Source organism: Streptomyces sp. NPDC050287, assembly GCF_044459385.1.
Classification (GTDB): Bacteria; Actinomycetota; Actinomycetes; order Streptomycetales; family Streptomycetaceae; genus Streptomyces.
The window spans coordinates 115,344-171,727 of record NZ_JBITIY010000013.1 but is presented as its reverse complement, the minus strand read 5'-3'; the positions used below and the strand labels follow the sequence as shown (position 1 = coordinate 171,727).

The window sequence follows — 56,384 nt, the reverse complement described above, 5'->3', positions numbered from 1 at the left end:
TCGGCGGCCAGTACGCCTCGGACGCCACCGGCGCCCCCGTCCCCGGCGACTTCGCCGCGCAGGTCGACCTGGCCTTCGACCGGCTGCGCTCGGCCCTGGCAGGCGTGGGCCTCGGATACGAACACGTCGTCCGGCTCGGCACGTTCATCGTCGACCACGACCCCGGCAAACTGGAGATCCTCGGCAAGGCACTCCACACCCGCTTCGGCGACCGCCTCCCCGCCCAGACCCTGAGCGGAGTCGCCTCCCTCGCCCTGCCGGGGATGCTGTTCGAGGTGGACGCGGTGGCGGTACGGCCGTAACGCCTACCCGGCGTGCAGCATCAGTCCGATCCCCACCACCAGCAGCCCCGCCGCGGCGATCCGCGGCGCACCGAACCGTTCCTTGAAGAACACGGCACCGATCGCGGCGCCGACGATGATCGACGTCCGCCTCTGAGCACGTTCGAGACCGCTGCTGGACCAAGCCCGGCCGGGTAGCTTGATCGCATGGACCAGGGGCGGGTAGTTGAAGCGTTTCGTCTTGAGGCTGGGCAGCTCGCACGGGCGATGGCCGGCGTCTCGATGGCTGAGTGGCGACTGCCGACGCGGTGTGCGCCGTGGACGGTGAGCGAGTTGCTGGCGCATGTCCGGGTGGTGATTGCATGGCTGCCGGGCATGCTGGCCGCGCCGGCGCCGCCCCGTGCCGAGATCTCGGCGGTGGAGTACTACCGGCCCGACGACCGTTTCGCTCCGGACACCAACGCGGCTCGGATCGCTCTGGCCCAGGATCTTGCGGCCGAGCAACTCAGCGGTGCTGCGCTTGCCGAGGACTTCAACGTCACCTGGCAGCAGGTGGACCGACTGTGCCAGGCCGAGCCGGAAGGTCGTGTAGTTCGTACCCGGCACGGGGATCCGATGCTTCTGTCGGAGTTCCTGCTGACGCGGGTGGTCGAGGTCGCCGTGCACGGCTTGGACCTGGCCGACGCCCTGAGGCGCGAACCATGGCTGACTCCCCAGGCCGCAGATGTGGTGCAGGACCTTCTGCTCGGTGGCGCGGATGGGGCGGCGGCGCTGGAGAAGTTGGGGTGGAGACAGCTTCGTTTCCTGCGTAAGGCGACGGGACGCGAGCCGATCACCGAAGAGGAAGCGCTGGACGTCAGCCGCCTGGGCATCCGCTGGCTCACACTGGGTTAAGAATACTCAGCGGCAGCCTCGCGCGGGTGGTGCCGCCAGGCCCGAGCTTCCCTTCTGAACCTCTTCCCGCGATCCGGGCGCCATTCCCACAAGGACGCTGTTGGCGAATTGGCCCGACCTGCCAGAACGAGTCGGTGCTGAGCGGCGGTGGGGGCATGCGCGTCGTACCTCAAGGCTGGATGTCCAGAGCTTCCTTGGCCTGCCTCCGAAACTTAGCAATCAGCGACGCATAGGTCGTGATCTCCGCGCGACCTCACACCCGGCCCGGAACGTGCTGATTCGGCCACCACCGGCCAACAACACCAGGAACGGTTCTCCGCCGGTGCCGCCACCTCGGAGGGCCTTCAGGACAGTAGCCATGTACCGTACCCGGCGTGAGTGACACTCCCGCCCCCCTCGGTCCCACCCCCGGCTACCTGGTCTGGCGGCTGGCCAACAAGTGGCGCACCGCCGTGGACCAGGCCCTGGCGCCCCTGAACCTGACCCACGCCCAGTACGTGGTGCTGGCCTCGCTGTCCGGGATGGAGCGGTCGGGCCGGCAGCCGAGTCAGCGGGAGCTGGCCGACCACACGGGACTCGAGGCGCTGTACGTCTCCAAGCTGGCCCGTTCCCTGGAGGCGGCCGGGCTGGTCGGACGGGCCCGGGACACCGAGGACACCCGGGTGGTGCGGCTGGCGCTCACCGATGAGGGACGTACGACCGTGCGGCCCGCCATCGACGCCGTACAGGTGCTCCTCGACCGGTTGCTGACCCCGCTGGGCGGGCTGGACGACCGGCGGACCGAGGAGTTCAAGCGCACCCTGATCACCCTCCTGGACACTCCCCTGGGCCCGGCATGAGAGAGCCGGTGAGGGCTCCCCGTCCCCACGGGGCCCTCACCGGCCGGTCTGTTTCAGCTCGGGGCGCGCGTCGGGCGCGCCTGCCGGTCTGTTCAGCTCAATCCGCGCGTCAGGCGCGTACGAGCTCCTTCTTCTCGTCCGAGTCGGGGTCATGGTCGCCGCTCGCGTTCGCGTCCCTGTCGGCCTGGGTGCGCAGGCCCTCGCCCTCGACGTCCACGTTCGGCAGGGCGCGGTCCAGCCACTTCGGCAGCCACCAGGCCTTCTTGCCGAGCAGCGCGAGCACCGCCGGGACGATCGCCATGCGGACGACGAACGCGTCGAAGAAGACGGCGATCGCGAGGCCGAAGCCGATCATCTTGATCATGGCCTCGCCGGCGCTGATGAAGCCGCCGAAGACGGCCATCATGATGATCGCGGCGGCGGCCACGACCCGGGCGCTGTGCCTAAAGCCGGTGACCACGGCCTGGGCCGGCGTCTCGCCGTGGACGTACGCCTCCCGCATGCGGGTCACGAGGAACACCTCGTAGTCCATCGCGAGGCCGAAGACCACGCCCACCATGAAGATCGGCATCATCGACATGATCGGGCCGGTCTCCTCGACGCCGATCAGCCCGGACAGCCAGCCCCACTGGAAGACCGCGACCACGGCACCGAGCGCGGCGAGCACGCTGAGCAGGAAGCCGAGGGCCGCCTTCAGCGGGACCAGGATGGAGCGGAAGACCGCGATGAGGAGGAGGAAGGCGAGGCCGACCACCAGACCCAGATAGGGGATCAGCGCGTCGTTGAGCTTCTGCGAGAAGTCGATGTTCATCGCGGTGGTGCCGGTGACCAGGACCTTCGCGCCCGTGTCGGCCTTGATGCCGGCGCCCTGGTCGCGGATGGCGTGCACCAGGTCCTCGGTCTGGACCGAGGACGGCTTGGAGCCCGGGATCACGGTGATCGTCGCGGTGTCGCCGGCCTTGTTGAACGCGGCCGGGGTCACCGTCGCCACGTCCTTCAGGCCCTTGATCCCGTCGGTCACCGTGGTGGCCGCGGTCTTGGGGTCGTCGCTGTTCTTGGCGTCGACCACGATCATCAGGGGGCCGTTGAAGCCGGGGCCGAAGCCCTCCGACAGCAGGTCGTACGCCCGGCGCTGGGTGGTGGACGTCGGCTGGGAGCCGTCGTCGGGCAGCCCCAGTTCCAGCTGGGAGGCCGGGAGGGCGATCGCCCCCAGGCCGACCACGCCGAGCAGCAGCACGGCGGCCGGACGGCGGATGACGAAGCCGGCCCAGCGGGCCCCCATGCCGGGCTTGGCCTGCTGCTTCCGGGTGTTCTCGGAGGTGTCGCCGCCGCGCGGCCGGCGCTTCTCGCCCGCCGCCCTGACCTTCCTGCCCGCGTATCCGAGCAGCGCCGGGACCATGGTGAGCGCGATGAGGACGGCGACCACGACCGTGCCGGCCGCCGCGAGGCCCATCTTGGTCAGCATCGGAACGTTGACGACCGCGAGGCCCGCCAGCGCGATCACGACCGTGAGGCCCGCGAAGACCACCGCGGAGCCGGCGGTGCCGGTGGCGCGGCCGACCGCCTCCTCACGGTCACGGCCCTCGGCCAGTTCGCCGCGGTAGCGGGAGACGATGAACAACGCGTAGTCGATGCCGACCGCGAGACCGATCATCAGCGCGAGCGTGGACGTGGTGTCACCGAGGTCGAGCGCCTTGGCGAGGGCGGTGATGGTGGAGACGCCGATCCCGACGCCGATGATCGCTGTCAGCAGCGGCAGTCCGGCCGCGACCAGCGAGCCCAGGGTGACGACGAGGACGACCGCGGCGAGGGCGAGGCCGACGATCTCGCCGGCCGCCCCCGGTTCGGCCCCGGCCTGAAGGGCGTCACCTCCGACGTCGACGGTCAGCCCGGTAACCCGGGCCTCGTCGGCGGCCGTCTCCAGGGCGTCCCGGGTCGCGTCCTTGAGCTCCATGCCCGGAACGTCGTACTTCACCGACGTGTAGGCGACCGTGCCGTCCTTGCTGACGGCGTTGGTCTTGAACGGGTCGGTGACGGAGACGACCTCGGAGCCGTCGCTCAGCTCCTTGACGACCTTGTCGACGGTCGCCCGGTTGCCGGCGTCCGTCATCTTCTCGCCGTCGGGCGCCTTGAAGACGACGCGCCCGGTCCCGCCGTCCGCGCTGGCTCCGGGGAAGCGCTGCTCCAGCAGGTCGAAAGCTTTCTGCGCTTCCGTGCCGGGGATGGAGAAGGAGGTGGTTCCGGCGGCGGGGGCGCTGGCCGCGCCGACGCCCGCGAGCGTCAGCAGGGCCACCCATATCAGGGCGACGACATGCCGTCGCCGGAAGGCGAGCCGGCCCAGTTTGTAGAGGAACGTGGCCACGAAGGCGTACTCCCGGTCAGGTCGTGGTGTGGTGCGGGAAGGGGTGATCAGCCCGGTGGGTGGCAGGCGTGATCGTCCCGACGACGTGAGCGGTTACGTCAGGTGGGGTCCAGCTGTGGGGACTTGCTAGGGGATGTCCACGCCGAGGGCGGGGAGGACCACGGCGTCGGTGTACGAACGCAGGAAATCCTGCGTGGGCGGCCTGTCGTCGATCAGCGTGCGGGTGGCGAACGCGCCGACCAGCATGTGCACGACGTACTCGAGCGCCGGGCAGTCGGCCCGGATCTCGCCTCGGTCGACCGCGCGTTGCATCACCCGCTGAAACTCGGCCATCTCCGGTTCGACGAGCAGTTCCTTGAACGCCCGCATCAGATCCGGATTGGTGTGCGACGCCATGGCGAGCGCCCGCATCAGGTCGGAGTTCCGCTCCATGGTGCAGTCGTCCTCGCGCGCGAGGAGGGTGTGGAGGTCACCCCGGATGGTTCCGGTGTCGACATCGCCGATCCGGCCAGGCTTGTTGTGCCGCATGGCCTTCACGACCAGCTCGGGCTTGCCGCCCCACTGGCGGTAGAGCGTGGCCTTGCTGGAGCGTGTACGGGCGGCCACGGCGTCCATCGTCAGGGCGTCGTAGCCGACTTCGCGGAGCAGGTCGAGCACGGCCGAGTACAGCTCGGCCTCGCGCTCGGGCGTGATCCGACTGCGACGCGCCGTTGCGACCTCAGTCATGACTCTCACCTTCCCCGGCTCCGAACGACACGGTTTCGTACGTGACGAATGTAGCGCATCCACCAAGCGAAACGAAACTGTTTCGTTCGTGTCGAGCGTCACCTCGGTCGACACCTGGCGTGAAACCGTGCCCGACTTTTCATAAGTTGCCCCGGTCCATTCCCAGGAAAAGCATGGGAAGGTGAGCTATTTGCGCCTTCCGCATCTGAGCGGCGACCTGCTGTGCTTCGTCGCCGAGGACGACCTCTGGCTGGCCCCCCTCGACGGCCCGGGCCGCGCCTGGCGGCTCACCGTCGACCGCACCAAAGCGGGCCACCCCCGCTTCTCGCCCGACGGGAGCCGGATCGCGTACACGAGCTGGCGCACCTCGGTCCCAGAGATCCACCTGGTCCCGGCCGAGGGCGGACCGGGCCGGCAGCTGACCCACTGGGGTTCGCCGGACACCCGGGTCTGCGGCTGGACCCCCTGCGGGGAGATCCTCGCGGTCGCCTCGCACGGTGAGCCCTTCTCGTACTTCACCTGGGCGTACAAGGTCCACCCCGACGGCGACCCCGGCCGCAAACTGCCCTGGGGCCCGGTCTCCGACATCCAGGCCGCCGACCTCCACGGAGAACGCAGAACGCTCCTGCTCACCGGCACCCCTCCGCACGAGCCCGCCGCCTGGAAGCGTTACCGGGGCGGAGCCATGGGCCGCCTGTGGCTGCACGGCGAACGGATCCTCGCCGACCTGAACGGCCACCTGCACTCCCCTCTGTTCGTCGGCGGCCGGATCGCCTTCCTCTCCGACCACGAGGGCGTCGGCAACCTCTACTCCTGCGCCCACGACGGCTCCGACCTGCGCCGGCACACCGACCACGACGCCTTCTACGCCCGGCACGCGGCGAGCGACGGCACGCGGGTGGTGTACCAGTGCGCGGGTGACCTGTGGATCGTCGACGACCTCGCCGCGGACTCGGTGCCGCGCCGGCTCGACGTCCGGCTGAGCGGGCCGCGCGCGGGACGTCGTACGTACCAGGTGCCCGCGGCCCACCACGTGGACGGCATCTCGGTGGACGAGACGGGACGCGCGAGCGCTGTCGTCGTCCGCGGCAGCCTGTACTGGCTCACCCACCGCGACGGCCCCGCCCGCACCCTCACGGACACGCCGGGCGTACGGGTCCGGCTCCCGGAGATGCTCGGCTCGGGCGGCCAGGTGGCGTACGTGACGGACGCGGAGGGCGAGGACGCGATCGAGATCGCGTACCTGCCGAGGGCGACCGGGGACCGGGCACCGCGCCGGCCGGCGGCGGGAGGGCTGGGCCGCGTGCTCGAAATGGTCTCGGACCCGCGGGGCGAACGGCTGGCGATCGCCTCCCACGACGGACGGCTGCTGCTCCTCACGGTGTCCGACGGCACGGGTACCGAGGACGGCGTCGGCGAGACCGTCGAGATCGTCCGCTCGGTCAACGGCCCCGTGCGCGACCTCGCCTTCTCCCCGGACGGGGCCTGGCTGACCTGGTCGCACCCAGGTGTCGGCCGCACCCTCCGCCAGATCAAGATGGCCCGCATCGCCGGCACCGCACCGGGCGGCCCGCTGATCGTCGACGTCACGGGCGGCCGCTTCGAGGACGAGAACCCGGTCTTCACCAGGGACGGCCGCTACCTCGCCTTCCTGTCCTGGCGGGGCTTCGACCCGGTGTACGACGTCCACACCGGGGACCTGTCCTTCCCGCTCGGCTGCCGCCCCTACCTGGTCCCTCTCTCCTCGGCCACGCCCTCCCCCTTCGCCCTGAACCCGGAGGGCCGGCCGGCCGCCGGGGGCCTGGACGCCGCGGAGGAGGACGAGGGCGCCGACGGCACGGTGACCGTCGAGGTCGAGGGCTTGGAGAGCCGGGTGACGCCCTTCCCGGTGACCGCCTCCAAGTACTCGGCGCTGTACCCCGTCACCGGCGGCGGACTGGTCTGGCTGCGCTGGCCGATCTCGGGCGCGCTGGGCGAGACGTTCGCGAACCCGGACGACACCAGCGGCCGTCCGACGCTGGAGCACTTCACCATCAGCAAGGCGAAGAAGTCCGAACTGGTCGAGCACCTGGACTGGTTCGCGGTCAGCGGCGACGGCACCCGGCTGGTGGTCGTCGACGAGGGCGACCTGCGCGCCGTCCCGTCCAACGAACCCGGCGACAGTGACACGACGGTCTGGATCGACGCCCGCCGCATCCTGCACGAGGTCGACCCGGCCGCCGAGTGGCGCCAGTCGTACGAGGAGGCGGGCCGGCTCATCCGGGCGTACTTCTGGGAACCCGGGATGTGCGGCATCGACTGGGACGCGGTGCTCGCCCAGTACCGCCCGCTGGTCGAACGGGTCGCGTCCCCCGACGAGTTCGCGGACCTGCTGCGCGAGGTGCTGGGCGAGCTGGGCACCTCCCACGCCTACGTCTCCGCCGCCCGCCGCAGCGAGGGCCCGCCGCACTACCAGCGCCGGCAGGGCCTGCTCGGCGCCAACTTCGCCCGCCGGGACGGTGGTTGGGTGGTCCGGCGGATCCTGCCCGGCGACTCCTCCGACTCCAAGGCCCGGTCACCGCTGGCCGGCACGGGCATCCGGGAGGGGGCGCTCCTGACCCACGTCGACGGCCGCCCGGTCGACCCGGTCGCGGGCCCCTACCCGTTGCTGGCGGGAGCGGGCGGCACGACGGTGGAGCTGACGTTCGCGCCGGCCGAGGGCGAGGGGCCGCCGAGGCGGGTGGCCGTGGTGCCGCTGATCGACGAGCGCCCCCTTCGCTACCAGGACTGGGTGACCAAACGCCGGGCTGTCGTACGGGAGTTGAGCGGCGGCCGCTGCGGCTATCTGCACATCCCCGACATGGGCGGCTCGGGCTGGGCCCAGTTCAACCGGGACCTGCGCATGGAGGTGTCCCGGCCCGCCCTGATCGTCGACGTACGCGGCAACGCGGGCGGCCACATCAGCGAACTGGTCGTGGAGAAACTGACCCGCACGATCCTCGGCTGGGACCTGACGAGGGGCGCCCAGCCGGTGTCGTACGCCTCCACCGCCCCGCGCGGCCCGGTCGTCGCCCTCGCCGACGAGGCGACCTCCTCCGACGGCGACATGATCACGGCCGCCTTCAAACTCCTGAGGCTGGGGCCGGTGGTCGGTCAGCGCACGTGGGGCGGAGTCGTCGGCATGACCGGCCGTCACCAACTGGGCGACGGCACGGTGATCACGGTGCCGATGAACGCGGCCTGGTTCGACGCGTACGGCTGGTCCGTGGAGAACCACGGCGTCAGCCCCGACCTGGAGATCCTCCGTACCCCCCTGGACTGGGCGGAGGGCAGACACGCCCAGTTGGCCGACGCGGTGCACCTGGCGTTGGACCTCCTGGAGACCAACCCGGCGGCGACGCCTCCGGATTACCGGCACGTACCGGACAGATCGCGGCCGAAGCTGCCGCCGCGCCGTTGACAGGGACTGGGGCACAAAAACGCGGGGCGCCCTCCCGTCGAAGGGCACCCCGCGCTCACAGACCGAAGCCGACCGCGACGTCAGACTTCGTAGTCCGGGTCGAGGCGGTCCTGCTCCTCGCGCTCGCGGCGCATGCGCTCGTTCTCCTCGTCACGCATACGGTCGTCACGCATGCGGTCGTCACGCGTCCGCTCGCCCGGCCGGCCCTTGGGCTGACCCTGCTGGCCGCGCTGCTGAACCTTCTCGCGGGCCTGCTGGGCCTTCTGCTTGGCCTGCTCCTGCCACTGCTCCGACTTGTCCTGGAACTGGTCCTTCATACCCATGTGGGTTCACTCCCGTAATGAGTGGGGGGTTGGGCCCTCGGGTGGGGCCTCGACCAGATTCACACGGGCCGTCACGGTGCGCATGTCGATCAACCACGGTGCGTAGCGCGAGCCTCCTCGTCGGCCGCCCCACCTGCGCCGACGAGCCCGGAGCGGATGCCCTCGAGCCGGGACCCGAACCGCCGCATCTCCCGCGGCCCGACGGTCCCGATGATCCCGGGTAGGTATCCCCGTACGCCCTGCGTCCCGCGCAGCCACCACTGGCCGTAGACGTGGCTCGACCGCCGCTCGATGCCGGCCACCAGCCGGTCCACCGCCGGTCCCAGGGGGTAGGTCTTGTTGGACGGCCAGGGCAGCCGCTGCCGCAACTCCCGCATCACGGCGTCCTGGTCGGCCCCGCGCACCATGTCCGTGTCGGTCCACGACAGGTACCCGACCCCGACCCGCACGCCCTGGTGACCGACCTCGGCCCGCAGGCTGTGCGCGTACGCCTCCACGCCCGACTTGGACGCGCAGTACGCCGTCATCATCGGCGCCGGGGTGATCGCGGCGAGGGAGGCGATCTGGAGCAGATAGCCCCGGCTCTCCAACAGCGGCGGCAGGAAGGCCCGGGCGGTCACCGCGGACCCGATCAGGTTGACCTCGATCACCCGCCGCCAGGCCACGGGATCGGAGTCGACGAAGGGACCGCCGGTGGCGACCCCCGCGTTGGCGACCACGATGTCGACCTTCCCGAACCGTTCCTCGACCTCCCGGGCGACCCGGGTCATCGCCTCGTGGTCGGTGACGTCGGCGTACCAGTGGCCGCTGTCGCCGTGCAGCCGCGCGGCGACCTGCTTGAGCGCGTCCGGCTCCAGTCCGACCAGCGCCACCGTCGCCCCGCGCGCGGACAGCTTGCGGGCCAGCAACTCCCCCACGCCGCGCGCCGCTCCGGTGACGACGGCGACCTGTCCCTCAAGGCTCACCCTGGTCATGCGCCCTCCTTGATCTGCGCGTAGGTCGTGACGAGTGTCCGGATCTTCCCGGTGACCAGCTCCGGTGCCTCGACCGGTGTCATATGGCCGACCCCGGACAGTTCGGTCAGGCCCACGCAGTTCGGCAGCGCGGCGACCAGCGCGCGGGCCTGCACCGGCGGCGTGAGCCGGTCGGCCGAGCCCACGACGACCTCCGTCGGCGCGCTCAACTCCCGTACGCCGTGGTCGAGATCGAGCAGGCCGAGGACGTGCGACCAGGCGTGGCGCACCGTGCGCGGGCAGGCGTGCACGACACGGGCGCACGCCTCGACCATGTCGGGGGCCGAACCGGGGCCCATCGTCCCGTACTTGAGGATCCGCCGGGCCAGTGGCGTGACCGGTCCGAGCGGGGCGCGGGAGCCGAGCAGCCGCCTGGTCAGCCAGGTCCGCGGCCGGCCCGCCCGGATCGGTATCACCAGCGACTCGGCGACCAGCCGCGACGAGGCCGTGCCGCACAGCAGGACGGCCGCGGTGTGCTCACGGAACCCGGGCCTGGCGGCGGCGGCCATGACCGTCATCCCGCCCATCGAGTGACCGGCGATCACCGCCTTCTCGCCGGGCGCGAGGGTGGCCCGCAGTACGGCTTCGAGGTCGTCGGCGAGCCCGTCCGTGGTGCAGGCGGGGCTCGCGGGGCTGCGGCCGTGGCCGCGCTGGTCGTAGGCGATGACCCGGTGGTCGACGGACAGGTCCCGGATCTGCGCCGCCCAGAAGGCGGTCGAGCAGGTCCAGCCGTGCGCGAGGACCACGGCGGGCGCCTGTTCGGGTCCGTGCACCTCGACGTGCAGACGGGAGCCGTCGGCGGAGGCGGCGGTGAGGACGCGCGACGGGACGGGCGGGGCGTAGGTACCGGAACAGACGTGCGTCGGGCGGCTCACGCGACGGCCTCCGCGCGCTGCGCCGCGGGCACCCGCAGGACGTCGTACTCACCCAGGTCCACCCGCCGGGTCGCCCGCCGGAACTCGGTCGTCGTTCCCGGCCAGATGGTGGTGTTGCGGCCGTTCGCGTCCAGGTACCAGCTGGTGCAGCCGCCCGTGGCCCACACCGTGCGCCTCATCCGTTCCTGCACCCGGTGGTTCCAGGCGCGTACGGCGCCGGGGCGGGCGTCGAGGGCTACCCGGCCGCCGAGGACGTTCAACTGCCGCAGGAAGTCGGCCAGGTAGTTCAGCTGGGACTCGATGATGAGGATCATGGAGGAGTTCGCGAGGCCGGAGTTGGGCCCGATCACGGTCAGCCAGTTGGGGAACCCGGCCGCCGAGGTGCCGCGCAGGGCCTCCATGCCGCCCTTCCAGGACTCGGCGAGCGTCCGCCCTTCCGCGCCCACGACCCGGTCGGCGATCGGCATGTCCGTCACATGGAACCCCGTCCCGAAGACGATCACGTCGGCCTCGGTCTCGGTGCCGTCGGCGGCGACGAGCGTGGATCCGCGGATCTCGCTCAGCCCGCTCGCGACGACGTCCACGTTCGGCCGGGCGAGCGCCGGGTAGTACTCGCTCGACAGCAGGATCCGCTTGCAGCCGATGCGGTAGTCGGGGGTGAGCTTGGCGCGCAGGGCCGGGTCCTTGATGTGGCGGGCCATGTTGAGCCTGGCCACCCGCTCGACCAGGCCGAGTTCGTCGGGGTGCTTGGTGAACGCCTGGACCTGCAGCTCCCGGATTCCCCACAGCAGTCCGCGCCGGGCCTGCGTGGTGAAGGGCAGCGCCCGGTGCAGCGCGCGTTCGGCGCCGCTGATCGCCCGGTCCACGCGGGGCAGCACCCACGGCGGGGTGCGTTGGAAGAGGGTGAGCCGCCCGGCGAGGGGCTGGACGGCCGGCACGATCTGGATCGCGGAGGCGCCCGTCCCGACCACGGCGACCCGCTTGCCGCGCAGGTCTTGGTCGTGGTCCCAGCGGGCGGAGTGGAAGACCCTGCCGGGGAACGACTCCAGCCCGGGGATGTCGGGGATCCTCGGGTCGGACAGCGGCCCGGTGGCGGAGACGACGACGTCGGCGGACAGGGTGCCGCCGCCGGTCTCGATGTCCCAGCGGAGCTTCTCGCCGTCCCACGTCATCCGCCGCACCTCGGAGCCGAAGCGGATGTGCGGCCGGAGCCGGAAGACGTCCGCCACGTGCTCCAGGTAGGCGCGGATGTCCTCCTGCCCGGAGAAGGTGCGCGGCCAGTCGGGGTGGGGCGCGAACGAGAACGAGTACAGATGGGACGGTACGTCGCAGGCGCACCCCGGATAGGTGTTGTCCCGCCAGGCGCCGCCGACACTGCCGGCCCGCTCCAGCACGACGAAGTCGGTGACACCCTCGCGTCGCAGCCGTACGGCGGCTCCCAGCCCGCCGAACCCGGCCCCGATCACCGCGACCCGCACATGCTCGCGTTCGTTCTCGTGTTCGTTCCCGTGTCCGTGTTCGTGCTCGGCCATCCCGAAGCCTCCACGCGTCGCGCTGAACCATGCCAGTGAACACTGGCGCAATGGGGAGAGTAGAGCAGCTCCGTACTGAGGGGTAGGGGGCGCGACCACGAAAGTTACCGGGAGTACGACATAGGGTGCGGGCGTGGCAGACACGCGTGAATACCGCATGGAGGAGCTGGCCAGGCAGGCCGGGATCACGGTGCGCACCCTGCGCTTCTACCGCGAGCGCAAGCTGATCCACCCACCGCGCCGCGAGGGCCGTATCGCCTGGTACGACGACAGTCACCTGGCCCGCCTGCGCACCATCTCCGCGCTGCTGGAACGCGGCCACACCCTCAGCGGCATCGCCGAACTGGCCGAGGCCCTCGACCACGGCCGCGACGTCGCCGACCTCCTCGGCGTCGACACCCCCACCGAGGAGGAACCGGTCCGCCTCACCCCCGAGGAACTCGCCGCCCGCTTCGAGGGCCAGGTGACCCCCGAGAACCTCGCGGCCGCCCTGGACCTCGGCTACCTCGGCACCGACGGCGACGAGATCGTCCACATCAGCCGCCGCCTGCTGGACGTCTCCGCCACCCTGGTCCGCGAGGGCATCCCGCTCGCCGAGGTCCTCACCGCGGGAGCCCGCGTCCGCGAACACGCCGACGCCCTCGCCGCGCTCTTCACCGACCTCATCCTCCGCCACGGCCCCGAGGAGAACCTCCGGCGTCTGCGGCCGCTGGCGCGGAGTGTGGTGGAGGCGGAAATGTCCTTGGCGTTGGACCGGCGGTTGCGGCGCGATCAGAGGTCGTAGACCACCGTCACCGGAGCGTGGTCGGACCAGCGCTCGTCATGCGTGGCCGCCCGCTCCACGAAGGCCTTGACCGCCTTGGCCGCGAGGCCGGGTGTCGTGAGGTGGTAGTCGATCCTCCACCCGGAATCGTTGTCGAAGGCCCGCCCACGGTACGACCACCAGGTGTACGGCCCCTCCACCCCGGGATGCAGCGAACGCACGACGTCGACGTAACCGCCATCCGCCGGTTCGAGGACCCGGCTCAGCCACTCCCGCTCCTCCGGCAGGAACCCGGAGTTCTTCTGGTTGCCGCGCCAGTTCTTCAGGTCGGCCTGCCGGTGGGCGATGTTCCAGTCGCCGCAGACGACGACCTCGCGCCCATCGGCGGCGGCGCGCTCGCGCAGGGCTTTCAGGTAGGCCAGGAACTCGCCCATGAAGCGCACCTTCTCGTCCTGGCGCGCGGTGCCGACCTCACCGGAGGGGAGGTAGAGGGAGGCGACCGTGACACCCGGCAGGTCGACCTCGACGTAACGGCCGCTGATGTCGAACTCCGCCGACCCGAAGCCGATCCGGACCCGGTCGGGCTCGCGGCGGGTGTAGAGGGAGACGCCGGCGCGGCCCTTGGCGGCGGCGGGCGCGTGCACGACATGCCAGCCGTCGGGGGTGCGGACGTGCTCGGGCAGCTGCTGCGGCTCGGCGCGCACCTCCTGGAGACAGAGGACGTCGGCCGCGGTCCCGGCGAGCCACTCCACGAAACCCTTTTTCGCGGCGGCACGCAGCCCGTTTACATTCACAGAGGTCACAGTCAGCACCCGGGCACGATACCGGCACACTGGACCGGTTCCCGCCTTGGAATGAGAGGCGGGTTGGTCACTATTTGGCAGGAAGCATGGATATTCGTCACGTCCCCTTCGACCACCCCGACGCCGTCAAGCTCAACGACGAGGTCCAGGCGGAGTACCACGTCCGCTACGGCGACGGCGGTGACGCCACCGAACTGGCGCCGGAGGACTTCAAGCCCCCGAACGGCGTGTACCTGATCGCGTACGACGAGACGGGCGCCCCCGTGGCCAGCGGCGGATGGCGGGCGCAGGACGCCAATGACGAGGGCAACCTGGACGGCGACGCCGAGCTCAAGCGGATGTACGTCAATGCCCGGTTGCGCGGCCGGGGCATCGCGCGACGCATGCTGGCCGCGCTGGAGGAGGACGCCCGCGAGGCCGGCCGGATCCGCATGGTCCTGGAAACCGGCACCGAACAGCCGGAGGCCATCGCCCTGTACACCTCCAGCGGTTACGAGCCGTGCGCGAAGTTCGGCTACTACCGGCACCACGAGTCGAGCCGGTGCTTCGCGAAGAAGCTCAGTTCCTGAGGAGGAAGTTCAGCTCCTGAGGTAGGCCAGGACCGCCAGCACCCGCCGGTGGGTGTCGTCCGCCGGCGGCAGGTCCAGCTTGGTGAGGATGTTGCCGATGTGCTTGCCGACAGCCGCCTCCGACACCACCAGCGCCCGCGCGATCGCGCTGTTCGACTTCCCTTCCGCGATCAGCGCCAGCACCTCCCGCTCGCGCGGGGTGAGCCGGGCGAGCGGATCCCGGCGTCTGCGCAGCAACTGCCGTACGACTTCCGGGTCGACCACTGTGCCGCCGGCGGCCACATCCCCGAGCGCCGCCACGAACTGCTCCACCTGACCGACCCGGTCCTTGAGCAGATAGCCGACGCCGCTGCCGTCCCCGGAGTCGAGGAGCTCTGCGGCGTACGCCCGTTGCACGTACTGACTGAGCACCAGCACCGGCAGCCCGGGCCGCTCCTCGCGCAGCCGCACGGCCGCGTGCAGCCCCTCGTCCTGGAAGCCGGGCGGCATGCGGACATCCGTGACGACGACGTCGGGTTCGTGCTCGGCGGCAGCGGCGAGGAGGGCGTCCGCGTCACCGACGGCAGCCGTGACCTCGTGACCGAAACGGGTGAGCAGGCCGATGAGGCCCTCGCGCAGCAGCACACTGTCCTCGGCGAGGACGATGCGCAGGGGGTGGTCAGTCGACAAAGGTCCGTCCGTCGTCAGGGTCGGTCAGAGGTCAACGGGAGGTCAGGGGCCAGAGGCCAAAGGTCAGAGGTCAGAGGTCAGAGGTCAGGGGACGTTCAGTGGTCAGTGGTCCGTCCGTCGTCCCGGCCGGCAGGGAAGCTCCACACGCAGCACGGTCGGTCCGCCCGGCGGGCTGGACAGGGAGAGTCTGCCATCGAGCACCGACACCCGGTCGGCGAGCCCGGTCAGCCCGGTACCGGCGGCCTCGTCCGCCCCTCCGTGTCCGTCGTCGCGGACACACAGGACGAGCCGTCCGTCGTCGTGGCCCCCGCTGATGTGGACACGGTCCGCCCCGCTGTGCCTGGCGACGTTCGCGAGAGCCTCGCAGACGACGAAGTAGGCGGCCGATTCGACGGGTTGGGGCAGGCGGTCCGGCAGTTCCAGGTCCACGTCGACCGGGACCGGACTGCGGTCGGCCGCGTCGGCTACGGCGGCTTCGAGGCCGTAGTCGGCGAGGACCTTCGGGTGGATGCCGTGGACCAGCTCACGCAGTTCCGCGAGGGCCTGCCCGGCCTCCTCGTGGGCCTTGGCGAGCTGGTCGGCGAGGGGCCCCGGCGGTGCGTCCAGGCGAGCCAGGCCGAGGGTCATGGTGAGGGCGACGAGCCGCTGTTGGGCCCCGTCGTGCAGGTCCCGCTCGATGCGCCGCCGCTCCGCCTCGAAGGCGTCCACCAACCGCACCCGGGAGCGTACGAGTTCGGTGACCCGTTCGCCGTCCTTCGAGGTCAGCAATGCCCGCGTCAGCGCGGCCCGCCCCGCGGCCACAACTCCCAGCGCGTAGGCGCCCATGCCCAGCAGGAGCACCCCCAGTGCGGCCGTTGCGCCCGCTCCCGCCCAGCTGTCGACGGTCCACAGCTTGGCCACCTTCGCCTCGCCGTCGACGGCGACCAGCACCGGTACGGCGACCATGGCGAGCGGCACCCCGGCCGCGAGGACGACGGCCAGCGCGTCGAGCGGCCACAACACGAACGCGAGCAGGAGGGCGTACGCCAACTCCCGCCAGGTGGCGGCCTCCTGCAGCCGCGTCGCAAGCCAACTCCGCAGTCCCGGCTGTCGGGGCACGCGGTGGCCGTCACCGGCGGCCGGCCCCGCCCCGACCAGTCGCAGCCGCCACCCCTCCACCCCCGCCACCGGAATCCCGGCCAACGCGGTCAGCACGAGCAGCGGCAGCCCGACGAGGACGACCGCCAGCGCACTGCCGACGACCGCTCCGCCGAGGATCCCGACGAGGACGACCACGCCGAACAGCGCACCGCTGCCCAGATAGACGACCGCGCGCCAGGGCCAGGCCGATCCCAGGTACCCACGGCCGCCGAGGGCCTGCCAGAGACTCATGGAGATCACCGTAGAAGCCGAGCGGGCGGAGCGGCCATGGGCCGGGGCGGAGGGTCGGTGGTATGCCTGGCCCTACCCCAAGTCTCGTTCCTGCCGCACTGCCCCGGCCCGGGTCGCGCGGTTGTCTGGGTCCTTCGACACCGACCAGCGGGAGCAGAGCCGAAGATGAGACCCGACGCGATCCAACTCCGGTCCGTGAGCAAGCGGTACGGCACGGACGGCAACGCCGTGAACGCCCTCGACGACATCACGCTCGCCTTCCCCGCCGGCACCTTCACCGCCGTGATGGGGCCGTCGGGCTCGGGCAAGTCGACGTTGCTGCAGTGCGCCGCGGGGCTGGACCGGCCGACCTCGGGCTCGGTGCGGCTCGGCGACACGGAGCTGACGGCGCTGGGCGAGCGCCGGCTGACCCTGCTGCGCCGCGAGCGCATCGGCTTCGTGTTCCAGGCGTTCAACCTGCTGCCGTCCCTGACCGCCGCACAGAACGTCGCCCTGCCCCTGCGCCTGGCGGGCCGCCGCCCGGCGCGGTCCCGGGTGCGCGAGGTGCTGCACCAGGTCGGCCTGGGCGACCGGGCCGGTCACCGCCCCTCGCAGCTCTCCGGCGGCCAGCAGCAGCGTGTCGCCCTGGCTCGTGCGCTCATCACCGGCCCCGAGGTCCTGTTCGCCGACGAGCCGACGGGGGCGCTGGACTCCCGGACCGGGCGCGAGGTGCTGGCCCTGCTGCGGGACCTCGTCGACACCGGCGGCGGCACGGTGGTGATGGTGACCCACGATCCGGTGGCCGCTTCGTACGCGGACCGGGTGGTGTTCCTCGTGGACGGCCGGGTGAGCGGGGAGCTGAAGGAGCCCTCCGTGGGTGAGGTCGCCACGCACCTGACCACGCTGGAGGCAAGGGAGGCCAGGGAAGCGAGAGAGGCCAGAGAGGTCGGAGAGGCCAAGGACGCCAAGAAGACCGGAAAAGCCGGAAAGTCCGGAGCATCCAGGGAGGCCGCCCCGTGCTGACCCTCGCCCTCCACACCCTGCGCACCCGCCGGCTGACCTTCGCCGGGACCTTCCTGGCCCTGTCCCTCGGTGTCGCGCTGCTCACCGTGATGGGCCTGGCCCTCGCCTCCTCGCTGGACGCGCCGCAACGCAAGCCGGAGCGGTTCGCGGCGGCCCCGGTCGTGGTGAAGGGCCAGGACACCCTGCGCGTGCTCACCCCGACCGGCGTCCGCGTCAAGCCACTTGCCCGCCCCCGCCCCCTACCGCACCGCACCGTCGCCGCCCTGCGCACCCTCGGCCCGGTCGTCGAGGACCGCACCTTCGCCGTACGAGCCACCAGCGCTTCCGGAGAGCCCGGCGTGGTACCCGGCGCCCTGGTCGGCCACCCCTGGTCGACGGCCGCGTTCGCCCCGTACCGCCTGACCGCGGGACGCGATCCGCGCGCCGTCGACGAGGTCGTGGCGACCGGCGCGTGGACGGCCGTGGGCAAACGCCTGCACACCGACACGGGTACCGTCCGCGTGGTCGGCACGGTCGGCGGTCCCGCCTTCGAGAACGCCCTCTTCTACCCCGACTCCCGCGCGGCCCGCCTCGCCCCGGTGAGCACCCAACTGGTCGTGGACGCGGACGCGTCGGCGGTACGACGAGCGGTGCACGCCACAGCCGTACAGCGGCCGACGCAGCCAGGACCGACGGTCCTCACCGGCGACGCACGCCGGCTCGCCGACCCCGGTCCCGACCGGGACCGTGAGGCGCTGACCGCGCTGAACGCCCTGTTCGGCACGGCCGGCGGGGTCGCCGCGTTCGTGTCGGTGTTCGTCGTGGCGTCCACGTTCGCCTTCGCGGTCGCCCAACGGCGCCGGGAGTTCGGCCTGCTGCGCGCGGCGGGCGCCACGCCGGGCCAGATCCGTCGGACGGTGGTCGCGGAGGCCCTGTCGGTCGGCGTGCTCGCGTCGGCGGTGGGCTGCGCGCTGGGCGGATACGCGGCCCCGCACCTGGCCGCACGGATCGTGTCCGACGGCCTGGCACCGTCCTGGTTCAGCATCGGCGACCATGTCTGGCCGTACCATCTGGCCTTCTGGACCGGCCTGTCGGTATCACTCACGGGCGTGATCGCCGCGTCCTGGCGGGCGGGCCGAACCGCCCCCGCGCAGGCACTGCGCGAGGCGTCCGTCGACACGGCGGCGATGCCCCGGGGCCGACTGCTGACCGGTGCGGCCCTGCTCCTCACCGCCGCCGCGACCCTGGCTCTGGCCCTGCTGACCGACCCGGGCGACCTCCTGCACCGCAAGACGTACGTGAGCCGTCCCCTGCTCCTGATCACCGCGGTTGCCCTGCTCTCCCCGCTCGTGGTGGGCCCTGTGACCCGACTGCTGACCCGCCTCCCGGCCACCCGCCTGCCCGGCGCCGCCGCCATGCTGGTCCGCGAGAACGCCACCGCCCACGTCCGCCGCACCGCAGCCGTGGCGGCCCCCGTCCTGGTCACGATCGCCCTCACCGGCTCCCTGCTCGGCGCCACGGCGACCCTCGGCGAGGCCAAGACGGCGGAGATACGGCAGCGCACGATCGCGGACTTCGTCGTGGCCCCGGCGACCACCGGTACCGGCGTGGACCCGGCGACCGTACGACGTCTGCGAGCCGTCCCCGGAGCCGATATCTCCGTGACCGCGGCGAGCGAGATCCACACCCTGGAGGACGGCGTGGCCCTGATCAGGTCGCAGGCCCGCGCGGTCGACCCGGAGGCGCTCGCCGCGACCGTACGACTGCCCCTCCTCGCCGGCCGGATCACCGCCCTCGACGACGACTCGATCATCGTGAACGAGGAGTGGGCCCGGCACACGGTCGGCGAGCGTGTGCCGGTCTGGCTCGGCGACGGCACCCGCAGGTGCCTGCGCATCGCCGCGGTCATGCCCACCGGCACCGGCGACAACGGCGTCTACGTCACTCCGGCGAACGCACCGAACGCAGCCCCCGCGGACCGGGTGGACATCACCGTGGCGAAGGACGCGAACGCGGGGCCGGTGGAGGCGGAACTGCGGCGAGCGGCGTCACCCACGGGCGCCCGGGTCCTCACCCGCGAGGAATGGATCCGGACCGTGTCACCCCACACCGACCGCACAACCCGGCTCGGCTTCCTCCTGGTCCTCGGCCTGGCCCTCCTCTACACGGGCATCTCGTTGGCGAACACCCTGGCCATGGCAACCGCGGACCGGATACGGGAGTTCGCCGCACTCCGACTGGCAGGAGCCACGCACGGACAACTCCTGCGCCTGGTCACCGCGGAGGCCCTGACGACCGTGACCGTCGGCACCCTCCTCGGCCTCCTCGTGACCGCCCTCAACCTGCTCGGCCTGTGGGCCGCACTGGGCCTGCAGTCCGTCTGGATCCCGCTCCGACTCCCCTGGACCCCCCTGGGAATGGCAACGGTCACCTGTGCCCTCCTCGCGGTGACCTCGGCGCTCATCCCGACCGCCTCGGCCCTCAGACGACGGGCCGCGCGGGCGGCGGGGGCATGAGCCTCTACGACCGGAGACCCGGCCGCTCCCGCCGCACAGGTCTCGGAAACGACGAAGATCCCGACCGATCATGAAGATCGGCGGGATCTCGTCAACCGCTCCCGAGCTGACTCAAGAACAGTCGTGCGTGGACCTGAGGGGATTCGAACCCCTGGCCCCCTCGATGCGAACGAGGTGCGCTACCGGACTGCGCCACAGGCCCTTGCAACGAGTGAAACTCTAGCATCCCCGTCCCGGTGCTTGGAAATCCGTTCCCGGGCTGGTCAGGCTGCCGTAGGTCACTCGTTGGCGGCGCGGGGGCGGTCGCCGTCCTCGTACTGGTCGAAGAGCGGGGTGCGGCCTCGTTCGCGGGCGCGGCGGGCGGAGGCGGCGCGGCGGGCGTCGGTGCGGCCGCCGTCCGCCGACCTGTCCTCCGCCTCGGCGGGCTGCTCCTGAGGTCCTGCGTCCCGTGCGACGGGCTCCGCCTCCTGCTCGGGCGTGACGGCGCTGGACCGCGCGGAACTCCACGCGTCGGGCGCTCCCAGGTCCACATCGGAGGTGGCCCGGGGGGCGACCGGGGCGGTCACGTACGTCGGCAGCGGCACCGGTACCGGGTCCCAGCTGTCCCCGTGCCCGGGGCGCTGCTGCCGTTCCCGCTGCTGGTCGACCCACTCGGCGTGGTCGGTCTGCTCGACGAGCGCGCGCCGGTCCGCGGCGAGCGCCGACAGTCCGGGGTCCGTCGCCGGCTCGGGGCCTTCCTCCGGCTCATCGGTGTCGGCGCCCGCGTCGACGGAGGCTCGGCGGCGCGGCTCGCGGGCACGCTCGCGCAGCCGCTGCGCGGCGGCCTCGGCCATGCGCCGGTCCATCTGGTAGGCGAAGCGCCGGCGCTCCTGGGAGCGCAGGTGGGCGATGTACGCGCTGAGCAGTATGGCGGGCACGCCGGGCGCCCACAGGAACGCGAGCCCTCCGACCGCCGCGACGATCGCGCCCAGCGTGAAGGCGAGGAACAGCATGACCGTCGTACGCCGGCGGCGCGCGAGCACCTTCATACGCCGGGCGCGCGCCGCTGCCGCCTCCGAGGAGGCCGCGCGCCGGGCGGCCTGCGCCCGCTGCGCCGCCACCCCGGCCCGGGATTCATGCGCCGAGCCGCCCGCGTCTTCCCGCCCGGGCCCACGGGCCGCGTCCCGTGCGGAATCACGGGACGCCTCACGCGACGGCGCCGCCTCGCGGACAGGCTCGCGCGCCGGTTCCCGCTGCGGTTCCGCCCTCCCCGGGCTCTGCTCCTGGACCGCCGCCCGTGCCTGCGGACGGATCGGAGGCATGGCGAAGGCGCGGACGTCCACCGAGTCGGTGACGGCGTCCGTGTCACCGGCGCCGGGCTCCCCCTCCTCGGTGGAGCGCGCCCGCAGGTCCTTGGCGTATCGGCGCTCCATCCCCGCCCGTCCGGACAGCAACCGGATGGCTGTGCTGAAGCGTTCCGTCGGACGGGCCTCGTTCAGCTCGTCCTGCCTACGGAGCCACATCGGCACCAAGTAGGCGGCCCAGGCCCCGACAATGACTGCGTAGATGAGGCCGCTGCTGCTCACGCCTCACACGGTAGAGGGGTTTGCGTGAGGCCATCTGCCAATTACGCCGGTGTGTCGCACGATCTGGCTGATATTTCGAGCTTTTTTTGCGACCGATGCGATCAGCAGACCACTGTGGGCGTGAATTCAGCGCTCCGAGATGGTCATCCACCGATCATTTTCGAACACATATTCAATTTCCTAAGCCACGGTCACCCGCACGCGCTACGCGGGATTGTCGTGCGGTGTGCTCCTGGAGCGTGCCCGCTGCCAGCGCCTGAGCAAACCGTCCGGCACCTCTTCCGCAGTGAGCGCGAAGACGAGGTGGTCGCGCCAGGCGCCGTCGATGTGGAGATAGCGCGGGCGCAGCCCCTCCTCGCGGAATCCGAGTTTCTCCACCACCCGGCGGCTGGGCCCGTTCTCGGGGCGAATGCAGACCTCGATGCGGTGCAGTCCGACGGTACGGAAACAGTGGTCCACCACGAGCGCCACGGAGGTCGGCATGACACCGCGGCCGGCCACCGACTCGTCCACCCAGTAGCCGATGTGCCCCGAACACATCGAGCCCCAGGTGATCCCGGCGACCGTCAATTGCCCGACAAGCCGGCCCTGGTACTCGATGACGAACGGCAGCATCCGTCCGGCGTGCGCCTCGGCCCGCAGATGCCGGACCATCTGCCGGTAGGTCGGCCGGTGCGCGATCGGTCCGCTGGGCGTGGGCGGCGGAATGGTCGCCTCCCAGGGCCGCAACCAGTCCCGGTTGCGCCGGTTGACCTCGCGCCAGGCCCGCTGGTCGCGCATCTTTATCGGCCTCAGGACGACATCGCCGTCCGCCAGTACGGCAGGCCAGGATGGGCTGTTCAGCTCGCACCCCCACGGCCGGCTTCGGGTCTTGGATGGTCGCCGCCGCGGATCTGGTCGACGGCGTGTGCCAACAAGGGCTCCAGGACGGCCAGTCCGTCCTTCACCCCGCCTGAGGAGCCCGGCAGGTTGATGATCAGCGTGCGCCCCGCCACTCCGGCCAGGCCGCGGGAGAGGGCAGCCGTCGGGACCTTGTCCCTTCCGTACGCACGGATCGCCTCCGGGATGCCGGGCACCTCGTGGTCGATGACCTCGCGGGTCGCCTCGGGGGTGCGGTCGGTGGGCGAGATGCCGGTGCCGCCGGTGGTGACGATCAGGTCGTACCCGGCGTCGGCTCCGGCGCGCAGGGCGGCTTCGACCGGGTCCCCGTCGGGCACCACCTGCGGGCCGTCGACGACGAACCCGAACCGCTTCAGGCCGTCGGCGATCAGCGGGCCGCCCTTGTCCTCGTAGACCCCGGAGGCGGCCCGGTTGGAGGCGGTGATCACGAGTGCGCGATACGTCATGCCCGACTCCAGTCGCCCGACTTGCCGCCCGCCTTCTCCTCGACCCGTACGTCCGTGATGACCGCTCCCTTGTCGACCGCCTTGACCATGTCGATCACGGTGAGCGCGGCGACGGAGACCGCGGTGAGCGCCTCCATCTCGACGCCCGTGCGGTCCGTCGTCCTCACCGTGGCCCAGATCTCCACGGCGTCGTCCGCGACCCTCAGGTCCAGTTTCACACCGGACACCGACAACGGGTGACAGAGCGGGATCAGATCCGGGGTGCGTTTGGCACCCATGATGCCCGCGATCCGTGCGGTGGCGAGGGCGTCGCCCTTGGGGACCCCTTCGCCGCGGAGGAGTTCGACCACGCGGGGCGAGACCAGGACCCGGCCGCTGGCGCGGGCGGTGCGGGCGGTCACGTCCTTCCCGGACACGTCGACCATGCGGGCCGCGCCCGCCTCGTCGACGTGGGTCAGTCGGTCCTGCTCAGGGGGTCCGGGGGTGTGCCCCCGGGAAGGCTCAGTCATGCGGTGTGGCGCTCCCGGTCGGGGGCCCGGCGCGGTGCGGCGCGCGGGCCTGTCGTGCGCGACACGGTACCTCCAACCAGGAGGACTCAGCGGAGCAGGACGACCTCGACCTCGGTACCGGGCTCCACGGACTCCACGTCCTCGGGGACGACGATCAGCACGTCCGCGTGCGCGAGGGCCGCGACCAGGTGCGATCCGGCGCCGCCGACGGGGGTCACCGATCCGTCGGCGTACGTCCCGCGCAGGAACTGCCGACGGCCCTTCGGCGAGGTCAGCGCCTTGTTCCCGGTGTGGGTCGCGGTCGTCCGGGGGCGGTGGACGTCGTCGAGGCCCATGAGCGTGCGGATCGCGGGGCGGACGAACAGTTCGAAGGAGACGTACGACGACACGGGGTTGCCCGGGAGCGCGAGCAGCGGGGTGTGGTCGGGGCCGATGGTGCCGAAGCCCTGGGGCTTGCCGGGCTGCATGGCCAGCTTGCGGAACTCGATGCCGCTGCCGGCCTCGTCCTCGTCGCCGACGTACGACAGCGCCTCCTTGACCACGTCGTACGCCCCCACGCTCACCCCGCCCGTGGTGACCATGAGGTCGGCGCGGACGAGCTGGTCCTCGATGGTGGAGCGGAGGGTCTCGGCGTCGTCGGCGACGGCGCCCACCCGGTAGGCGATGGCGCCGGCGTCGCGGGCGGCTGCGGTGAGGGCGAAGCTGTTGGAGTCGTAGATCTGGCCGCTGCCCAGCTCCTCGTCGGGCTGGACCAGTTCACTGCCGGTGGACATGACGACCACGCGCGGACGGGGGCGCACGCGTACCGTGCCGCGTCCGATCGCGGCGAGCAGGCCGATCTGCGGCGGGCCGAGGATCGTGCCCGCCTTCAGGGCGCGGTCGCCGGCCTTCACATCGCTGCCCGCTGCGCGCACGTGCGCGCGTGCCTCGGCGGATCGGTACACGTGCACGTGCCCCTCCGCGCCCTCCGGGGCCAGGGCGCGGGCACGCATTCCGGTCACCGGGCCCTCCCCGAGCCCGCCGTCGGTCCACTCGACCGGGACGACGGTCTCGGCGCCGGGCGGCAGCGGGGCGCCGGTCATGATCCGGGCGGCCTGGCCGGGGCCCACGTGGAGCAGCCCTGCCTGGCCCGCAGCGACGTCCCCGACCACATCGAGGACGGCGGGGTACTCCTCGCTCGCGCCCGCGACATCCGCGACCCGCACCGCGTACCCGTCCATGGAGCTGTTGTCGAACGGCGGCAGGGACACCGGCACCGTGACGTCCTCGACCAGGACGCAGCCCTGGGCGTCGAGGAGTTGCAGCTCGATGGGTTCGAGGGGGCGGACGGTCTCGAGGATGTCCTCCAGGTGCTCGTCCACCGACCACAGGCGGTCGGAGCCGGTGGGGCGGGGTGCGGCGCTGCTCAACGTTGCTACATCTCCTCGGCTACGTAACTGCGAAGCCAGGCCTGGAAGTCCGGGCCCAGGTCTTCACGTTCGCATGCGAGTCTGACAATGGCACGCAGATAGTCGCCGCGGTCGCCGGTGTCATAGCGGCGGCCCTTGAAGACGACGCCGTGCACCGGGCCGCCGAGCTTTTCGTCCTCGGCGAGCTGCTGGAGGGCGTCGGTGAGCTGGATCTCGCCGCCGCGGCCGGGCTCCGTCTTGCGCAGTATGTCGAAGATGTTCGGGTCGAGGACATAGCGGCCGATCACCGCGTAGTTCGAGGGGGCGTCCGCCGGGTCGGGCTTCTCGACCAGGCCGGTGACCTGGACGACGTCGCTGTCCTCGGTGGTGTCGACGGCCGCGCAGCCGTAGAGGTGGATCTGCTCGGGCGCGACCTCCATGAGCGCGATGACGCTGCCGCCGCGCTGCTCCTGGACCTCGACCATGCGCTGGAGCAGCGGGTCGCGCGGGTCGATCAGGTCGTCGCCGAGAAGGACGGCGAAGGGCTCGTGGCCCACGTGCGGGGCGGCGCACAGGACGGCGTGACCGAGGCCCTTGGGGTCGCCCTGGCGGACGTAGTGCATGGTCGCGAGGTCGCTGGACTCCTGCACCTTGGCGAGCCGGCTCGCGTCGCCCTTCTTCTGCAGGGCGGATTCCAGCTCGTAGTTGCGGTCGAAGTGGTCCTCCAGGGGGCGCTTGTTGCGTCCCGTGATCATGAGGACGTCGTCGAGGCCGGCGGAAACGGCCTCTTCGACCACGTACTGGATCGCCGGCTTGTCGACGACCGGCAGCATCTCCTTGGGAGTGGCCTTGGTGGCCGGCAGGAACCGGGTGCCCAGGCCTGCTGCGGGGATGACAGCCTTGCTGATCCGAGGGTGCGACTGAGTCATGTCCGCAACCTTATCCGCTGGCTTTGATAGGAATCTGAGGCTCCGGTTAATTGGCTCTCATATGAGGCTATTGGAAGGATACGGGTGCACCCTTTGAGTCACGTCGGGCGTCCGGCCGAGCCTGACAAGCGAATGTTGCGGCGAGAGTTCCTCGCGGTGAGAAACAGGTTGACGGCCGATGACGTGCGGGAAGCGGCCGCCGCGCTGGCCGGGCGGGCACTGGAGCTGCCCGAGCTGGCGCGTGCGCGCACGGTGGCGGCGTACGTCTCCGTGGAGAGCGAACCCGGCACGCTCGCGCTGCTGGACACGTTGCGCACGCGGGGCGTGCGCGTCCTGCTCCCGGCACTCCTGCCCGACCATGACCTCGACTGGGGCGCGTACACCGGCGAGGGCTCCCTGGAGCGCGTCCAACACGGCGGAAAGATGGCCCTCTTCGAGCCGGCCGGCGAGCGCCTGGGACCGGACGCCGTGACCGCCGCCGACGCGGTGCTGCTGCCGGGGCTCGCGGTCGACGCGCGCGGGATGCGGCTGGGACGCGGCGGGGGCTCGTACGACCGGGTCCTCGCACGACTGGAGCGCGCGGGCGCGCATCCGGCGCTGGTGGTGCTGCTGTACGACTCCGAGGTGGTCGAGCATGTGCCGGCCGAGGCGCACGACCGGCCGGTGCAGGCGGTGGTGACGCCGTCGGGCGTACGCCGCTTCCCCGGGACCTCGTGAAGCCGTTCTGAACACGAGCCGGCCCTCCTGAACACGAACGGGCCCTCCACGCGCGCGTGGAGGGCCCGTTCGCTGCCGTCCGTCGGACGTCAGCGGCTCACGGTTTCAGCACCAGCGAGTCGCTCGTGCTGTCGTCGACCGCCTTGTCGGAGAAGGACCAGTCCAGCAGTTCGCCGTCGGCCCACTTGTCCGTCTGGTCGACGTAGTGGGCGCTGTAGGCGTGCCCGGAGGCGCCGGAGAGGTTGATCCACTTCGACTTGTCGAGATCGCCGAGGTTGACCACCATCCGCATCGACGGCACCCACACGACGCCGTAGCCGCCCGCGGCGTTCCAGCCGGTCGCGTTGACCGCCGCCTCGCCGCCGCTGAGCTTCCAGGGGCCGCGGTTGAGCACGTACTGCAGGAAGCCGGGGCCCTCGGTGCCCAGGGTCTGGTTCTTCAGGAACAGGCGGTGCAGTCGGCCCCAGCTCCAGGTGTCGATGTCCTTGCCGAGCTTGGCGGTCAGTTCCCAACGGGCGTCGATCATGGCCCGCTTGAACAGTTCGTCCCGGTTGGTCGCCAGGGGACGGGTGCCCGAGCGGGGCGTCTTCCACCAGTCGCTGTTCTCGTCGTTCATGAGCTGCCGCACGACCTCGAACCAGCGGTCGCCGCCGTCCGGCTGCGCCTGGTCTGCCTCGCGCTCGCCGCACTCGCGCACCTTGCCGGTGTCGTCGACCGGCCCGGTGGTGTTGACCGGGTCCACCCACAGGCACTGGCCCTCCACCCGCAGCTCCTTGGGCAGCTTGTTGCCGAAGGCGAGCTTGAGGATGTTGCGCCAGACCGCGTTGAAGTAGGCGGCCGCCGCCGAGTCGGCGTCCTGGGTGTAGTCCCAGCCCTCCAGCAGCTCCTGGGCCTCCCGGACGTCCTTGTCGCCGACATCGATCTTCAGCATCCTGGGCACGAGCAGCTTGGCGATCTCGCTGCTGTTGTCCAGCTGCATCTGCCGCATGTCGTCGGTGGAGATCTTGCCGCCGCCCTTGATCTTCTGCTCGATCAGGTCGGTGATCCGCTGGCTGCGGGTGCCGTAGCCCCAGTCCGTGGTGAGCGTGTAGGGGTACTCGTCCTTGTCGACGACGGCCTGGTTGGCGGTGACGATGTAGCCGCGCTTCGGGTTGTACTCGTAGGGCAGCCGGTCCTGCTTGATGTACCCGGTCCACTTGTACTTGGAGTTCCAGCCGGGCGCCGGGATGGAGCCGTCGTCGCCCTTCGCGCGCGTGGGGATCCTGCCGGGCAGCGTGTAGCCGATGTGGTTGTCGGTGTCGGCGTAGACCAGGTTCTGCGACGGCACGTCGAACAGGGCGGCGGCCTGGCGGAAGTCCTTCCAGTCGGTCGCCTTGTCCATCGCGAAGACGGCGTCCATCGCGGTGCCCGGGTCCAGCGCGGTCCACCTCAGGGCGATGCCGTAGCCGTCGCCGCGGTCGGGGGCGGAGGTGTCGACGGCCGCCTTCCTGCCGACCTTCACCAGCTCCTTGTCGCGGTCGGACAGCAGCGGCATCCCGTCGCCGGTCTGCCGGACGACGATCTTCTTGGGCGAGCCGCCGGCGACCTTGATGGTCTCCTCGCGCGTGGTGAAGGGCTTGACCTTGCCGTCGTACAGGTAGCCGTCGCCGGTGAGCTTCTCCAGGTAGAGGTCGGTGACGTCGACACCGGAGTTCGTCATGCCCCAGGAGATGTTCTGGTTGTGGCCGATTATCACGCCGGGCATGCCCGCGAAGGTGTAGCCGGTGACGTCGTACTGGCACTTCGCGGAGACCGTGCGGCAGTGCAGGCCCATCTGGTACCAGACGGACGGCAGCGAGGCCGCCAGGTGCGGGTCGTTGGCCAGCAGCGGCTTGCCGGTGATGGTGTGCTGGCCGCCGACCACCCAGGAGTTGGAGCCGATGCCGTTGCCGTTCACGCCGACGGCCGTGGGGACGTCGTCCAGGACGTCCTGGAGGCGCGAGAGCTGGCTCCCGAGGGCCGAACCGGCCGTTCCGGCCGTACCCGAGGTGCCGCTCGTGCCCGAGGTGCCGCTTGAGCCGGAGGTTCCGCTCGTGCCCGAGGTGCCGCTAGTCCCGCTCGCGGCCGAGCCACTGCCGGACGAGCCGTCACCGCCGTCGAACGTCCCCGTCAGCTCGTCGTACTGGCCGGACTGGACGATCGCCTGGTTGCGGCTGTAGGGGTACTCGGGGTAGAGGTCGGCGATCTGCTTGGGGCCCAGACGGCTGGTCATCAGGGCGCGGTCGATCTCGTCCTGCATGTTGCCGCGCAGGTCCCAGGCCATGGCCTTCAGCCACGAGACCGAGTCGACCGGGGTCCACTGCGCGGGCTTGTAGTCGTTGGTGAAGCCGAGCGCCGCGTACTCCAGGGAGAGGTCCTTGCCGCTCTTGCCCTTGAGGTAGGCGTTGACCCCCTTGGCGTACGCCTGGAGGTACTTCTTCGTCGAGGCCGACAGCGTCTTGTCGTACTCCTGCTTGGCCACCCGGTCCCAGCCCAGGGTGCGCAGGAACTCGTCGTTGTCGACCTGGCCCTTGCCGAACATCTCCGACAGGCGCCCGGAGGTCATGTGGCGGCGCACGTCCATCTCGTAGAACCGGTCCTGCGCCTGGACGTAGCCCTGCGCCATGAACAGGTCCGCGTCGGAGGACGCGTAGATCTGCGGGATGCCGTAGCCGTCGCGCTTGACGTCCACGGGCCCGGACAGGCCCTCCAACGTGATCGAACCCTTGGTCTGCGGGAACGACGCCCGGACGGTGCTGATGGACCAGTACGCCCCGTACGCCACGCCTCCGATGATGGCCAGCACGAGGACAAATACGAACAGACGGGCTTTGCGCCCCTTCTTCCTGCCGGACTTGCCGGGCTTGTGACCCGATGAGGCGGTGGTGGTGGGGGGCATCGCTGTCCTTGCTGTCCTAACGCGAGCGGCAGGGCGGGCTGTGCTTTTGACTGAGCGCTGGAGCAACCATAGGCGCAGGGCCCGGTGCCACTTGACGCGGAGTCGGGAACCCGGACGGACGGGCGTTCGATCTTGCCGTGCCGAGCGTCAAGAAATCGTCAAGAGTTAGGTAAGGTAATGAAGTACTTGGATGCGAAACGATTCACCTTCGTGTCCGATGTATGTGAGCCCACGTGCGCGCTCTGCCCGCGGGCCAGGGAAGGGAACGGCCGCTGACTGTCCACCACCTCAACCAGCTCCTGCTCGTCTGCTCGCTCGTCCTGCTCGTCGCCGTGGCAGCGGTCCGGATCTCCTCGCGCAGCGGGCTCCCCAGCCTGCTCGTCTACCTGGGGATCGGCATCGCCATGGGCCAGGACGGCATCGGCGACATCCACTTCGACAACGCCGAACTGACCCAGGTCATCGGGTACGCGGCCCTCGTCGTGATCCTGGCCGAGGGCGGTCTCGGCACGAAGTGGAAGGAGATCGAACCGGCCCTGCCCGCCGCCTCCGCACTGGCGCTGGCAGGGGTCGCGGTGAGCGTCGGGGTGACGGCGACGGCCGCGCACCACCTGAGCGGGCTGGAGTGGCGGCAGGCGTTGATCGTGGGGGCGGTCGTCTCCTCGACCGACGCGGCGGCGGTCTTCTCGGTGCTGCGCAGAATCCCTCTCCCCGCGCGCGTGACGGGCACGCTGGAGGCCGAGTCCGGCTTCAACGACGCCCCGGTGGTCATCCTGGTGGTCTCCTTCTCCACGGCCGGCCCGGTCGACCACTGGTATGTGCTGCTCGGGGTGATCGCCCTGGAGCTGGCCATCGGTGCCGCCATCGGGCTCGCGGTGGGCTGGCTGGGCGCCTGGGGCCTCAGACACGTCGCCCTGCCCGCCTCCGGCCTCTATCCGATCGCCGTGATGGCGATCGCCGTCACGGCGTACGCGGCGGGCGCGATGGCGCACGGCAGCGGCTTCCTCGCCGTCTACCTCGCCTCGATGATGCTGGGCAACGCGAAGCTGCCGCACTGGCCCGCCACCCGGGGCTTCGCCGAGGGACTCGGCTGGATCGCCCAGATCGGCATGTTCGTCCTGCTCGGCCTGCTGGTCACCCCGCACGAGCTGGGCGACGACATCTGGCCGGCGCTCGTCATCGGCCTGGTGCTGACGATGGTGGCGCGCCCGCTGAGCGTGGTGCTGTGCCTGACGCCGTTCCGGGTGCCCTGGCAGGAGCAGACCCTCATGTCGTGGGCCGGGCTGCGCGGTGCGGTGCCCATCATCCTGGCGACCATCCCGATGGTGGAGGGCGTCGAGGCCAGCCGCCGGATCTTCAACATCGTCTTCGTGCTGGTGGTCGTCTACACCCTGATCCAGGGCCCCACCCTGCCCTGGCTCGCCCGCAAGCTGAGCCTGGGCGGCGACCCGGAGGCCGCCGACCTCGGCATCGAGTCGGCACCCCTGGAGCGGCTGCGCGGGCATCTGCTGTCCGTCGCGATCCCCGAGGGCTCGAAGATGCACGGCGTCGAGGTGGCCGAGCTGCGACTGCCGGCCGGGGCCGCGGTCACCCTTGTCGTCCGGGAGGGAAAATCGTTCGTTCCGCTGCCCGCGACGGTACTGCGGCGCGGCGACGAGCTGCTCGTGGTCGCCACCGACCCCGTCCGCGACGCGGCGGAACGACGACTGCGCGCGGTCGGACACGGCGGCAAGCTGGCCGGGTGGCTGGGCACGAACGGGGCCGGGACGGGCCGTTGAGAGCGGCGGTTAAGGACGTGTTTCGTACGGTTCACACCCACGGCAATCGCAGGTGTAGGTGCCTATGGTGCTCGTTTTCACAGGTGGCACCGGCCTTGATGCCTGTACGATGAAGGCGCATTCTGATCGAACCAACTCTGCCTGACGCAGTGCTGGCGCGACCGTATGGCAGCCGGGACGCCCCTTCACTGGGCGCCGGTATCCACCGCGGTCCGCGCAAGAGGACAGCTCTCGGCGCCCCTGCCCCACGCAAGGGGCCGCGCTACCAGGCGGCAGAAAGGCACGGGCCGTGGCATCCACGGTCACCTCCGAGCCGTCGGCGAACTCGTCGGCCCCCTCGCGCCCGGGATACGGGCAGTTGCTGCGCACCCGCGGCGCCTGGACGTTCCTGCTCCCCGGCTTCGCGGCACGTCAGCCCTTCGCGATGCTCACCGTCTCCATCGTGCTGCTGGTGCGGCACACCACCGGCTCCTACGCGGCGGCGGGCGCCGCCGCGGCCGTCACCGGTGTCTCCATGGCCCTGTTCGCGCCCTTCAGCGGCCGCCTCGCCGACCGCTACGGACAGCGTGCGGTACTGATCCCGGGCGTCGTGGCGCACTCCCTGTCCGGCCTCGCCCTCACGGTGCTCGCGCTCTCCCACGCCCCTCTGTGGGCGCTGCTCGCGGCGGCTGCACCCACCGGTGCCTCGATCCCCCAGATCGGGCCCATGGTGCGCGCCCGCTGGGCCGTCAAGCTCCAGGACTCGCCCCTGATGTCCACCGCGGCGGCCTTCGAGTCGGTCACGGACGAGCTCACCTTCGTCGTCGGACCGCTCCTGGCCACCGCCCTGTGCACCGCGCTCGACCCGGCCGCCGGCCTGGTCACGGAGGCGTCGCTGACCCTGGTCGGCGGTCTGCTGTTCGCCGCGCGGAAGAGCACCCAGCCCTCGGTCGGCGTTGTCGGCGGGCACGCGCGCGTGGAGCATCCCTCCGCTCTGCGCATCCCGGGAGTACGCGTCCTGATCGTGGCCTTCCTCGGCATCGGTTCCGTTTTCGGCGGCATGCAGGTCTCGCTGGCCGCGTTCACCGAGTCGATCGGCGAACCCGGCCTGAACGGCGTCCTCTACGGCACCTTCGCCGCCGGCAACATGCTCTCCGGCCTGGTCTGCGGCGCCCTCGCCTGGAAGGTGGCCCCCAGGCGGCGCCTGCTCGTCGGGTACGCCGCCCTCGCCCTGACCGCGTCCGGGCTGTGGGCCGCCCACTCGGTGCTCGTCCTGGCCGGCCTCGGCCTGCTGGTCGGCATGTGCATCGCGCCCGCCCTGATCACCGGCTACACCCTGGTCGAGGGCCTGGTCCCGGCCGGCGCCCGCACCGAGGCCTTCACCTGGCTGACCGGCGCGGTCGCACTCGGCCAGGCGGCGGCCGTCACCATCGCCGGACAGCTTGAGGACCGCTTCTGGGGCGGTGCCGGATTCCTGGTGCCGATGGGCGGCACGCTGCTCGCCCTGGCGACCCTCCTGACCCTGCGTGCGCACCTCGCGGCACGGCCCCGCAGCCGGACCGTCGCACGTGGCGTGGGTCACCGCGTGCCGGTGGCAGTGGACTGATCCTCAGGAATACGTCAGTATGGATGCTCGTTAGCACTCAATGAGTGAGAGTGCCAGGAGGAAGACAGTGCCGACCTACCAGTACCAGTGCACCGAGTGTGGCGAGGGCCTCGAGGCGGTGCAGAAGTTCACCGACGACGCCCTGACCGAGTGCCCGAACTGCCAGGGCCGCCTCAAGAAGGTTTTCTCCGCCGTCGGCATCGTCTTCAAGGGCTCCGGCTTCTACCGCAACGACAGCCGCAGCTCCTCGTCGAGCAGCTCGCCGGCGTCGTCCTCGAAGTCGTCGACATCGACGACCACCTCCGACGCGAAGTCGTCGAGCTCCACGAGCTCGTCCTCGACGTCCTCGGACTCGAAGTCGTCGAGCACCGGCACCTCGTCCAGCAGCAGCTCCGCCGCGTAGGTCCGGCTGCCGCGCGGACGCGCTTCTTAGGGGACCCTGTCGTCGTCCGACGGCGGGGTCTTCGGCGTTCGAAGTGACGGTTAGGGTGCGGGCATGGCGAACAAGGCGAACGCAGAGATCGGCGTGATCGGCGGCTCCGGCTTCTACTCGTTCCTCGAGGACGTGACCGAGCTCCAGGTGGACACCCCCTACGGGCCGCCCAGCGACTCCCTCTTCCTCGGCGAGGTCGCCGGCCGGCGGGTCGCCTTCCTGCCCCGGCACGGACGCGGCCACCATCTCCCGCCGCACCGCATCAACTACCGGGCCAACCTGTGGGCCCTGCGGTCCGTGGGTGCGCGCCAGATCCTCGGCCCGTGCGCGGTGGGCGGTCTGCGTCCCGAGTACGGGCCGGGCACCCTGCTCGTGCCGGACCAACTGGTCGACCGGACCAAGTCCCGGGTGGGCACGTACTTCGACGGACTGCCGCTGCCGGACGGCACGGTGCCGAACGTGGTGCACGTGTCCCTCGCCGACCCCTACTGCCCCGCCGGGCGGGCGGCCGCGCTGAAGGCGGCCCGCGGGCGGGACTGGGAGGCGGTGGACGGCGGCACGCTGGTCGTGATCGAGGGCCCGCGCTTCTCGACCCGTGCCGAATCGTTGTGGCACCAGGCGCAGGGCTGGTCCGTGGTCGGCATGACCGGACACCCCGAGGCCTCCCTCGCCCGCGAACTGGAGCTCTGCTACACGTCCTTGAACCTGGTCACCGACCTCGACGCCGGCGCCGAGACGGGCGAGGGCGTCTCCCACGACGAGGTGCTGCGGGTGTTCGCGGCGAACGTGGACCGGCTGCGGGGCGTGCTGTTCGACGCGGTGGCCGCACTGCCGTCGACGGAGGAGCGGGACTGCCTGTGCGTGAACGCGCTGGGCGGGATGGATCCGGGGTTGCCGCTGCCGTAGCGGGGATGCGGGGCGACGCGAGGCCATACGGAGGGCAATCCGGGGGCATACGGGGGGGCGGAACGTCCCGTTCGGGTGAGGGAGTTTTCCACAACCCGCGAGTAGTCCACCGGCCTCAGCGGGAATCGGCGCGAAGCCGCATCGTGGCATCGCAAGCCGATTCCTCGTCGCAGGTGGTGTCCCATGTCGTCCTACGCTCCCGCACCGTGGCCCTCGCCCTCCCTCCCGCTCTCGTCCTCACCCCCGTCGGGCGTGGACGCTCCCCCGACCTGCGAGGTCCCGCACTTCGCCCCGGTCCGTGTGCGTGGCGGGCGCTACCAACTGCAGCGCCTGGTACGGCATCGAAGGCGAGCCATGGCGGTCGGTCTCTCCGTGACCGCGGCCGCCGTCCTGGCGGCGGGGCCCCGGGAGACGGAGCAGGTCCCGGGCCATCCCCTGGCGGATCCGGTACGGGAACACCGTGCCGTCCAGCTCGTGACGGCGCCGGTGCGGATCGCCGACGGGGCCACCGTGCGGCTGCTGCGGCCCGGTGACCGGGTGGACGTCATCGCCGCCGAGCAGACGGCGATGGGCGGCGGCGCCCGGGTGGTCGCGCGCGGGGCACTGGTGTCGAAGCTGCCGGAGGCGATGGAGACACCGGAAGGCGCGGACGCGGGTGGGGCGTTGGTGATGCTGTCGGTGCCGCGTTCCACCGCGGCGCGTCTCGCCGGCGCGAGCACGACGGCACGGCTGGCGGTGACCCTGTGCTGAGCAGCAGCATCCGCATCCCATGGACAATCCCGTCAAGTCGCTCCTTGGAGCCATCCGCTTGGACAGGGGCACGACACCCTGGCGTAGGTTGCGGAGCTGTTCGTTCCACAACCAGCGCAGGCGAGGAGAGTCCCCAAGGTGAGCGAGAAGAAGCCGAGCATCCTGCAGGGCTTCAAGGCCTTCCTGATGCGTGGGAACGTCGTCGATCTGGCCGTAGCGGTGGTCATCGGCGCGGCCTTCACCAACATCGTCAACTCCGTGGTGAAGGGCATCATCAACCCGCTGGTCGGCACGATCGGCACGCAGAATCTCGACAACTACAGCTCGTGCATCAAGAGCTGCACGGGCGAGCACCCGACCAGTGTCCGGATCCTGTGGGGTTCCGTACTCGGCGCAACCCTCACCTTCCTGATCACGGCGGCCGTCGTCTACTTCCTGATGGTCCTGCCGATGTCGAAGTACCTGGCGCGGATGGAAGCCCGCCGGAAGGCGAAGGAGGGTACGCACGAGGTCATGGAAGTGACCGAACTGGAGGTGCTCAAGGAGATCCGCGACGCGTTGCTCGCACAGCAGCGGCGGAGCGGTTCCGGCCACGACGAGCGGTAGCGGCAGCGCGGTTCCGGCCACGACGAGCGGTAGCGGCGGCGCGATTGCGGCCACGACGAGCGGTGGCGGCGGTGGTCTGCGGGGCTCGGCGGGCTCAGATGTGGTGGGGCGGCTTCTCGTCGAGGAAGCGCTTCAGGTCGGCCGCGCTGTCGCCGCCGGCGCCGGGCCGCTCGCCCCATCCCCGGTCGGTGTCGTCCGAGGACTGCTGGTCCAGCGGATCGTCGAAGATCAGCGTCGGCTTCGGCTCGCGCGGCTCGGGGTCGGAGGCGGTACTCATCCGTCCAGGGTACGGCCCGCAGGCGACCCCATCGCCTGTGGAGCCCTGCGCGGGAATGCGGGCGGCTCATCTGCTCTGCTGGACCCATGACGTCCAGTCCCCCTCCCGCTTCCCCGCCCGTCGACCAGGGCGCCTCCGAAGGCCGTGGCCCGCTGCGCAGACTCACCGCCCGCGGTCGCCACGAGGCACACCGCGTGGCCTCGCCGCTGGAGCTCTTCTTCGACCTGTGTTTCGTCGTGGCGATCGCCCAGGCCGGCATCCAACTGGTGCACGCCGTGGCCGAGGGGCACACGGGCGAGGGCATCCTCAACTACGCGATGGTCTTCTTCGCCATCTGGTGGGCGTGGATGAACTTCAGCTGGTTCGCCTCGGCGTACGACAACGACGACGCCCTCTACCGGGTCGTCACCCTGGTACAGATCGCCGGCGTGCTGGTGCTGGCGGCCGGGATCTCCCGGGCGTTCGAGGACCACGAGTTCCTGGCCGTCTGGCTGGGCTACGTGATCATGCGGCTCGCCATGACGGCGCAGTGGCTGCGGGCGGCGCTGTCCAGCGAGGGCCCGGAGCGGACGACGGCCCTGCGGTACGCCGGCGGCGTGCTGGTCTGCCAGGTCGGCTGGCTGGGTCTGGTGGTCCTGCCCGAGGGTGCCAGGCCCTGGGTGTTCCTGGTGATGGTGCTGGTGGAGTTGTGCGTGCCGCCGTACGCCGAGAAGGACCACTCCACGTCCTGGCATCCGCACCACATCGCGGAGCGGTACGGGCTGTTCACGATCATCGTGCTCGGCGAGACGATCGCGGCGGCGACGGTCGCCGTGAAGTCGGGTATCGACGAGAACGACGCGCTGGGCGAGCTGCTGCCGATCGCCGCGGGCGGGCTGCTGATCATCTTCGCCGCCTGGTGGATCTACTTCGTGGTGCCCATCCACGGCCGTCTGCGCACCAGCGGGCAGGCGTTCCTGTGGGGTTACGGCCACTACCTGGTCTTCGCGTCGGCGGCGGCGATCGGCGCCGGGCTGGAGGTGGCGGTGGAGCAGGCCCTCGGCAAGGCGCACATCTCCACGCTGTCCGCGTCGGCGGCCGTGACCCTGCCGACGGCTCTCTACCTGCTCACCGTGTGGGCGCTGCACGCACGGTATTTCAAAGTGGGCATCACCCAGCAACTGGTGCTGCCGGCCACGGCGCTCCTGGTGATCTGCTGCACCTTCCTGGGCGACTGGGCGGTGCTCACGGCAGGCATCGTGTCGGCACTGTCGGTGGCGGTGGGCTCGGCACTGACGGGACGAGGGGTGGCGGGAGAAAGCAGGGCGGCGACGCGGGCTGCCTGAGCCTTCTGAGCCACTTGAGCCTTGTGAGCAGCCGCCCGCGCCCGGAGGAAGGGCGCGGGAGCGGTCCAGGCCCCAGCGCCTGGACAAGACTGGGCCCCATGACAGTTGACGCATTGACGGACGTCGCCGGTGTCCGGGTGGGACACGCCACACGTACCGGCGGAGGGTGGCTCACCGGGACCACGGTCGTGCTCGCTCCGGAGGGCGGGGCCGTGGCCGCCGTGGACGTACGCGGCGGCGGGCCCGGAACCAAGGAGACCGACGCCCTCGACCCGCGCAACCTGGTGCAGAAGGTCGACGCGATCGTGCTGACCGGCGGCAGCGCGTACGGGCTCGACGCGGCCTCCGGCGTGATGGCCTGGCTGGAGGAGCGGGGACGCGGAGTGCGGGTCGGGGCGGACCCGGCGCACGTCGTCCCGGTGGTGCCCGCGGCCTGTGTCTTCGACCTGGGGCGGGGCGGCGACTTCCGGGCCAGGCCGGACGCGGCCACGGGGCGCGCCGCGGTGGAGGCGGCCGCCTCCACCGCGTCCGGTGCGCCGGTCCGGCAGGGGTGCGTGGGCGCGGGGACGGGCGCCACGGTCGGTCCGCTCAAGGGCGGTGTCGGCACCGCGAGCACGGTCCTCGGCTCGGGTATCACGGTGGCCGCGCTGGTGGTGGCGAACGCGGCGGGCGCGGTGACGGACCCGGAAACGGGCGTGCTGTACGGGGAGTTGTTCCAGGGACGCGTGCGGTACCCGGAGCCACGTGTCCATGAGGCCGCACTCCGGCACCTCACCGAGGCGGCCGGGCGGAACACCCCTCCCCCGCTCAACACCACCCTCGCGGTGGTCGCCACCGACGCGGACCTGACGAAGGCGCAGGCCCAGAAGATGGCCGGAACGGCACACGACGGCATCGCACGCGCCGTGCGCCCGGTACACCTCCTCCACGACGGCGACACGGTCTTCGCCCTGGCCACCGGCACCCACCACCTCGCCACCACCGATCCCGACAGCTCTGTCCCCGACAGCCCCGTCATCAACAATCCCCTCGCCCTCAACGAGATCCTCGCGGCGGCCGCGGACACCGTGACCCGTGCCATCGTCAACGCCGTCCACGCGGCGGAGTCGGTGGAGGGGCCGGGCGGTGCGTGGCCGTCGTACGGGGAGCTGTACGGAGACGTGCCCGAGGAAAGGGACGGTGAGAGGGACGCGAGGAGGGACGGGGAGGTGGACGGGAGCCGCTGAGCGGGCGCGGTAGCGGGGCAGGCCGACGGTGTGGGCGGGTGATTGTCCCGGTTCTGTCACGTGATGGCGTTCACGCCGGACGCTGGGAACCCGGCCCGTCCGCGATCCCCTCTTTCTTCACGGACTGGAGCGGATCACCCACATCGCATGAACCTGGAGCAGCTCGTGACAACGCCGGACACAGCAACACGACGCGCGCTCGGGATCGGTGCCGTCCTGATGGCCGGCGCCCTGACCCTGACGGCCTGCAGTGGGAGCGAGAACACCGAGAACACCGAGAACAAGGACGGCGGCTCGTCCCCGGCGTCCGCCGCGAAGATACTCATCTCGGCGAAGAACGGTTCGACCGGCGCGTCGATCAACTCGACCGGCGTGCAGGTCAGCGACGGCCGGTTGACCGAGGTGAGGATGACGGTCGCGGCGACGAAGCAGTCCATACCCGGAGCGTTGTCCGCGGACGGCGGCAGCTGGAAGCCGAAGGAACAGTTGGAGCGCGGGACGAAGTACGAGATATCGGCGCGGGCGGAGGACTCGAAAGGCAAGGCCGCCGCCGCGGACTCCGTGTTCACCACCGTCTCCAAGGCGAACAGTTTCATCGGCACGTACACGCCTGACAACGGGACGACGGTGGGCGTCGGAATGCCGGTGTCGTTCACCTTCGACAAGGCCATCAGCGACAAGAAGGCCGTTCAGTCGCACATCTCGGTCACCTCCAGCAGCGGGCAGCGGGTGGCCGGGCACTGGTTCGGTGAGCAGCGGCTCGACTTCCGGCCCGAGGAGTACTGGAAGGCCGGCTCCAAGGTCACCATGAAGATCGACCTGGACGGGGTCAAGGGCGCGAACGGCGTCGTCGGGGTGCAGAAGAAGACGGTCACCTTCACGATCGGGCGCTCGCAGGTGTCCACGGTCGACGTGAACACGCAGACCATGACGGTCGTGCGGGACGGCAGGACGCTCAGGAAGGTGCCGATCTCGGCGGGCAGCCCCGAGTTCACGACGTACAACGGGCAGATGGTGATCTCCGAGAAGTACCCGGAGATCCGGATGGACAGCAGGACGGTCGACCTCGCCAACGCGTACGACATCCCGGACGTCCCGCACGCGATGCGGCTGACGACCTCGGGGACCTTCATCCACGGCAACTACTGGTACAACAAGGCCGACCCGCCCTTCGGCCGCCAGGGCACCAGCCACGGCTGCGTGGGTCTGCGGGACGTCCGGGGTGCCAAGGGCGACACGACCGCCAAGTGGTTCTACGACAGCTCGATGCTCGGGGACGTGGTGATCGTCAAGCGCTCCCCGGACAAGACCGTGGCTCCCGACAACGGGCTCAACGGCTGGAACATGGGCTGGAGCGAGTGGGTCGCGGGCAGCGCCACATGATCGCCGGAGGTACCCGTAAGCAGCTTCTGACCGGCGGTTTTTGACGAATCATCCGGCCGCGTGGGAACTTTCCCCGCGGCCCGGGCGTTTTCCGGGCGTACGTTTTCTCGGTTCCCGGACATGATGTCCGACCGAGGGGCTACGGTATGCACCCACAAGGTGACATGCAGCAACGCCGGGAGAAACCTTGAGCGTTCCGTACGAGACGGCAGCGTACGAACCACCCGAGTCGCCCGAGTCTCCGGAGGAGCACCTCGCGCGGCTCCTCGGCCGTGCCCTGAACTCCTTCGAGTTGCCCGACGAGACACTGGCCAGACTGGACTGCTCGCTGGCGCACGACAGTTCGCTGCACTCCGCGCACCACAGCGCGGGGCTGCACCGCGAGACGTACCGGCACACCTGGCTGCTCGTCGACGGCTCGGCGCTCACCCTGTGGGAGCTCGTCCACAACACCGCCCCGGGCAGCGTCCCGCAGCACGAGGTGTACGTCGACGAGGAGGAGCTGCGCACCGCCACCGCGCGGCTGCCGCTGCCGCCGGACACACCGGACTTCGAACTGCCGCTGACTGCCCCGCTGTCCACGGTCTCCACGCCTGGCCACGCATACGCGCCGGACGACTCGGCGGACCACGCCCGCCGGCTGCTGCGCCGCGCGGAGAACGCGGACCGGCCGGGCGCGGACACGGCCACCATGCTGGCCACGGCGTGCGCCCATCAGATCACCCAGGCCTTCGGACGCCCGGGCCGGACAGGCCGGGCCGGGCTGTGTATCTCGCTCTACGAACACGCGTTCCTGCTGTGCGACGGCGAGGAGGTCTCCCTCTGGGAGGTCGAGCACACGGCCACCCCCGACGGCCGGCACATGTGCGAGGTGTACGTGAGCGAGGGCGCGGCCAGGGACGCGATGGAGCGGCGGGCGGCCCAGGTCTCCTGAGCACCTCGGATCCGCTGAACGCCGTGGGCCTGCTGAGCGCCGTAGGCCTGCTGAGCGCGGTGGTCAGTGGCCGGCGCTGAGGCGTCGTACCAGAACCGCGAACTCGTCCTGCTCCGCCGGGGTCAGCTCGACGGACTCCCGGTGCGGGCCGACCTTGCGCTGGTGCGGCAGCCCGGACAGGGTCCCCGTGCGTCGGCGGGCGGTGTCGGTGCGGACGCGGCGCAGCATCACCGCCAGACCGATCCCCCAGGCGACGGTCACCAGGACAAGGAAGGTCATACCGAGCAATTGGTAGACCGAGACGTGCTGAGGCATGCGCTCCAGTAGACACCACGGTCCGGGACCGAAGTCCCGGACCGTGATGTATCTCGCATGTGCCGTGAACGACTCACAGCGGATCAAAGCCCCGTGCGGCCGTTCGGCTGCGCCGCTGTGGCCCCTGTGCCGCAAGGGCTTCTATGCCGCGACCGGCTGCTTCGTCTCCGCCGTCGCCGCCGACGGGCTCTGGGCCGCTTCCTCGGTCACCGTGCCCGGTGCCGGCTTGCGCATGCTCTTCAGTGCGACGACCAGGGCCGTCGTGACGCACACGCCCGCCGCGATGGCGATCAGGTAGAGGAAGGGGCTGCCGATCAGCGGGACCACGAAGATGCCGCCGTGCGGGGCGCGCAGGGTGGCGCCGAAGGCCATCGACAGGGCGCCGGTGACCGCGCCGCCCGCCATCGAGGCCGGGATGACCCGCAACGGGTCCGCCGCGGCGAACGGGATCGCGCCCTCCGAGATGAAGGAGGCGCCCAGGACCCAGGCGGCCTTGCCGTTCTCGCGCTCGGTCTGCGTGAAGAGCTTCTTGCGGACCGTGGTCGCCAGGGCCATGCCCAGCGGCGGGACCATGCCCGCGGCCATCACGGCGGCCATGATCTTCATCGCCGAGTCGCTGGGGTCCGTGACGGCGATGCCGGCCGTGGCGAAGGCGTACGCGACCTTGTTGACCGGTCCGCCGAGGTCGAAGCACATCATCAGGCCGAGCAGGATGCCGAGCAGGACGGCGTTGCTGCCGGACAGGCCGGAGAGCCAGTCCGTCATGCCTTTCTGGGCCTTGGCGATGGGCTTGCCGATCACGACGAACATCAGGAAGCCGACGATCACCGAGGAGATCAGCGGGATCACGACCACCGGCATGATGCCGCGCAGCACGGGCGGGATCTTCACCCGCTGGATCCCGAGGACGACCCCGCCCGCCAGCAGACCGGCGACCAGGCCACCCAGGAAGCCCGCCGCGATCTGGGAGGAGATCATGCCGCCGACGAAGCCGGGGACCAGACCGGGGCGGTCCGCCATGCCGTACGCGATGTAACCGGCGAGGACCGGGATGAGGAAGCCGAAGGCGACCCCGCCTATCTGGAACAGCAGGGCGCCCCAGCTGTCGATCTCCGTCCACGAGAAGTGCTTCATCACCGAGGGGGCGCTCGCGATCTGCCAGCCGCCGATCGCGAACCCGAGAGCGATCAGCAGACCGCCCGCGGCGACGAACGGGACCATGTAACTCACGCCGGTCATCAGCCACTTGCGCAGCTTGGTGCCGTAGCTGTCGCCGGCCTCACCGGCCCGCTCGACGGGCGTGCCGCCCTTGGCGCCCGCGGTGACCTCTCCGCGCTCGGCCCTGCCGCGCACGTCGGCGATCAGTTCGGCGGGCTTGTTGATGCCGGCCTTCACGCCGACGTCGACCGTGGGCTTCCCGGCGAAACGGTCCTTCTCGCGTACGGGCACGTCGTGGGCGAAGATCACGCCGTCCGCCGCCGCGATGACCGCCGGGTCGAGCCGGGTGAAGCCGGCCGAGCCCTGCGTCTCGACGACGAGCTCCACGCCCGCCTCGCGGCCGGCGTTCTCCAGCGACTCGGCCGCCATGTAGGTGTGGGCGATACCGGTCGGGCAGGAGGTGACGGCCACGATCCGGAAGGGACGCTCCTCGGAAGCCGCGGCGTCCGCAGCGCCCTCGGGGTTCCCGGCGTTCCCGGCGTCGTCGGTACCCGTGGCGGCGCCGGCGGAGGCCGCCGCCGGCGCCGCCACGGAGTCTTCGGAACCGGCCGCTGCTGAGTCTCCGGAGGCGACCGCCACGGATTCCTCGGAACCGCCCGCTGCGGAGGGCTGTTCCCCGCGGATCAGCGCGGCCGCGGCCGTCGCGTCGCCCACCGAGCGCAGGGCGTCGGTGAACTCGGCGTTCATCAGCTGGCGGGCCAGCGAGGACAGGATCGTCAGGTGGGCGTCGTCCGCACCGGCCGGCGCGGCGATCAGGAAGATCAGGTCGGCGGGACCGTCCGGCGCACCGAAGTCGATGCCGGCGGCGCTGCGCCCGAAGGCGAGCGTCGGCTCGGTGACATGCTCGCTGCGGCAGTGCGGGATGCCGATGCCGCCGTCCAGGCCGGTCGGCATCTGCGCCTCACGGGCGGCCACGTCGGCGAGGAAGCCCTCCAGGTCGGTCACCCGGCCCAGGGCCACCATGCGCTCGGCGAGGGCACGCGCCGCCGCTTCCTTGCTGTCGGCGGACAGGTCGAGATCGACCAGATCCGCGGTGATCATCTCGCTCATCGCGGGCTCCTTCGCACGCGTACCGCCCGGGGAGTGAGGTGGGCGGGGGTGGGGACGAAAGTGGGGACGGGGGTGCAGTGGGGGTGTGCGGGGATCGTGGCGGCGAGGGGGCCGGGAGACGCCCGCCTCGCCACAAGGGCCGGGAGGACCGGGCGGTCCTGCCTCCCGCCGGCCGCGGCGAGTAACGGGGAGTCCCGCCGCTCCGGGGCCGGTCCGGTGAGTGCGGATGCCTGTGCGCCGAGCACGACGGGGCGCGTCAGAAAGGTCATGACACCGGCTCCTTCAGTACGCGGTCCACCGGGATCTCGCTCGTGACGGTCACCGCCGCCGGGTCCAGGTCCGCCGGTGTCGGCATCACACTGCCGGGCAGCTGGACGGCCGCGGCGCCATGGGCGACCGCCGAGGCCAGTGCCTCGGGCCCGCTGCCGCCGGCGATCAGGAAACCGGCGAGGGAGGAGTCGCCGGCGCCCACGTTGCTGCGTACGACGTCCACGCGGGCGCTCGCGAACCAGGCGCCCGCGCCGTCCACGAGCAGCTGCCCGTCGGCGCCGAGGCTCGCGAGGACGGCGCGCGCGCCCATCTCACGCAACTCCTCGGCCGCCTTCACCGCGTCGCCCACCGTGGACAGGGGCCGCCCGACGGCTTCCGCGAGCTCCTCGGCGTTGGGCTTCACCACGTCGGGCCGCTCGCGCAGGGCGGCGAGCAGGGCGGGCCCGGAGGTGTCCAGCGCGATACGCGCGCCCACGGCGTGCGCCCGTGCGACCAGCTCGGCGTACCACTGCGGCGCGAGCCCTCGCGGCAGGCTTCCGCAGCAGGCGATCCAGTCCGCGTCCCGTGACTGCGCGCGGACCGTCTCCAGCAGCGACTCCTGCTCGGCCGACGACAGTTCGGGGCCTGGCGCGTTGATCTTCGTGAGGACGCCGTCCGACTCCGCGAGCGCGATGTTCGAGCGGGTGGCCCCGGCGACCGGCACCGGCGCGACCTCGATGCCCTGCGCGTCGAGCAGGGCGGCGACGAGTGCGCCCGGCGCACCACCCAGGGGCAGTACCGCGACGGTGCGCTGCCCGGCGGCCGAGACCGCGCGCGAGACGTTCACGCCCTTGCCGCCCGGGTCCATGCGCTCGCCGGTGGCGCGGATGACCTCGCCGCGTTCCAGTGCGGGGACCTCGTACGTACGGTCCAGGGACGGGTTCGGGGTGACGGTGAGGATCATGCGCGCACTACTTCCGTGCCGCCGTGCTCGATCGCGGCGGCGTCTTCGGGGCTCAGCCCGCTGTCGGTGATCAGCAGGTCCACGTCGCTCAGGGCACCGAAGCGGGCGAAGTGCTCCTGGCCGTGCTTGGCGGAGTCGGCGAGCAGCACCACCCGGCGGGCCGCTGCCAGCGCCGCGCGCTTCACCGCGGCCTCGGCGAGGTCGGGGGTGGTCAGGCCGTGCTCGGCGGAGAAGCCGTTGGCGGCCACGAACAGGACGTCGGCGCGGATCTCGCCGTACGCGCGCAGCGCCCACGCGTCGACGGCGGCGCGCGTACGGTGCCGTACGCGCCCCCCGACGAGGTGGAGCTGGATGCCGGGGTGGTCCGCGAGGCGGGCCGCGATCGGCAGGCTGTGCGTGACGACGGTGAGCGCGGCCTCCAGCGGGATGGCGGCGGCCACGCGGGCGACCGTCGTCCCGGCGTCGAGGATCATCGTGCCCTCGGTCGGCAGCTCGGCGAGGGCGGCCTTGGCGATACGGTCCTTCTCGTCGGCCGCCGTGGTCTCGCGCTCGGCGAGGTCCGGCTCGAAGTCGAGGCGGCCGGCCGGGATGGCCCCGCCGTGGACCCGGCGCAGGAGGCCGGCGCGGTCGAGGGCCTTCAGGTCCCGGCGGATCGTCTCCGCGGTGACCTGGAACTCCTCGGCCAGCGACACGACATCCACTCGGCCGCCGTCACGGGCGAGCCGGAGGATCTCCTGCTGCCGCTCCGGTGCGTACATGTCCGTTCGCCTCCGACCTGTGCCCGAACCTGTGCCCGGACTTGTGCCCGAACTTGTGGTTTCGCCACGGAGGCTACGCTCGGATTTCCGGAAAGTAAACAGGTTCGGACGTCATTCGGGCATGAACGGACTTCCGAGCGGAAACGAAGGGCCCGGCACCGCTCCCGGCGCCGGGCCCTTCTCATCTCCGGATCAGGACACCCACTCGGGCTCCTTCACCCCCACCACCAAGCTCGCCCCGTCCCTGTTCCCTTCCTCGTCCCTGTTCCCTTCCCCGTCCCCTTCCACATGCTGGGCCGGCCGCTTCGGCAGGGCGAACATCAGCAGGAAGATGACGCCCATCACGCCGGCCACCCAGCCCAGCGCGTGCGGGAAGGCGTGGGCGAAGGCCGGGCCCACCTTTGCGGGCAGCAGGTCGTCGCCGATCTCGCCGAAGTAGACGACCGACACCAGGCCGAGCCCCAGCGCGTTGCCCATCTGCTGCACGGTGTTGATGAGACCCGACGCCGAACCGGAGTGCTCGCGCGGCACGTCCGAGAGCACCGCGTCCGTCAGCGGGGCGACGATCAGCCCCATCCCCACGCCCATCACGACCAGCGGCAGTGCCATCTGCCAGGACGCGATACCGAGGCCGTAGCGCTCGGACTCCCAGATGTAGATCAGCACGCCCGCCCCCATCACCAGCGCGCCCGCCTGCAGCACCTTGCGCCCGAAGCGCGGGACCAGCTTCTGGACCGACAGACCGGCCGCCGTCGACACGGCGATCGAGAACGGGACACCGGTCAGTCCGGCCTTCAGCGGGCTCCAGCCCAGGCCGGTCTGCATGTACAGGGTCCACACCAGGAAGAAGATGCCCAGTCCGACCCCGAAGACGGTCTGGACGGCGATACCGGCGGCGAAGCTCTTCACCCGGAACAGCGACAGTTCGATCAGCGGGGAGCCGTCGCGTGCCGCCTTGCGCTTCTCGTACGCCACCAGCGCCCCGAACACGCCGAGCGCGCCGACCATCGAGACGTATCCCCACAGCGGCCAGTTCAGCTCGCGGCCGCGGGTGAGCGGGTACAGCAGCATCAGCAGGCCGACGATGACGAGGGCGACGCCGACGAGGTCCAGCTTCAGCGCCTTGGGCGCCCTGGACTCGGTGATGAAGCGGCGGCCGAGGACCAGGCCCGCGATCCCGACCGGCAGGTTGATCAGGAAGATCGGCCGCCATTCCAGTCCGAACAGGTTCCACTCGGTCAGCAGCGCGCCGAGCAGCGGGCCGGAGACCGCGCCGAGGCCGACGATCGCCCCGAAGAGACCGAACACCTTGCCGCGTTCGTGCGCCGGGAAGGTGGCGTGCACGATCGACAGGACCTGCGGCACCATCAGCGCCGCCATGCCGCCCTGCAGGATGCGGGAGGCGACCAGCATCTCCGGGTTCGCGGCGAAGCCGCACAGCGCGGAAGCGATCGTGAAGCCGCCGATACCGATCAGGAACAGCCGCTTGCGGCCGTGGATGTCGCCGAGCCGTCCGCCGGTGATCAGGCCGGCGGCGAAGGCGAGCGCGTACCCGGCCGTTATCCACTGGATCTGGCTGACCGAGGCGCCCGCGTTCTGCTGGATGGACGGGATGGCGATGTTGACGATCGTGACATCGACGAGGTCCATGAAGGCCGCCGTCATCACGATGGCGAGGGCGAACCAGCGGCGGCGGTCGGCCGGAGCACTGAGTGGAGCCGGAGCACTGGGCGGAGGGGTCTCGGTGGAGGTCATGTCCCCAAGCTATGAGCGTATTAGGTCAGATCATGTCCTATTTCTGCGGCATCCTCGAACTCATGGAACTCATGGAACTCATGACGGAGAACTCATGACGACGGACACTCCGGCACGGCTGCTGCAGCTTCTGTCGATCCTCCAGACGCCCCGCGAGTGGCCGGGCGGTGAGCTCGCCGACCGGCTCGGAGTGTCCCGCCGTACGGTCCGGCGGGACGTCGACCGGCTGCGGGAGCTGGGCTATCCCGTGCAGGCGACCAAGGGCGCGGACGGCGGGTACCGGCTCGTCGCCGGGAAGGCGATGCCGCCGCTCGTCCTCGACGACGAGGAGGCGGTGGCGATCGCGGTCGGGCTGCGCGCCGGGGCCGGGCACGCGCTGGAGGGCGTGGACGAGGCGTCGGTGCGGGCGCTGGCCAAGCTGGAACAGGTCCTGCCCTCCCGGCTGCGCCACCGCGTCTCCACCCTCCAGGCCGCGACCACGCCGCTGGTCAGCGGGGACGGGGCGAGCATCGCGCCCGAGACGCTGACCGTGATGGCCTCCACGGTGGCCGGGCGGGAGCGGCTGCGGTTCGGCTACCGGGCGCGGGACGGGATCGAGTCGCGGCGCGTGGTCGAGCCGTACCGGCTGGTGTCGACCGGACGGCGGTGGTACCTAGTCGCGTACGACCTCGATCGCGGCGACTGGCGTACGTTCCGGGTCGACCGGGTGAGCGCCCCCTTCGCCACCGGGGCACGGTTCGCTCCGCGGGAGCTGCCGACGGGGAGCGCGGCGGAGTATCTCCGGCGGTCGATGTACGGCGGCCGGCAGGAGACGTACGACTTCACGGTCACGTTCGACGCACCGGCCGAGGCGGTCGCCGCGCGGGTCCCGAAGTCCATGGGGGTCCCGGAGGCGATCGACGAGGGGCGATGTGTGCTGCGAGGGACTGTGGGCGACTCGACGGACTGGCTGGCGGTGCGCCTGGCGATGCTCGGCTTCGAGTTCGACGTGCGGGAGCCCGAGGAACTGGTGCGGTGTGTCCGGGAGTTGGGCGGGCGGCTGGTCCGAGCGGGGGGTGGGGTGAGTGGTGGAGTCGGGTGAGCTGGGCCGACGAGGTGGCGGTGAAGGTGCGGGGCGCGATGCCCGTGACCCGGGCGATGTCCTGCGCGCGGGCGGCCCGCACCCGGTGTCGTACGAAGCAGGCATCCGCCGAGCGGCGGGGCCTGTGGTCCGGCTTCGCGCAGGCAGCCCGCGCCGGCAGCCCGGCCGCCGCTCGGGCGATCTCCGTCCGTGTCCCGGCCTCGCGCCGTTCCGTGAGGGAGAGGGATGCCGTCGGCGGAGACGGCCGGGGAGCACCGCTCACCTTCGGCGGGCCGTGCCCATGTGACAGAATCTGCCGTTCGCGGGCCACCCCGGGGTTCAGGTGCGGGGTGGCCCGCCTCTTCAGCGTGCCCGGGGACGACACCGGGCGAACGAAATGAGCCGGACCCCGGCGCCCGGGGGGAGGGGCGCCGAAGTCCGGCTCGGGGAAAGTCCCGGCGCCGGGGGGAGTGCGACGGGACGTGGCTCAAGGGTCCGTGGGACGTGGTCACAGACGTGGTCCTGGACTCGAACTGCTGGACCCTGAAGTTTTGTTCCCGGGGCCCAGCAGGTTGAAGCGGCGTTCCAACGCCATGTTTGCGCTGTCTTTCGCCACCCGGCGTACGCGGGCGGCTCGTCACGCCGCCGCGTCGAAGCCCGTGCTGCGGGCCAGCTTCTTCAGTTCCAGCAGGGCGTGCTTCTCGATCTGGCGGATGCGTTCCCGGGTGAGACCGTGTTCCTTGCCGACCTCGGTGAGCGTGCGCTCCCGGCCGTCCTCGATGCCGTACCGCATCTTGATGATGGAGGCCGTGCGCTGGTCGAGGCGGCCGATGAGGTCGTCGAGCTCCTCGCTGCGCAGCAGGGTCAGCACGGACTGCTCCGGGGAGACCGCCGAGGTGTCCTCCAGGAGGTCGCCGAACTGGGTGTCGCCGTCGTCGTCCACCGACATGTTCAGGGAGACCGGGTCGCGGGCCCAGTCCAGCACGTCGATCACGCGCTCCGGGTTCGAGCCGAGCTCGGCGGCGATCTCGGCGGGCTCCGGGTCACGGCCGTGCTCACGGTTGAACTCGCGCTGCACACGCCGGATCCGGCCCAGCTCCTCCACCAGGTGGACGGGCAGTCGGATGGTGCGCGACTGGTCCGCTATCGAGCGGGTGATCGCCTGCCGGATCCACCAGGTCGCGTACGTCGAGAACTTGAAGCCCTTGCGGTAGTCGAACTTCTCGACCGCGCGCACCAGGCCGGCGTTGCCCTCCTGGATGAGGTCGAGGAGCGGGAGGCCGCTGCGGGGGTAGCGGCGGGCCACGGCGACGACCAGGCGGAGGTTGGAGCGGATGAAGACGTCCTTGGCACGCTCACTCTCGTCGACCAGGGCCTGGAGCTCCTCGCGGGAGGCGTCGGCCTTGGACTCCTCGTATCCGTCGAGGACCTGTCGCGCGAACACACCCGCCTCGATGATCTGGGACAGCTCGACTTCCTTGGCGGCGTCGAGCAGCGGTGTGCGCGCGATCTCGTCGAGGTACATGCCGACCAGGTCGCGGTCGGCGATCTCGCCGCCATGGGCGCGAACACTGCCTGCCGTGTCGGTCCGGCCGGTGGCGGACTGACGACGGGCGACGGCACGGGTTGCCATGCGTGCTCCCTTGCGATGGTGGGTCAGCGGGTGGTTCCAGACGCTGGGCACTCTCCTCGGGTGCCCTGCTTCCGAACGAAACAACGACTGGAATCCGGACAGAATTCCCAACCCACCCCACTATTTTTCTGATCATGCAGTACCCTGTCGGGCCACACAGGAGGCGTGATGTTGACAGAACGTTTAGAGGTGCAGGTCAGGCCAGGGGTCGAGAGTGACCTCGACGCTCTCACGGACCTCTACAACCACTACGTACGCGAGACGCCCATCACCTTCGACACCGCGGTCTTCACTCCTCAGGAGCGCCGCCCTTGGCTGCTCTCCCACCCTGAAGACGGCCCGCACCGGCTGATGGTTGCCACGGGGGCCGGTTCCCGAGGAACCTCACAGGAGATCCTCGGCTACGCCACATCCAGCCCGTTCCGCCCCAAGCCCGCGTACGCGACCTCGGTCGAGGTCACCGTCTACCTCGCCCCGCACGCCGGCCGCCGCGGCATCGGCACCCTCCTCTACGAGGCCCTCTTCTCGGCTCTGGCCGAGGAGGACGTGCACCGCGCCTACGCGGGCATCGCACAGCCCAACGAAGCGTCCACGCGGCTGCATGAACGCTTCGGTTTCCGGTACGTCGGCACGTACGGGGAAGTGGGCCGCAAGTTCGGCCGCTACTGGGACGTGGCCTGGTACGAGAAAGAGCTCCAGTGCCCGTAGCTCGCCCCGGGCCGTCTCAGCCGAACTGCACCGACCGCTTGGCCATGCCCAGCCAGAACCCGTCGATCACGGACTTCTGCGTGTCCAGCTCACCGGCGACCTCCGCCGCGCCCATGGTCACGAACAGCGGGGCGAAGTGCTCGGTGCGCGGGTGGGCGTAGCGGCCGGCCGGGGACTTGTGGAGGAAGTCCAGCAGGGCGTCCCAGTCGCGGTTCTCCAGCGCGCGCCGGCCCCAGTCGTCGAACTCGGAGGACCAGGTCGGCACTCCCCCGCCGGTGTGCCGCAGGGCGGCCAGGTTGTGGGTGAAGAAGCCGGAGCCGACGATCAGCACGCCCTCCTCGCGCAGGGGCGCGAGCTTGCGGCCGATCTCCATGAGCCTCACCGGGTCGAGGGTCGGCATGGAGATCTGCAGGACCGGGATGTCGGCCTTGGGGAACATCTCGACCAGGGGGACGTACGCGCCGTGGTCGAGGCCGCGGTCCGGGATGTCCTGCACGGGGATGCCGGGGGCGCGCAGCAGCTTGCGTACGGACTCGGCGAGCGCGGGGGCGCCGGGGGCGCCGTACGTCACCTGGTAGTAGTGCTCGGGGAAGCCCCAGAAGTCGTAGACGAGCGGGACCGGCTCGACGGCGCCGAGGGCGAGCGGGGCCTCCTCCCAGTGGGCGGAGACCATGAGGATCGCCTTGGGGCGCGGCAGGGCCGCGGACCAGGCGGCGAGTTCGCCGGGCCAGACCGGGTCGTCCGCGAGTGGCGGGGCCCCGTGGCTGAGGTACAGGGTGGGCATGCGCTCCTGTGTGGCGGCGGACATGGTGCGACTCCTCCGGAGGTCGTTGCGTGCCTGAAGCTCCACGTGCTTCAACGCGATCGACTGCGCTGGGCGACCTGCACGACCGCCCTGGGACAACATGTTTCAACTTTAAAGCTTATGCAGAAGACTGTACGCCCCATTTGTTTAAGATTCAAGGAGAGTTCTCGTACAGTGGAGTACATGAACACGGCATCCGCACCCGCTGAAGAGCCACGCTGGCTCACCGACGAGGAGCAGCGCGTCTGGCGTTACTACATGCACGCCACGACCCTCTTGGAAGACCATCTGGACCGCCAGCTGCAACGTGACGCCGGCATGCCGCACATCTACTACGGCCTCCTCGTCAAGCTCGCCGAGTCCCCGCAACGCCGGCTGCGCATGACCGAGCTGGCCATGCACGCGAAGATCACCCGATCCCGTCTCTCGCACGCGATCGCACGCCTGGAGAAGAACGGCTGGGTGCGCCGCGAGGACTGCCCCTCCGACAAGCGGGGCCAGTTCGCGGTGCTCACGGACGAGGGCCGTCAGGTGCTGCGGCAGACCGCGCCGGGCCATGTGGCGGCCGTACGCAACGCGATGTTCGACCGGCTCACCCCGGAACAGCAGAAGTCCCTCGGCGAGATCATGGAGATCGTCGCCGAGGGACTCCAGCCGAACGAAGCCGGCGCGGACCTGCCCTGGCTGCGCTGAGCGCGACCAGGGCAGGTCCTGAAGGACGTACGTACGGGGCGTCCCCTTCCCCGTACGTACCGATCGCCCGAAGGGGTACGACCTGACGGGAGCCGTCAGACGGGCGCCGTCAGTGGGCGATCACCGGCACGGCCAGCTCGTCCTCGGCGCCCTCGACCACGCCCTCGCCGGTCACCGGGGTCGAGCCCGGGCGGCCGGTGTTGATGAGGGTCGCGGCGACCGTCGCGGCCAGCACCAGGATGCCGACGGCGAACCAGATCGCGTTGGTGTAGCCGTGCACCTGGCCCTCCAGCTGGACCAGCTGCTGCTGGGCCTTGGAGCCGGCGCCACCGATGTGGTCCTTGATGTACGAGGTCGTCGCCGAGGCGGCGATCGTGTTCAGCAGGGCCGTACCGATCGCGCCGCCCACCTGCTGCGAGGTGTTGACCATCGCGGAGGCGACACCGGCGTCACGCGGCTCGACACCGTGCGTGGACAGCGACATGGCGGGCATGAACGCCGTACCCATGCCGAGGCCGAGCAGGATCATCCCCGGCAGGATCGTGCTGGCGTACGAGGAGCCGATCTCCAGCTGGGTGAGGACCAGCATGCCGGCCGCGGCGACCAGGAAGCCCGGAGCCATCAGAAGGCGCGGCGGGACCCGGGTCATCAGGCGGGTGCCGATCTGCGTGGAGCCCACCATCATGCCGCCGATCATCGGCAGGAAGGCGAAGCCGGTCTTGACCGGCGAGTAGCCCTTCACGATCTGCAGGTAGTAGGTCAGGAAGAGGAACAGGCCGAACATCGCGATGATCGCGAGGCCGAGGGAGAGGTAGACGCCTCCGCGGTTGCGCTCGGTGATGACGCGCAGCGGCAGCAGTGGGGCCTTGACCCTGGACTCGACGAGGACGAACGCGGCGAGCAGGACCGCCGAGGCCACGAACAGGCCGACCGTCGTCGAGTCGCCCCAGCCGTCGGACTCGGCGCGGGTGAAGGCGTAGACGAGGGTGACCAGACCGAGGATGGAGAGGATGACGCCCGGGATGTCGAGCGGCGAGCGGTTGCGGCCGCCGGCCGGCTCACGGATGACGTAGTACGCGCCCGCGGCCGCGATGATCGCGAACGGGATGTTCACGAAGAACGTCCAGCGCCAGTCGAGGTACTCGGTGAGGACACCGCCGAGGATGAAGCCGACCGCGCCGCCGCCACCGGCGATGGCGCCGTAGATGCCGAACGCCTTGGCACGCTCCTTGGGCTCCGTGAACATCACGGCGAGCAGGGAGAGCGCGGCGGGCGCGAGCAGTGCGCCGAACGCGCCCTGGAGGGCCCGGGCGCCGAGCATCATCGCCTCGTTGGTGGCCGCCCCGCCGAGCGCGGAGGCGCCGGCGAAACCGATCAGACCGGCGACGAAGGTGCGCTTGCGGCCCCACAGGTCGGCGATCCGGCCGCCGAACAGCAGCAGACCACCGAAGGCGAGGGCGTAGGCCGTGATGACCCACTGACGGTTGCCGTCGGATATGCCCAGGTCCTGCTGGGCGGACGGCAGGGCGATGTTCACGATGGTCGCGTCGAGCACGACCATCAGCTGGGCGAGCGCGATGAACGTCAGCGCTTTCCAGCGGTTGGCGTCCGGGACGCCGGGAGCCTTGACGGCTGTTTCAGACATGGGGATACCCACTTCGGGACTTCGGGACGGAAAAACGTGTCGTGAGGGACGGCTCGTCGATGCGTCGTTGCTGACGAGGCCGGACGTTCTGTGGAAGCTCTGGGAGAGTTGACTGGTCCGGGGGCCTGAACTCATCGGTGAAAACGGTCGGGCCCGGACTCAGTGGTCAGGTCGATCGGTCAGTCGGTCAGGCCGGTCGGGCCCGGCGGAGGTCCTCCATGGTCGTGGCCGTGCCGGGGAGGGTGGAGCGGGCCGGGGCCCGCAGTCCGTCCAGGAACAGCTGCAGATGACGGTGCAGGAAGCGGTCGGCGTTGACGCACGCGGTTCCGGCCGGGGGCCGGCTGAGCTGGGCGACGGTGACCATCAGGTCGCCGACACCCACGTCGGTGCGCATCTGTCCGGCCGCCTTGGCGCGGTCCATGAGCGCGTCGACGGTCTGCTCGAGGCGCTCACGTGCCGCTTCCAGGTCCGGGTGGTTCTGGTCGAAGGTGGTCGCGACCATCGGGCACAGCGCGCTGACCCGCTCGTCGGCGGAGACATGCACGAAGCGCTCCAGCGCCGCGAAGGCGTCGCCGCTCTCGGCGAGCGCCTGTTCGGCCGCCTCCGAGGTGCGGTCCATGACCGAGCAGACGACCTCGCGGACGAGGGCGTCGCGGTCCGGGAAGTTGCGGTACACCGTGGCGTTGCCGACGCCGGCCCGGCGGGCGATCTCGTCGAGCGGCACGTCGGGGCCGAACTCGGTGAACATCTCCCGGGCTGCGGTGACGATCCGCTCCCGGTTGCGCAGGGCGTCGGCACGGGGCCGGGCCACCTTGCGCTGCACGGGGGTAGCGGTCTGCACGGCGTACTCCTCAGGTTCTTGATGCTGATGGGCGACGATCCGGGGAAGGCCTCCCCGTTTCGCTCGGACACATGGCTAAACGGGGAAACGGTCCCCGGTTATTTCCCGCCATGCGGAAGAATCCTTGTGACCTGAGTCACATCCCCTCGGACGGGAAAAACCCACGTTCGGTCTCCTTCAGATCGCGCCCGCCACCCCCTCGCCACAGGGTGATCGAAGGGGCACGAAAGGGCGCAGCCTTCAGGTCGGCGGCTGCCGCGGACCGAAGGGGCCATCCATGCAGCCGCAGCCTGGGAGACGCCGGGGGGACACGCGCGGGTCCGCGGTTCCTTCCGGGGTTCCTTCCCGGGTTCCTTCCCGGGTTCCTTCCGGGGTTCCTTCCCGGGTTCCTTCCGGGGTTTCTTCCGCGGTTTCTTCCGGGGTTCCTTCCGCGGTGCTGCACCGCCGTCGCATACGCCCGCGCCGCATGGCCGCTCTCGCCTCCGTGACCGTGCTGACCCTCGCGGTCAGCACCTCCGCCGGCATCGGCCACCTCCCCCCGCCCCTCACCATGGCCGGCGCGGGCCCCGTCCCTCCCGCCCGCTCCGCCGCCCACGGCCCCTGCATGATCAGCGGTGAACCCACGGTCCAGATGTCGGAGGGCGTCACCACCCCCGGCGGCTACTCCCGCTCCACCGGCACCGTCCACGCCCTCACGCTGATGGTCGACTTCTCCGACGCGCCCGGCCAGGGCAGCGCCCAGAGCCGTTTCCGGGAGTTCTTCCCCCAGACCCAGCAGTGGTTCGGCACCAGTTCCTACGGCCGCCTGGACTACCGCCCCGAGACCCCGATCCCCGGCTGGCTGCGCCTGCCCAAGCCGTTCCGTTCCTACGGCATAGAGCGCGGCGCTCCCTTCGACCCCGGGTACCGGCAACTGATCCAGGACATCGTGGCCGCGGCCGATCCCACCGTGGACTTCCGGTCGTACGACTTCCTGAACGTCCTGATGACGCCGAACGTCGGCCCGTCGGCCCTGGACACGGTCCTGTCGGTGACCTTCGCGGGCAACACGCAGGCTCCGGTCGCTGATGGCGTCCCCGTCGCGAACGCCTCCTTCGTCTACTCCCGCCAGGACGACGGCTCCGGCGCCTACGACCGGACCGGCTACCGCGTCCTCCCCCACGAGAACAGCCACGTCTTCGGACTGCCCGACCTCTACACCCAGGAAGGCGGGGGCGCCGTCGGCCACTGGGACATCATGAGCGAGGACTGGGGAGCCAACAACGACCTGCTCGGCTGGCACAAGTGGAAGCTCGGCTGGCTGGACGCGACCCAGGTCGCCTGCGTCGCGGCACCGGGGACGAGCGAGTACACGCTCACACCACTGGGCCGGGCGGGCGGGTCCAAGCTGCTGGTCGTCCCTCTCGGCCCCAACACCGGCTACGCCGTCGAAGTGCGCACCCGCGAGGGCAACGACGAGGTCGTGTGCCGCCCGGGCGTCCTCATCTACAAGGTCGACGCGAACGTGGAAACCGGCCAGGGCCCGATCAGGGTCTACGACTCCCACCGCGACAGCGGCGGCTGCACCCGCACCCCCAACGTCCACGCGGAACTCTCGGACGCCCCGTTCGCCCCCGGCGAGGAGTTCAGGGACCTGAGGAGGGGGATCCGGGTTTCGGTGGTGGGGGCGGATCTGTCGGGGTCGGGGGGGTATCGGGTGCGGGTTACTCGGGGGGCGGGAGTGAAGGGGGCGGGAGTGAGAGGGCCGGAGTGAGAGGGCCGGAGTGAGGGGGAGGGTTTCGGTGCGCGTGCGAGTGGGGCGGGGGTAAGGGCCGGGCCGCCGGCACGGGCGGCCGGCACGGGCGGCCGGCACGGGAGGCCGGCACGGGAGGCCGGCACGGGAGGGGTCCGAAGATCAGCCCGCCGGATTACGGTAGGCCTGCCGCGATCGCCGTACCGGAGAGCCGATGCCCGCTGAGACGTTCCTTGGACGAGAGTCCGACGACAGGCCGACGACTGCCCGCAGGGGCGCGCTGTGAGGTGGCCCGGCGGCGCCGACGAGTCGGGGGACGGGTCGGCTGATTCGGCCGGCGGGCCGATGAGCGGGGCGGCCGGTGGGGCGATGGCCGGGTCGGCCGGCGCGGCGGCGAGCGCGTCGGCCGGTGAGCCGATGCGCGGGGC

Annotated in this window: 51 protein-coding genes, 1 tRNA gene and 1 pseudogene (2 of these 53 cut by a window edge); 24 read left to right on the top strand and 29 right to left on the bottom strand. The window is 71.0% G+C overall.

The window, feature by feature from the left end; all coding sequences use genetic code 11:
• Positions 1-302: the 3' portion of a RidA family protein gene (locus tag ACIBK3_RS36115; protein WP_399371907.1), read on the top strand. The gene continues 103 nt to the left of window position 1, outside the view; 302 of the gene's 405 nt are visible here — the last part of the coding sequence; its start codon lies off the left edge, out of view; its stop codon occupies positions 300-302.
• A gap of 3 nt (positions 303-305) precedes the next feature.
• Here the strand turns inward: ACIBK3_RS36115 and ACIBK3_RS36110 are convergent.
• Positions 306-440: pseudogene (locus ACIBK3_RS36110) on the bottom strand (EamA family transporter); the annotation flags it as partial.
• Between the two features lie 48 nt (positions 441-488).
• On the opposite strand from ACIBK3_RS36110, the gene ACIBK3_RS36105 reads away from it, so the two are divergent.
• Positions 489-1,175, top strand: a complete 687-nt coding sequence (locus ACIBK3_RS36105) for a maleylpyruvate isomerase N-terminal domain-containing protein (protein WP_399371906.1) — start codon at positions 489-491, stop codon at positions 1,173-1,175.
• A gap of 374 nt (positions 1,176-1,549) precedes the next feature.
• Positions 1,550-2,014 (top strand): MarR family winged helix-turn-helix transcriptional regulator, encoded by a 465-nt coding sequence (locus ACIBK3_RS36100; protein WP_399371904.1) that lies wholly within the window; start codon positions 1,550-1,552, stop codon positions 2,012-2,014.
• Positions 2,015-2,123: 109 nt separating this feature from the next.
• Here the strand turns inward: ACIBK3_RS36100 and ACIBK3_RS36095 are convergent, their stop codons facing one another.
• Together ACIBK3_RS36095 and ACIBK3_RS36090 are read right to left on the bottom strand one after the other, a co-directional pair.
• On the bottom strand, positions 2,124-4,376 hold the full coding sequence (locus tag ACIBK3_RS36095) for an MMPL family transporter (protein WP_399371903.1): 2,253 nt from the start codon (positions 4,374-4,376) through the stop codon (positions 2,124-2,126).
• Between the two features lie 126 nt (positions 4,377-4,502).
• On the bottom strand, positions 4,503-5,102 hold the full coding sequence (locus tag ACIBK3_RS36090; RefSeq protein ID WP_399371901.1) for a TetR/AcrR family transcriptional regulator: 600 nt from the start codon (positions 5,100-5,102) through the stop codon (positions 4,503-4,505).
• A gap of 181 nt (positions 5,103-5,283) precedes the next feature.
• Here ACIBK3_RS36090 and ACIBK3_RS36085 point away from each other — a divergent pair, with 181 nt between their 5' ends.
• Positions 5,284-8,541, top strand: coding sequence for a S41 family peptidase (locus ACIBK3_RS36085; RefSeq protein WP_399371900.1), 3,258 nt, complete (start codon positions 5,284-5,286; stop codon positions 8,539-8,541).
• An 80-nt stretch (positions 8,542-8,621) separates the two neighbouring features.
• Here ACIBK3_RS36085 and ACIBK3_RS36080 read toward each other — a convergent pair whose 3' ends face one another.
• The 4 genes from ACIBK3_RS36080 to ACIBK3_RS36065 all read right to left on the bottom strand — a co-directional run bounded on the left by ACIBK3_RS36080 (position 8,622) and on the right by ACIBK3_RS36065 (position 12,284).
• Positions 8,622-8,864, bottom strand: coding sequence for a hypothetical protein (locus ACIBK3_RS36080; RefSeq protein ID WP_399371899.1), 243 nt, complete (start codon positions 8,862-8,864; stop codon positions 8,622-8,624).
• Between the two features lie 89 nt (positions 8,865-8,953).
• Complete coding sequence (locus ACIBK3_RS36075) at positions 8,954-9,838, bottom strand: SDR family oxidoreductase (protein WP_399371897.1); 885 nt, start codon at positions 9,836-9,838, stop codon at positions 8,954-8,956.
• Positions 9,835-10,752, bottom strand: coding sequence for an alpha/beta fold hydrolase (locus tag ACIBK3_RS36070; protein WP_399371895.1), 918 nt, complete (start codon positions 10,750-10,752; stop codon positions 9,835-9,837). Before ACIBK3_RS36070 ends, ACIBK3_RS36075 begins: the two co-directional genes overlap by 4 nt.
• A complete protein-coding gene (locus ACIBK3_RS36065) occupies positions 10,749-12,284 on the bottom strand; it encodes a flavin-containing monooxygenase (RefSeq protein ID WP_399371893.1) in 1,536 nt (511 codons plus the stop codon). The genes ACIBK3_RS36070 and ACIBK3_RS36065 overlap by 4 nt, the downstream gene beginning before the upstream one ends.
• Before the next feature lie 133 nt (positions 12,285-12,417).
• Here ACIBK3_RS36065 and ACIBK3_RS36060 point away from each other — a divergent pair, with 133 nt between their 5' ends.
• The gene (locus tag ACIBK3_RS36060) at positions 12,418-13,068 is read left to right on the top strand and encodes a MerR family transcriptional regulator (protein ID WP_399371892.1); all 651 of its coding nucleotides are present in this window, start codon (positions 12,418-12,420) and stop codon (positions 13,066-13,068) included.
• Here ACIBK3_RS36060 and ACIBK3_RS36055 read toward each other — a convergent pair.
• A complete protein-coding gene (locus tag ACIBK3_RS36055) occupies positions 13,056-13,859 on the bottom strand; it encodes an exodeoxyribonuclease III (RefSeq protein ID WP_399371891.1) in 804 nt (267 codons plus the stop codon). The two genes, ACIBK3_RS36060 and ACIBK3_RS36055, sit on opposite strands and share 13 nt — an antisense overlap.
• A gap of 77 nt (positions 13,860-13,936) precedes the next feature.
• On the opposite strand from ACIBK3_RS36055, the gene ACIBK3_RS36050 reads away from it, so the two are divergent.
• Positions 13,937-14,419: a GNAT family N-acetyltransferase gene (locus tag ACIBK3_RS36050; protein WP_399371890.1), complete on the top strand. Its 483-nt coding sequence runs from the start codon at positions 13,937-13,939 to the stop codon at positions 14,417-14,419.
• 9 nt (positions 14,420-14,428) lie between these two features.
• Here the strand turns inward: ACIBK3_RS36050 and ACIBK3_RS36045 are convergent, their stop codons facing one another.
• Positions 14,429-15,088: a response regulator gene (locus tag ACIBK3_RS36045; protein ID WP_399371888.1), complete on the bottom strand. Its 660-nt coding sequence runs from the start codon at positions 15,086-15,088 to the stop codon at positions 14,429-14,431.
• A gap of 102 nt (positions 15,089-15,190) precedes the next feature.
• The gene (locus ACIBK3_RS36040) at positions 15,191-16,459 is read right to left on the bottom strand and encodes a sensor histidine kinase (protein ID WP_399371887.1); all 1,269 of its coding nucleotides are present in this window, start codon (positions 16,457-16,459) and stop codon (positions 15,191-15,193) included.
• A 165-nt stretch (positions 16,460-16,624) separates the two neighbouring features.
• On the opposite strand from ACIBK3_RS36040, the gene ACIBK3_RS36035 reads away from it, so the two are divergent.
• Positions 16,625-17,461: an ABC transporter ATP-binding protein gene (locus tag ACIBK3_RS36035; protein WP_399371886.1), complete on the top strand. Its 837-nt coding sequence runs from the start codon at positions 16,625-16,627 to the stop codon at positions 17,459-17,461.
• A complete protein-coding gene (locus ACIBK3_RS36030; RefSeq protein ID WP_399371883.1) occupies positions 17,455-19,956 on the top strand; it encodes an ABC transporter permease in 2,502 nt (833 codons plus the stop codon). Before ACIBK3_RS36035 ends, ACIBK3_RS36030 begins: the two co-directional genes overlap by 7 nt.
• Positions 19,957-20,084: 128 nt before the next feature.
• Here ACIBK3_RS36030 and ACIBK3_RS36025 read toward each other — a convergent pair.
• The 7 genes from ACIBK3_RS36025 to galU form a co-directional block, all read right to left on the bottom strand.
• A tRNA-Ala gene (locus ACIBK3_RS36025) sits at positions 20,085-20,158 on the bottom strand.
• Positions 20,159-20,234: 76 nt separating this feature from the next.
• Complete coding sequence (gene glpR / locus ACIBK3_RS36020) at positions 20,235-21,521, bottom strand: gephyrin-like molybdotransferase receptor GlpR (protein ID WP_399371881.1); 1,287 nt, start codon at positions 21,519-21,521, stop codon at positions 20,235-20,237.
• 204 nt (positions 21,522-21,725) lie between these two features.
• Positions 21,726-22,364 carry a GNAT family N-acetyltransferase gene (locus ACIBK3_RS36015; RefSeq protein ID WP_399372022.1) on the bottom strand — a complete coding sequence of 213 codons (639 nt, stop codon included), beginning with the start codon at positions 22,362-22,364 and terminating at the stop codon, positions 21,726-21,728.
• Positions 22,361-22,867: a molybdenum cofactor biosynthesis protein B gene (locus ACIBK3_RS36010; protein WP_399371880.1), complete on the bottom strand. Its 507-nt coding sequence runs from the start codon at positions 22,865-22,867 to the stop codon at positions 22,361-22,363. The genes ACIBK3_RS36015 and ACIBK3_RS36010 overlap by 4 nt, the downstream gene beginning before the upstream one ends.
• Positions 22,864-23,376, bottom strand: coding sequence for a cyclic pyranopterin monophosphate synthase MoaC (gene moaC / locus ACIBK3_RS36005; RefSeq protein WP_399371879.1), 513 nt, complete (start codon positions 23,374-23,376; stop codon positions 22,864-22,866). Before moaC ends, ACIBK3_RS36010 begins: the two co-directional genes overlap by 4 nt.
• An 86-nt stretch (positions 23,377-23,462) precedes the next feature.
• The gene (gene glp, locus ACIBK3_RS36000) at positions 23,463-24,785 is read right to left on the bottom strand and encodes a gephyrin-like molybdotransferase Glp (protein ID WP_399371878.1); all 1,323 of its coding nucleotides are present in this window, start codon (positions 24,783-24,785) and stop codon (positions 23,463-23,465) included.
• A gap of 5 nt (positions 24,786-24,790) precedes the next feature.
• Positions 24,791-25,693, bottom strand: coding sequence for a UTP--glucose-1-phosphate uridylyltransferase GalU (gene galU / locus ACIBK3_RS35995; RefSeq protein ID WP_399371877.1), 903 nt, complete (start codon positions 25,691-25,693; stop codon positions 24,791-24,793).
• Between the two features lie 132 nt (positions 25,694-25,825).
• Between galU and ACIBK3_RS35990 the strand changes: the two genes are divergently transcribed.
• Positions 25,826-26,410: a 5-formyltetrahydrofolate cyclo-ligase gene (locus tag ACIBK3_RS35990; RefSeq protein WP_399371876.1), complete on the top strand. Its 585-nt coding sequence runs from the start codon at positions 25,826-25,828 to the stop codon at positions 26,408-26,410.
• 97 nt (positions 26,411-26,507) lie between these two features.
• Here the strand turns inward: ACIBK3_RS35990 and ACIBK3_RS35985 are convergent, their stop codons facing one another.
• Positions 26,508-29,327 carry a penicillin acylase family protein gene (locus ACIBK3_RS35985; protein ID WP_399371874.1) on the bottom strand — a complete coding sequence of 940 codons (2,820 nt, stop codon included), beginning with the start codon at positions 29,325-29,327 and terminating at the stop codon, positions 26,508-26,510.
• A gap of 242 nt (positions 29,328-29,569) precedes the next feature.
• Here ACIBK3_RS35985 and ACIBK3_RS35980 point away from each other — a divergent pair, with 242 nt between their 5' ends.
• The 6 genes from ACIBK3_RS35980 (at position 29,570) to mscL (ending at position 35,385) form a co-directional block, all read left to right on the top strand.
• Positions 29,570-31,105, top strand: a complete 1,536-nt coding sequence (locus tag ACIBK3_RS35980) for a potassium/proton antiporter (protein ID WP_399372021.1) — start codon at positions 29,570-29,572, stop codon at positions 31,103-31,105.
• A 289-nt stretch (positions 31,106-31,394) separates the two neighbouring features.
• Positions 31,395-32,690: an MFS transporter gene (locus tag ACIBK3_RS35975; RefSeq protein WP_399371873.1), complete on the top strand. Its 1,296-nt coding sequence runs from the start codon at positions 31,395-31,397 to the stop codon at positions 32,688-32,690.
• 67 nt (positions 32,691-32,757) lie between these two features.
• Positions 32,758-33,093 (top strand): FmdB family zinc ribbon protein, encoded by a 336-nt coding sequence (locus tag ACIBK3_RS35970; RefSeq protein WP_399371871.1) that lies wholly within the window; start codon positions 32,758-32,760, stop codon positions 33,091-33,093.
• A gap of 93 nt (positions 33,094-33,186) precedes the next feature.
• Positions 33,187-34,029 (top strand): S-methyl-5'-thioadenosine phosphorylase, encoded by an 843-nt coding sequence (locus ACIBK3_RS35965; RefSeq protein WP_399371870.1) that lies wholly within the window; start codon positions 33,187-33,189, stop codon positions 34,027-34,029.
• Between the two features lie 183 nt (positions 34,030-34,212).
• Positions 34,213-34,779: a hypothetical protein gene (locus tag ACIBK3_RS35960; RefSeq protein WP_399371869.1), complete on the top strand. Its 567-nt coding sequence runs from the start codon at positions 34,213-34,215 to the stop codon at positions 34,777-34,779.
• A gap of 138 nt (positions 34,780-34,917) precedes the next feature.
• Positions 34,918-35,385 (top strand): large conductance mechanosensitive channel protein MscL, encoded by a 468-nt coding sequence (mscL, locus tag ACIBK3_RS35955; protein WP_399371868.1) that lies wholly within the window; start codon positions 34,918-34,920, stop codon positions 35,383-35,385.
• Positions 35,386-35,479: 94 nt separating this feature from the next.
• Here mscL and ACIBK3_RS35950 read toward each other — a convergent pair whose 3' ends face one another.
• Positions 35,480-35,662 carry a hypothetical protein gene (locus ACIBK3_RS35950; protein WP_399371867.1) on the bottom strand — a complete coding sequence of 61 codons (183 nt, stop codon included), beginning with the start codon at positions 35,660-35,662 and terminating at the stop codon, positions 35,480-35,482.
• 86 nt (positions 35,663-35,748) lie between these two features.
• Between ACIBK3_RS35950 and ACIBK3_RS35945 the strand changes: the two genes are divergently transcribed.
• From ACIBK3_RS35945 to ACIBK3_RS35930, 4 genes are all read left to right on the top strand, one after another.
• On the top strand, positions 35,749-36,987 hold the full coding sequence (locus ACIBK3_RS35945; protein ID WP_399371865.1) for a low temperature requirement protein A: 1,239 nt from the start codon (positions 35,749-35,751) through the stop codon (positions 36,985-36,987).
• A gap of 98 nt (positions 36,988-37,085) precedes the next feature.
• Complete coding sequence (locus ACIBK3_RS35940; RefSeq protein ID WP_399371864.1) at positions 37,086-38,213, top strand: P1 family peptidase; 1,128 nt, start codon at positions 37,086-37,088, stop codon at positions 38,211-38,213.
• 165 nt (positions 38,214-38,378) lie between these two features.
• Positions 38,379-39,596, top strand: a complete 1,218-nt coding sequence (locus tag ACIBK3_RS35935; RefSeq protein WP_399372020.1) for an Ig-like domain-containing protein — start codon at positions 38,379-38,381, stop codon at positions 39,594-39,596.
• 187 nt (positions 39,597-39,783) lie between these two features.
• Positions 39,784-40,530 (top strand): DUF6227 family protein, encoded by a 747-nt coding sequence (locus ACIBK3_RS35930; RefSeq protein ID WP_399371863.1) that lies wholly within the window; start codon positions 39,784-39,786, stop codon positions 40,528-40,530.
• A gap of 63 nt (positions 40,531-40,593) precedes the next feature.
• On the opposite strand, the gene ACIBK3_RS35925 is transcribed toward ACIBK3_RS35930, so the two are convergent.
• The 6 genes from ACIBK3_RS35925 to ACIBK3_RS35900 all read right to left on the bottom strand — a co-directional run bounded on the left by ACIBK3_RS35925 (position 40,594) and on the right by ACIBK3_RS35900 (position 46,839).
• The gene (locus ACIBK3_RS35925; protein ID WP_399371862.1) at positions 40,594-40,845 is read right to left on the bottom strand and encodes a hypothetical protein; all 252 of its coding nucleotides are present in this window, start codon (positions 40,843-40,845) and stop codon (positions 40,594-40,596) included.
• Between the two features lie 141 nt (positions 40,846-40,986).
• Positions 40,987-43,113, bottom strand: a complete 2,127-nt coding sequence (locus ACIBK3_RS35920; RefSeq protein ID WP_399371860.1) for a fructose-specific PTS transporter subunit EIIC — start codon at positions 43,111-43,113, stop codon at positions 40,987-40,989.
• Complete coding sequence (locus ACIBK3_RS35915) at positions 43,110-43,382, bottom strand: hypothetical protein (protein ID WP_399371859.1); 273 nt, start codon at positions 43,380-43,382, stop codon at positions 43,110-43,112. Before ACIBK3_RS35915 ends, ACIBK3_RS35920 begins: the two co-directional genes overlap by 4 nt.
• Positions 43,379-44,326: a 1-phosphofructokinase gene (gene pfkB / locus ACIBK3_RS35910; protein WP_399371857.1), complete on the bottom strand. Its 948-nt coding sequence runs from the start codon at positions 44,324-44,326 to the stop codon at positions 43,379-43,381. The genes ACIBK3_RS35915 and pfkB overlap by 4 nt, the downstream gene beginning before the upstream one ends.
• Positions 44,323-45,084: a DeoR/GlpR family DNA-binding transcription regulator gene (locus ACIBK3_RS35905; protein WP_399371856.1), complete on the bottom strand. Its 762-nt coding sequence runs from the start codon at positions 45,082-45,084 to the stop codon at positions 44,323-44,325. The genes pfkB and ACIBK3_RS35905 overlap by 4 nt, the downstream gene beginning before the upstream one ends.
• A 192-nt stretch (positions 45,085-45,276) precedes the next feature.
• The gene (locus tag ACIBK3_RS35900; protein WP_399371855.1) at positions 45,277-46,839 is read right to left on the bottom strand and encodes an MFS transporter; all 1,563 of its coding nucleotides are present in this window, start codon (positions 46,837-46,839) and stop codon (positions 45,277-45,279) included.
• 94 nt (positions 46,840-46,933) lie between these two features.
• Here ACIBK3_RS35900 and ACIBK3_RS35895 point away from each other — a divergent pair, with 94 nt between their 5' ends.
• Positions 46,934-47,920 carry a helix-turn-helix transcriptional regulator gene (locus ACIBK3_RS35895; RefSeq protein ID WP_399371854.1) on the top strand — a complete coding sequence of 329 codons (987 nt, stop codon included), beginning with the start codon at positions 46,934-46,936 and terminating at the stop codon, positions 47,918-47,920.
• A gap of 616 nt (positions 47,921-48,536) precedes the next feature.
• Here the strand turns inward: ACIBK3_RS35895 and ACIBK3_RS35890 are convergent.
• On the bottom strand, positions 48,537-49,532 hold the full coding sequence (locus ACIBK3_RS35890) for an RNA polymerase sigma factor RpoD/SigA (RefSeq protein WP_399371852.1): 996 nt from the start codon (positions 49,530-49,532) through the stop codon (positions 48,537-48,539).
• A 168-nt stretch (positions 49,533-49,700) separates the two neighbouring features.
• Here ACIBK3_RS35890 and ACIBK3_RS35885 point away from each other — a divergent pair, with 168 nt between their 5' ends.
• Positions 49,701-50,240 (top strand): GNAT family N-acetyltransferase, encoded by a 540-nt coding sequence (locus ACIBK3_RS35885; protein ID WP_399371851.1) that lies wholly within the window; start codon positions 49,701-49,703, stop codon positions 50,238-50,240.
• A gap of 16 nt (positions 50,241-50,256) precedes the next feature.
• Here the strand turns inward: ACIBK3_RS35885 and ACIBK3_RS35880 are convergent, their stop codons facing one another.
• Positions 50,257-51,048, bottom strand: coding sequence for a dioxygenase (locus ACIBK3_RS35880; protein ID WP_399371849.1), 792 nt, complete (start codon positions 51,046-51,048; stop codon positions 50,257-50,259).
• Positions 51,049-51,228: 180 nt separating this feature from the next.
• On the opposite strand from ACIBK3_RS35880, the gene ACIBK3_RS35875 reads away from it, so the two are divergent.
• Positions 51,229-51,738, top strand: coding sequence for a MarR family winged helix-turn-helix transcriptional regulator (locus ACIBK3_RS35875; RefSeq protein ID WP_399371847.1), 510 nt, complete (start codon positions 51,229-51,231; stop codon positions 51,736-51,738).
• 109 nt (positions 51,739-51,847) lie between these two features.
• On the opposite strand, the gene ACIBK3_RS35870 is transcribed toward ACIBK3_RS35875, so the two are convergent.
• Positions 51,848-53,383 (bottom strand): MFS transporter, encoded by a 1,536-nt coding sequence (locus ACIBK3_RS35870; RefSeq protein WP_399371846.1) that lies wholly within the window; start codon positions 53,381-53,383, stop codon positions 51,848-51,850.
• Positions 53,384-53,570: 187 nt separating this feature from the next.
• Entirely contained in the window at positions 53,571-54,224 is a 654-nt protein-coding gene (locus ACIBK3_RS35865) for a TetR/AcrR family transcriptional regulator (protein ID WP_399371844.1), read from the bottom strand.
• Positions 54,225-54,690: 466 nt separating this feature from the next.
• Between ACIBK3_RS35865 and ACIBK3_RS35860 the strand changes: the two genes are divergently transcribed.
• The gene (locus tag ACIBK3_RS35860; protein WP_399371842.1) at positions 54,691-55,977 is read left to right on the top strand and encodes a M6 family metalloprotease domain-containing protein; all 1,287 of its coding nucleotides are present in this window, start codon (positions 54,691-54,693) and stop codon (positions 55,975-55,977) included.
• A 396-nt stretch (positions 55,978-56,373) separates the two neighbouring features.
• Positions 56,374-56,384, top strand: the start of a protein-coding gene (locus ACIBK3_RS35855) for an IclR family transcriptional regulator C-terminal domain-containing protein (protein WP_399372019.1). The gene runs 1,687 nt beyond the window's last position; only the first 11 of its 1,698 coding nucleotides appear in the window; the start codon lies at positions 56,374-56,376; its stop codon lies beyond the right edge, outside the window.

Bases quoted from the DNA above. Each gene is read 5' to 3' on its own strand.
- ACIBK3_RS36105 (WP_399371906.1), top strand. From the start codon at position 489: ATGGACCAGGGGCGGGTAGTTGAAGCGTTTCGTCTTGAGGCTGGGCAG.
- ACIBK3_RS36090 (WP_399371901.1), bottom strand. From the start codon at position 5,102: ATGACTGAGGTCGCAACGGCGCGTCGCAGTCGGATCACGCCCGAGCGC.
- ACIBK3_RS36080 (WP_399371899.1), bottom strand. From the start codon at position 8,864: ATGGGTATGAAGGACCAGTTCCAGGACAAGTCGGAGCAGTGGCAGGAG.
- ACIBK3_RS36075 (WP_399371897.1), bottom strand. From the start codon at position 9,838: ATGACCAGGGTGAGCCTTGAGGGACAGGTCGCCGTCGTCACCGGAGCG.
- ACIBK3_RS36065 (WP_399371893.1), bottom strand. From the start codon at position 12,284: ATGGCCGAGCACGAACACGGACACGGGAACGAACACGAGAACGAACGC.
- ACIBK3_RS36050 (WP_399371890.1), top strand. From the start codon at position 13,937: ATGGATATTCGTCACGTCCCCTTCGACCACCCCGACGCCGTCAAGCTC.
- ACIBK3_RS36040 (WP_399371887.1), bottom strand. From the start codon at position 16,459: ATGAGTCTCTGGCAGGCCCTCGGCGGCCGTGGGTACCTGGGATCGGCC.
- ACIBK3_RS36035 (WP_399371886.1), top strand. From the start codon at position 16,625: ATGAGACCCGACGCGATCCAACTCCGGTCCGTGAGCAAGCGGTACGGC.
- ACIBK3_RS36010 (WP_399371880.1), bottom strand. From the start codon at position 22,867: ATGACGTATCGCGCACTCGTGATCACCGCCTCCAACCGGGCCGCCTCC.
- moaC (WP_399371879.1), bottom strand. From the start codon at position 23,376: ATGACTGAGCCTTCCCGGGGGCACACCCCCGGACCCCCTGAGCAGGAC.
- galU (WP_399371877.1), bottom strand. From the start codon at position 25,693: ATGACTCAGTCGCACCCTCGGATCAGCAAGGCTGTCATCCCCGCAGCA.
- ACIBK3_RS35990 (WP_399371876.1), top strand. From the start codon at position 25,826: ATGTTGCGGCGAGAGTTCCTCGCGGTGAGAAACAGGTTGACGGCCGAT.
- ACIBK3_RS35985 (WP_399371874.1), bottom strand. From the start codon at position 29,327: ATGCCCCCCACCACCACCGCCTCATCGGGTCACAAGCCCGGCAAGTCC.
- ACIBK3_RS35965 (WP_399371870.1), top strand. From the start codon at position 33,187: ATGGCGAACAAGGCGAACGCAGAGATCGGCGTGATCGGCGGCTCCGGC.
- ACIBK3_RS35960 (WP_399371869.1), top strand. From the start codon at position 34,213: ATGTCGTCCTACGCTCCCGCACCGTGGCCCTCGCCCTCCCTCCCGCTC.
- ACIBK3_RS35950 (WP_399371867.1), bottom strand. From the start codon at position 35,662: ATGAGTACCGCCTCCGACCCCGAGCCGCGCGAGCCGAAGCCGACGCTG.
- ACIBK3_RS35945 (WP_399371865.1), top strand. From the start codon at position 35,749: ATGACGTCCAGTCCCCCTCCCGCTTCCCCGCCCGTCGACCAGGGCGCC.
- ACIBK3_RS35940 (WP_399371864.1), top strand. From the start codon at position 37,086: ATGACAGTTGACGCATTGACGGACGTCGCCGGTGTCCGGGTGGGACAC.
- ACIBK3_RS35925 (WP_399371862.1), bottom strand. From the start codon at position 40,845: ATGCCTCAGCACGTCTCGGTCTACCAATTGCTCGGTATGACCTTCCTT.
- ACIBK3_RS35920 (WP_399371860.1), bottom strand. From the start codon at position 43,113: ATGAGCGAGATGATCACCGCGGATCTGGTCGATCTCGACCTGTCCGCC.
- ACIBK3_RS35915 (WP_399371859.1), bottom strand. From the start codon at position 43,382: ATGACCTTTCTGACGCGCCCCGTCGTGCTCGGCGCACAGGCATCCGCA.
- pfkB (WP_399371857.1), bottom strand. From the start codon at position 44,326: ATGATCCTCACCGTCACCCCGAACCCGTCCCTGGACCGTACGTACGAG.
- ACIBK3_RS35905 (WP_399371856.1), bottom strand. From the start codon at position 45,084: ATGTACGCACCGGAGCGGCAGCAGGAGATCCTCCGGCTCGCCCGTGAC.
- ACIBK3_RS35900 (WP_399371855.1), bottom strand. From the start codon at position 46,839: ATGACCTCCACCGAGACCCCTCCGCCCAGTGCTCCGGCTCCACTCAGT.
- ACIBK3_RS35895 (WP_399371854.1), top strand. From the start codon at position 46,934: ATGACGACGGACACTCCGGCACGGCTGCTGCAGCTTCTGTCGATCCTC.
- ACIBK3_RS35890 (WP_399371852.1), bottom strand. From the start codon at position 49,532: ATGGCAACCCGTGCCGTCGCCCGTCGTCAGTCCGCCACCGGCCGGACC.
- ACIBK3_RS35885 (WP_399371851.1), top strand. From the start codon at position 49,701: ATGTTGACAGAACGTTTAGAGGTGCAGGTCAGGCCAGGGGTCGAGAGT.
- ACIBK3_RS35880 (WP_399371849.1), bottom strand. From the start codon at position 51,048: ATGTCCGCCGCCACACAGGAGCGCATGCCCACCCTGTACCTCAGCCAC.
- ACIBK3_RS35875 (WP_399371847.1), top strand. From the start codon at position 51,229: ATGAACACGGCATCCGCACCCGCTGAAGAGCCACGCTGGCTCACCGAC.
- ACIBK3_RS35870 (WP_399371846.1), bottom strand. From the start codon at position 53,383: ATGTCTGAAACAGCCGTCAAGGCTCCCGGCGTCCCGGACGCCAACCGC.
- ACIBK3_RS35860 (WP_399371842.1), top strand. From the start codon at position 54,691: ATGGCCGCTCTCGCCTCCGTGACCGTGCTGACCCTCGCGGTCAGCACC.